Origin of the sequence: Streptomyces sp. NBC_00178 (assembly GCF_036206005.1) — a bacterium.
Taxonomy (GTDB): domain Bacteria; phylum Actinomycetota; class Actinomycetes; order Streptomycetales; family Streptomycetaceae; genus Streptomyces.
In genome coordinates, this window is sequence record NZ_CP108143.1 from 1 (window position 1) to 57,671 (window position 57,671).

The 57,671-nt window shown below is 67.1% G+C and carries 42 protein-coding genes, 1 tRNA gene and 9 pseudogenes; 25 read left to right on the forward strand and 27 right to left on the reverse strand.

The features are described from left to right. Positions 1 to 553: 553 nt before the first annotated feature. Positions 554 to 1,738 carry a hypothetical protein gene (locus OHT61_RS00005; RefSeq protein WP_329033846.1) on the reverse strand — a complete coding sequence of 395 codons (1,185 nt, stop codon included), beginning with the start codon at positions 1,736 to 1,738 and terminating at the stop codon, positions 554 to 556. A gap of 174 nt (positions 1,739 to 1,912) precedes the next feature. Between OHT61_RS00005 and OHT61_RS00010 the strand changes: the two genes are divergently transcribed. Both OHT61_RS00010 and OHT61_RS00015 read left to right on the forward strand, forming a co-directional pair. After that, positions 1,913 to 2,656, forward strand: coding sequence for an HNH endonuclease family protein (locus tag OHT61_RS00010; RefSeq protein ID WP_329043023.1), 744 nt, complete (start codon positions 1,913 to 1,915; stop codon positions 2,654 to 2,656). Between the two features lie 187 nt (positions 2,657 to 2,843). Further along, positions 2,844 to 4,295, forward strand: a complete 1,452-nt coding sequence (locus OHT61_RS00015) for a hypothetical protein (protein ID WP_329033848.1) — start codon at positions 2,844 to 2,846, stop codon at positions 4,293 to 4,295. Here OHT61_RS00015 and OHT61_RS00020 read toward each other — a convergent pair whose 3' ends face one another. Beyond that, positions 4,296 to 5,021 (reverse strand): transposase family protein, encoded by a 726-nt coding sequence (locus OHT61_RS00020; protein WP_329043024.1) that lies wholly within the window; start codon positions 5,019 to 5,021, stop codon positions 4,296 to 4,298. On the opposite strand from OHT61_RS00020, the gene OHT61_RS00025 reads away from it, so the two are divergent. Beyond that, complete coding sequence (locus OHT61_RS00025; protein ID WP_329033850.1) at positions 4,905 to 5,789, forward strand: Shedu immune nuclease family protein; 885 nt, start codon at positions 4,905 to 4,907, stop codon at positions 5,787 to 5,789. The two genes, OHT61_RS00020 and OHT61_RS00025, sit on opposite strands and share 117 nt — an antisense overlap. A 6-nt stretch (positions 5,790 to 5,795) precedes the next feature. On the opposite strand, the gene OHT61_RS00030 is transcribed toward OHT61_RS00025, so the two are convergent. From OHT61_RS00030 to OHT61_RS00040, 3 genes are all read right to left on the reverse strand, one after another. Continuing rightward, positions 5,796 to 6,881, reverse strand: coding sequence for a helix-turn-helix domain-containing protein (locus OHT61_RS00030; protein WP_329033853.1), 1,086 nt, complete (start codon positions 6,879 to 6,881; stop codon positions 5,796 to 5,798). A 21-nt stretch (positions 6,882 to 6,902) separates the two neighbouring features. Then, the gene (locus tag OHT61_RS00035; protein ID WP_329033855.1) at positions 6,903 to 7,565 is read right to left on the reverse strand and encodes a hypothetical protein; all 663 of its coding nucleotides are present in this window, start codon (positions 7,563 to 7,565) and stop codon (positions 6,903 to 6,905) included. A 146-nt stretch (positions 7,566 to 7,711) separates the two neighbouring features. Beyond that, positions 7,712 to 7,924, reverse strand: a complete 213-nt coding sequence (locus OHT61_RS00040) for a hypothetical protein (protein WP_329033856.1) — start codon at positions 7,922 to 7,924, stop codon at positions 7,712 to 7,714. A 658-nt stretch (positions 7,925 to 8,582) separates the two neighbouring features. Between OHT61_RS00040 and OHT61_RS00045 the strand changes: the two genes are divergently transcribed. After that, a complete protein-coding gene (locus tag OHT61_RS00045; protein WP_329033858.1) occupies positions 8,583 to 8,738 on the forward strand; it encodes a hypothetical protein in 156 nt (51 codons plus the stop codon). 37 nt (positions 8,739 to 8,775) lie between these two features. On the opposite strand, the gene OHT61_RS00050 is transcribed toward OHT61_RS00045, so the two are convergent. Continuing rightward, a complete protein-coding gene (locus tag OHT61_RS00050; RefSeq protein ID WP_329033859.1) occupies positions 8,776 to 9,198 on the reverse strand; it encodes a hypothetical protein in 423 nt (140 codons plus the stop codon). An 88-nt stretch (positions 9,199 to 9,286) separates the two neighbouring features. After that, positions 9,287 to 10,477 (reverse strand): annotated as a pseudogene (locus tag OHT61_RS00055) (IS110 family transposase). 232 nt (positions 10,478 to 10,709) lie between these two features. Between OHT61_RS00055 and OHT61_RS00060 the strand changes: the two are divergent. From OHT61_RS00060 to OHT61_RS00070, 3 genes and pseudogenes are all read left to right on the forward strand, one after another. After that, positions 10,710 to 11,311: pseudogene (locus OHT61_RS00060) on the forward strand (helicase-related protein); the annotation flags it as partial. A 46-nt stretch (positions 11,312 to 11,357) separates the two neighbouring features. Continuing rightward, positions 11,358 to 11,762: a hypothetical protein gene (locus OHT61_RS00065; protein ID WP_329033861.1), complete on the forward strand. Its 405-nt coding sequence runs from the start codon at positions 11,358 to 11,360 to the stop codon at positions 11,760 to 11,762. 47 nt (positions 11,763 to 11,809) lie between these two features. Then, positions 11,810 to 12,120 (forward strand): annotated as a pseudogene (locus OHT61_RS00070) (SCO5918 family protein). Between the two features lie 1,074 nt (positions 12,121 to 13,194). Here OHT61_RS00070 and OHT61_RS00075 read toward each other — a convergent pair. The 4 genes from OHT61_RS00075 to OHT61_RS00090 all read right to left on the reverse strand — a co-directional run bounded on the left by OHT61_RS00075 (position 13,195) and on the right by OHT61_RS00090 (position 17,039). Next, positions 13,195 to 13,524 carry a MerR family transcriptional regulator gene (locus OHT61_RS00075; RefSeq protein ID WP_329033863.1) on the reverse strand — a complete coding sequence of 110 codons (330 nt, stop codon included), beginning with the start codon at positions 13,522 to 13,524 and terminating at the stop codon, positions 13,195 to 13,197. 1,087 nt (positions 13,525 to 14,611) lie between these two features. Continuing rightward, positions 14,612 to 14,953, reverse strand: coding sequence for an STAS domain-containing protein (locus OHT61_RS00080; RefSeq protein ID WP_329033865.1), 342 nt, complete (start codon positions 14,951 to 14,953; stop codon positions 14,612 to 14,614). Then, positions 14,950 to 16,236, reverse strand: coding sequence for a SpoIIE family protein phosphatase (locus OHT61_RS00085; protein WP_329043026.1), 1,287 nt, complete (start codon positions 16,234 to 16,236; stop codon positions 14,950 to 14,952). Before OHT61_RS00085 ends, OHT61_RS00080 begins: the two co-directional genes overlap by 4 nt. Further along, on the reverse strand, positions 16,236 to 17,039 hold the full coding sequence (locus OHT61_RS00090) for an alpha/beta fold hydrolase (RefSeq protein ID WP_329033867.1): 804 nt from the start codon (positions 17,037 to 17,039) through the stop codon (positions 16,236 to 16,238). Before OHT61_RS00090 ends, OHT61_RS00085 begins: the two co-directional genes overlap by 1 nt. Positions 17,040 to 17,430: 391 nt before the next feature. Between OHT61_RS00090 and OHT61_RS00095 the strand changes: the two genes are divergently transcribed. Continuing rightward, the gene (locus OHT61_RS00095) at positions 17,431 to 18,150 is read left to right on the forward strand and encodes a hypothetical protein (RefSeq protein ID WP_329033869.1); all 720 of its coding nucleotides are present in this window, start codon (positions 17,431 to 17,433) and stop codon (positions 18,148 to 18,150) included. A gap of 1,480 nt (positions 18,151 to 19,630) precedes the next feature. Here the strand turns inward: OHT61_RS00095 and OHT61_RS00100 are convergent. Both OHT61_RS00100 and OHT61_RS00105 read right to left on the reverse strand, forming a co-directional pair. Then, the gene (locus OHT61_RS00100) at positions 19,631 to 19,981 is read right to left on the reverse strand and encodes a hypothetical protein (protein WP_329033871.1); all 351 of its coding nucleotides are present in this window, start codon (positions 19,979 to 19,981) and stop codon (positions 19,631 to 19,633) included. Positions 19,982 to 20,975: 994 nt separating this feature from the next. Continuing rightward, positions 20,976 to 21,341 carry a DUF6193 family natural product biosynthesis protein gene (locus tag OHT61_RS00105; RefSeq protein WP_329033873.1) on the reverse strand — a complete coding sequence of 122 codons (366 nt, stop codon included), beginning with the start codon at positions 21,339 to 21,341 and terminating at the stop codon, positions 20,976 to 20,978. 689 nt (positions 21,342 to 22,030) lie between these two features. Between OHT61_RS00105 and OHT61_RS00110 the strand changes: the two genes are divergently transcribed. Beyond that, positions 22,031 to 22,104, forward strand: a tRNA-Ala gene (locus OHT61_RS00110). 951 nt (positions 22,105 to 23,055) lie between these two features. On the opposite strand, the gene OHT61_RS00115 is transcribed toward OHT61_RS00110, so the two are convergent. Then, on the reverse strand, positions 23,056 to 23,718 hold the full coding sequence (locus tag OHT61_RS00115) for a TetR/AcrR family transcriptional regulator (RefSeq protein WP_329033875.1): 663 nt from the start codon (positions 23,716 to 23,718) through the stop codon (positions 23,056 to 23,058). Positions 23,719 to 23,997: 279 nt separating this feature from the next. Between OHT61_RS00115 and OHT61_RS00120 the strand changes: the two genes are divergently transcribed. The 6 genes and pseudogenes from OHT61_RS00120 to OHT61_RS00145 all read left to right on the forward strand — a co-directional run bounded on the left by OHT61_RS00120 (position 23,998) and on the right by OHT61_RS00145 (position 29,714). After that, on the forward strand, positions 23,998 to 24,639 hold the full coding sequence (locus tag OHT61_RS00120; protein WP_329033876.1) for an ester cyclase: 642 nt from the start codon (positions 23,998 to 24,000) through the stop codon (positions 24,637 to 24,639). A gap of 122 nt (positions 24,640 to 24,761) precedes the next feature. Then, the gene (locus OHT61_RS00125; protein ID WP_329033877.1) at positions 24,762 to 25,526 is read left to right on the forward strand and encodes an SDR family NAD(P)-dependent oxidoreductase; all 765 of its coding nucleotides are present in this window, start codon (positions 24,762 to 24,764) and stop codon (positions 25,524 to 25,526) included. Positions 25,527 to 26,269: 743 nt separating this feature from the next. After that, positions 26,270 to 27,093 (forward strand): annotated as a pseudogene (locus OHT61_RS00130) (IS5 family transposase). 10 nt (positions 27,094 to 27,103) lie between these two features. Continuing rightward, on the forward strand, positions 27,104 to 27,832 hold the full coding sequence (locus tag OHT61_RS00135) for a hypothetical protein (RefSeq protein WP_443049332.1): 729 nt from the start codon (positions 27,104 to 27,106) through the stop codon (positions 27,830 to 27,832). A gap of 96 nt (positions 27,833 to 27,928) precedes the next feature. Further along, the gene (locus OHT61_RS00140) at positions 27,929 to 28,681 is read left to right on the forward strand and encodes a transposase family protein (RefSeq protein WP_329033879.1); all 753 of its coding nucleotides are present in this window, start codon (positions 27,929 to 27,931) and stop codon (positions 28,679 to 28,681) included. Positions 28,682 to 28,946: 265 nt separating this feature from the next. Then, entirely contained in the window at positions 28,947 to 29,714 is a 768-nt protein-coding gene (locus OHT61_RS00145) for a transposase (RefSeq protein ID WP_329033881.1), read from the forward strand. A gap of 370 nt (positions 29,715 to 30,084) precedes the next feature. Here OHT61_RS00145 and OHT61_RS00150 read toward each other — a convergent pair whose 3' ends face one another. From OHT61_RS00150 to OHT61_RS00185, 8 genes and pseudogenes are all read right to left on the reverse strand, one after another. Continuing rightward, positions 30,085 to 30,489: a hypothetical protein gene (locus OHT61_RS00150; RefSeq protein WP_329033883.1), complete on the reverse strand. Its 405-nt coding sequence runs from the start codon at positions 30,487 to 30,489 to the stop codon at positions 30,085 to 30,087. Next, complete coding sequence (locus OHT61_RS00155; protein WP_329033885.1) at positions 30,486 to 32,486, reverse strand: hypothetical protein; 2,001 nt, start codon at positions 32,484 to 32,486, stop codon at positions 30,486 to 30,488. Before OHT61_RS00155 ends, OHT61_RS00150 begins: the two co-directional genes overlap by 4 nt. A gap of 688 nt (positions 32,487 to 33,174) precedes the next feature. Beyond that, positions 33,175 to 33,732: a telomere-protecting terminal protein Tpg gene (tpg, locus tag OHT61_RS00160; RefSeq protein ID WP_329033887.1), complete on the reverse strand. Its 558-nt coding sequence runs from the start codon at positions 33,730 to 33,732 to the stop codon at positions 33,175 to 33,177. A gap of 4 nt (positions 33,733 to 33,736) precedes the next feature. Beyond that, the gene (tap, locus tag OHT61_RS00165) at positions 33,737 to 35,878 is read right to left on the reverse strand and encodes a telomere-associated protein Tap (protein ID WP_329033889.1); all 2,142 of its coding nucleotides are present in this window, start codon (positions 35,876 to 35,878) and stop codon (positions 33,737 to 33,739) included. A gap of 575 nt (positions 35,879 to 36,453) precedes the next feature. Next, the gene (locus OHT61_RS00170) at positions 36,454 to 36,864 is read right to left on the reverse strand and encodes a hypothetical protein (RefSeq protein ID WP_329033890.1); all 411 of its coding nucleotides are present in this window, start codon (positions 36,862 to 36,864) and stop codon (positions 36,454 to 36,456) included. A gap of 980 nt (positions 36,865 to 37,844) precedes the next feature. After that, positions 37,845 to 38,291: pseudogene (locus tag OHT61_RS00175) on the reverse strand (DUF2637 domain-containing protein); the annotation flags it as partial. Positions 38,292 to 38,537: 246 nt separating this feature from the next. After that, positions 38,538 to 39,788 carry an ATP-grasp domain-containing protein gene (locus OHT61_RS00180; protein ID WP_329033892.1) on the reverse strand — a complete coding sequence of 417 codons (1,251 nt, stop codon included), beginning with the start codon at positions 39,786 to 39,788 and terminating at the stop codon, positions 38,538 to 38,540. A gap of 16 nt (positions 39,789 to 39,804) precedes the next feature. Beyond that, positions 39,805 to 40,974, reverse strand: a complete 1,170-nt coding sequence (locus OHT61_RS00185; protein WP_329033894.1) for a hypothetical protein — start codon at positions 40,972 to 40,974, stop codon at positions 39,805 to 39,807. Between the two features lie 693 nt (positions 40,975 to 41,667). On the opposite strand from OHT61_RS00185, the gene OHT61_RS00190 reads away from it, so the two are divergent. The 3 genes from OHT61_RS00190 to OHT61_RS00200 all read left to right on the forward strand — a co-directional run bounded on the left by OHT61_RS00190 (position 41,668) and on the right by OHT61_RS00200 (position 45,015). After that, positions 41,668 to 42,363, forward strand: a complete 696-nt coding sequence (locus tag OHT61_RS00190) for an SMI1/KNR4 family protein (protein ID WP_329033896.1) — start codon at positions 41,668 to 41,670, stop codon at positions 42,361 to 42,363. Positions 42,364 to 42,595: 232 nt separating this feature from the next. Beyond that, a complete protein-coding gene (locus tag OHT61_RS00195; RefSeq protein WP_329033898.1) occupies positions 42,596 to 43,792 on the forward strand; it encodes a HEAT repeat domain-containing protein in 1,197 nt (398 codons plus the stop codon). A 233-nt stretch (positions 43,793 to 44,025) separates the two neighbouring features. Beyond that, positions 44,026 to 45,015 (forward strand): CehA/McbA family metallohydrolase, encoded by a 990-nt coding sequence (locus tag OHT61_RS00200; RefSeq protein ID WP_329033900.1) that lies wholly within the window; start codon positions 44,026 to 44,028, stop codon positions 45,013 to 45,015. Between the two features lie 9 nt (positions 45,016 to 45,024). On the opposite strand, the pseudogene OHT61_RS00205 reads toward OHT61_RS00200, so the two are convergent. Beyond that, positions 45,025 to 45,561 (reverse strand): annotated as a pseudogene (locus OHT61_RS00205) (IS5 family transposase); the annotation flags it as partial. A gap of 375 nt (positions 45,562 to 45,936) precedes the next feature. Between OHT61_RS00205 and OHT61_RS00210 the strand changes: the two are divergent. The 3 genes and pseudogenes from OHT61_RS00210 (at position 45,937) to OHT61_RS00220 (ending at position 48,786) form a co-directional block, all read left to right on the forward strand. Next, complete coding sequence (locus OHT61_RS00210; RefSeq protein ID WP_329043028.1) at positions 45,937 to 46,770, forward strand: NmrA family NAD(P)-binding protein; 834 nt, start codon at positions 45,937 to 45,939, stop codon at positions 46,768 to 46,770. Between the two features lie 627 nt (positions 46,771 to 47,397). Then, positions 47,398 to 47,648 (forward strand): annotated as a pseudogene (locus OHT61_RS32445) (IS5/IS1182 family transposase); the annotation flags it as partial. Positions 47,649 to 48,033: 385 nt separating this feature from the next. Beyond that, positions 48,034 to 48,786 carry a transposase family protein gene (locus OHT61_RS00220; protein ID WP_329033879.1) on the forward strand — a complete coding sequence of 251 codons (753 nt, stop codon included), beginning with the start codon at positions 48,034 to 48,036 and terminating at the stop codon, positions 48,784 to 48,786. Positions 48,787 to 49,437: 651 nt separating this feature from the next. On the opposite strand, the gene OHT61_RS00225 is transcribed toward OHT61_RS00220, so the two are convergent. The 3 genes and pseudogenes from OHT61_RS00225 to OHT61_RS00235 form a co-directional block, all read right to left on the reverse strand. After that, complete coding sequence (locus OHT61_RS00225) at positions 49,438 to 49,668, reverse strand: DUF6332 family protein (RefSeq protein WP_329033902.1); 231 nt, start codon at positions 49,666 to 49,668, stop codon at positions 49,438 to 49,440. A gap of 891 nt (positions 49,669 to 50,559) precedes the next feature. Further along, positions 50,560 to 50,726: pseudogene (locus OHT61_RS00230) on the reverse strand (IS5/IS1182 family transposase); the annotation flags it as partial. Between the two features lie 76 nt (positions 50,727 to 50,802). Then, a complete protein-coding gene (locus OHT61_RS00235; RefSeq protein WP_329033904.1) occupies positions 50,803 to 51,360 on the reverse strand; it encodes a YrhB domain-containing protein in 558 nt (185 codons plus the stop codon). 619 nt (positions 51,361 to 51,979) lie between these two features. On the opposite strand from OHT61_RS00235, the gene OHT61_RS00240 reads away from it, so the two are divergent. From OHT61_RS00240 to OHT61_RS00255, 4 genes are all read left to right on the forward strand, one after another. Beyond that, positions 51,980 to 52,465, forward strand: coding sequence for a VOC family protein (locus OHT61_RS00240; protein WP_329033906.1), 486 nt, complete (start codon positions 51,980 to 51,982; stop codon positions 52,463 to 52,465). A 118-nt stretch (positions 52,466 to 52,583) separates the two neighbouring features. Next, entirely contained in the window at positions 52,584 to 53,114 is a 531-nt protein-coding gene (locus OHT61_RS00245; RefSeq protein WP_329033908.1) for a hypothetical protein, read from the forward strand. A gap of 379 nt (positions 53,115 to 53,493) precedes the next feature. Further along, entirely contained in the window at positions 53,494 to 54,246 is a 753-nt protein-coding gene (locus OHT61_RS00250; protein ID WP_329033879.1) for a transposase family protein, read from the forward strand. A gap of 884 nt (positions 54,247 to 55,130) precedes the next feature. Continuing rightward, positions 55,131 to 56,360 (forward strand): PP2C family protein-serine/threonine phosphatase, encoded by a 1,230-nt coding sequence (locus OHT61_RS00255; RefSeq protein ID WP_329033910.1) that lies wholly within the window; start codon positions 55,131 to 55,133, stop codon positions 56,358 to 56,360. A gap of 811 nt (positions 56,361 to 57,171) precedes the next feature. On the opposite strand, the pseudogene OHT61_RS00260 reads toward OHT61_RS00255, so the two are convergent. Next, positions 57,172 to 57,390: pseudogene (locus OHT61_RS00260) on the reverse strand (hypothetical protein); the annotation flags it as partial. Positions 57,391 to 57,671: the final 281 nt, after the last annotated feature.

Consider the following 57,671-nt stretch of genomic DNA (forward strand, 5'->3'; position numbering starts at 1 on the left):
ATGCAGCGGCAAGCCGCTGCATAGAGCACAAATTGCGCAAGCGCAATTCGGATTCCGGCGCAAGCGCCGGAATGAATTCCGTAAACGGAATTCTGAACGGAACGCAATTCGCGCAAGCGCGAATTGTGGGAGTCCCCGCAAGCGGGTCCTCCTAGGCTGGCTACGGGGTGAGGGTGCATCACGTGCGGGCCTGTGTAGGGCTTGGGAATCCTAGCCAGTACCCCGACAACGAATGTGACGGGCCGTCGGTCCGATTGGGTGCCGGCCCTACCGCAGTGACGGGCTCCGCTGCGCTCCACCCGAACCCATCCTCATCATCGAAAACCGACTACTCGCGTTCGCCAATACCCCGTCAGCCTACCCTATGAGCCATGCGTACGGGCGGGAATCAGACCATGTGTCAGCCTCAAGGGAGAACCTCTGATACCAACATGCATCACAACGCCTAGCTGTGTAGAGCTTGGGGTCGTCGGACACCACCTCTCTGATTGCGCGCCGCAGTCTGTGAAAAGGTGAAAAGGGCAATATCCAGGAACCTAAGGGCTGTCCCACTTCACCGAGGAATGATCAAATCGGTGAACTGTCCCACGGTTGGAACTCGGCCCCGGTTGAAGACGACAGCTACGAACACGACCACCACCGGCAGCAGAGGGATGAGGGCAGCCTCGGGCAATCCGAGTACGGCCGCACCAGCCATCACCAGTACGACGGTAAGCCCCACCACGACCCCTCGGATCCGCTCCCTCGGTGCGGCTGGAACCACATCGGCGAATTGATCTGCGTCGAGGAGGTCGTCGATACGCCCCTCGGCGTAGCGTTCGGCAATTGTCAGCAGCATCACGGTGAGGTCTTCAAGGGCGCGGCCTGGGTCGGAGTCCTGCCGGGCTTCGGCCTTCCGTAGCGCGCCCACTACCAGTGCGGCATGTGCCTTGAACTGGTGCTCGTTGTGCCGTCTGGCTCTGGCGCGACGGGTGCGGTGAGCCCTCCAGATGGCGCGCTCGACCGGTTGAACGGAGACTCGCGGGATCTGGCAGTCCGGCTGGGTTTCCTCCCACCGGCGGAGAACGACCGCGCACTGGGCTGCGACCGTCAGCAGGGCAACGACCGGCCAGCAGCGTCGATCCTCCGCGCGGGCACTCTCCCTGTCCGCGTACTTAGTGAGGCCCTCGAGGTCGTAGGCGGAAAGTGTCGCGCCCCTGCCAGAGCCGATGAGGTTCGTACTCTTGATGAGCCGCACTTCAGCGGTCAGGATCAAGGCCCAGAACAGGAGCTTCGTGACCCTGCCGATCGCGGAAGAGTCCCAAGGGAGGACCGCCGTCGGTAGAGCCGCGAAGCCGCTGAGCAGTTCCTGTACCAAGCCGGACTGTGGTCCCGGATCGGCGCTCCACCGCAGATGCTCCCAGTCGGCCATGTCCTCGACGTGCAGCACGATGAACAGCAGTACGGCAAACCGGAGTGTCTTGATCGACCCTGCTACAGGCAGAGCGCGCCACCAGCGCACGACGTACGAAGGCGCCAATCCGTTACCGCCAACACGATCGTGGATTCGAGGCGGCAGCAGCAGCATCTGAGTCAACAGTGGAGCAGCGCGGCGCACCCCCGAGTCGGCGCGCCAGCGCTCGAAGCGCTCCCAAGAAGCAGACCCCCAGCGCTGAATCGGTCCAGGAATGAGGAGCAGAAGCATCCCGACCAGGACCAACCACGGGGAAAGCACGCCGACAAGAGCGATCGTAAACACGGGGACAGTCTCACGCACCCACCGACAGCCGGGCTTCGAATTCGACGAATCCAGCACAGTCCCGACGTTCACTCGGTGTGCCGTTTCTTCAGGTGAACCCGTGCCCGCGATCGGGTGAGGGGCCGTCATGACCGCTGTGTGCGGCGAGGGGCGGCTGCTACACCACGTCCTGTGATGATCTCCCTGATGCGGCGTGGTCTGCCCGCGCTCGCCCTCGCCGCCCTGCCCCTGCTCGCGACGTCGTGCCCCGCTGGCGCCGTGATGGTGCCCACGCCGGTGGAGGAGCTGCCCTTCACCTCCTACGCCCCGGCCCAGCCTCCCGCCGGCGCACCCAGTGTCCGGATGGCGCTGCCGCTGTTCGATGCGATCGACCGGCTCCCGGTCGCCGCAGAACACCGCGAGGGCTACCAGCGAACCCTGTACAAGCACTGGAACCGCGGCCTGAACGCCACCGACGGCTGCGACACCCGCCGAGAAGTCATCCTCGCCGAGGCTGTCGAAGCACCCGCTGTCGCGGCCGGCTGCAAGCTCACCGGAGGATCGTGGCGCAGCGCCTACGACAACCTGGTGGTGACAGACGCAGGCCGACTCGACGTCGACCACTTCGTGCCGCTGGCTGAGGTGTTCGACTCCGAGCAGACACCGTGGAGCGCGGAGCGGCGCGAGGCCTATGCGAACGACCAGGACAGCCCCGACACGCTGATCGCTGTCTCGGCCGCCTCCAACCGGTCCAAGTCAGACAAGGACCCCGCACAGTGGATGCCCACCGACGGGACCTACCACTGCACCTACGCCGCGACCTGGGTCGCGACGAAGCTCCGCTGGGACCTGGCCGTCGACGAGAACGAGCGCCAGGCGCTCCTCGGGACCGCGGAGGACTGCGGCGACACCACTGTCACCTACACACCCGCCCCGTAACCCCGGCCCGGGACGTTGGTGCAGGGCGTAGACGGCCTGGCAATGCCCCCGGGTCTGGCGCCTGCTGAAGGGGTTCCCCCACTACTCCTGCTGCGCCTCCCACCAGATGCGACGTGCGGCGAGATGTCGAGGGGCCAGATGTTCAATTGTCCGAACAAGGGAGCCGATAGACGTTCATCCTTGGGGCATGACGCAGTTCGTCGCCTTGTCGGCGCCACACAGCACGCAGAGGATCACGTCACTCACGCGACGGGAAGCCTTCGAGTATCTCAACGGCGATGGCAGACCTTGGTGGGGTCGGCTCAACGAAGTCGTTTTTCTGCAGTCACTGTATGACCTGGATGCTCTCGGCTCGACAAATTCACGGTTCAGAACCGCACGCGAAGAAATCACCCAACACAGAATAAGAAACGAAAACGACTGGCCTGACGACTGGGTTTTCAGCTATCCGAATTTTCGGATTTCGGATGGCACTGATGATGACTTTCTCGCGTTTTTGGCGCGCTTCGTGCACCCGGAGACGCAACCAGACGGTGATCACTCATCTCGGCATGTAGAACAGTTGAATCGCATCCTGGGGCCGGATGGCTGGGCCCTGCGTCCCTTCGAGTACCTCTCGGGTCGCCCCATTTACACACCAGCTGCTGTTCAAGCCACCGAACCGTTGGTTGCACTGCCGCTGGGGGACGATGACGCCGGCAAGCTCGACCTCGTTCTCGGGCAGACCTACGGTCTGCTCGACAGGGAAGGTGAAGATGCCGCCCGCGACCTGGTGCGCATGTCTGTTTTGACACTGCGCCATGACGGCGGTTTCTTCCACCCCATGGCCGGTAACTCGTGGACGGACGCCACCTACGAAGCCGTCCTCACAGTGCCTTCTGTGCTGCTTCCGTCGTTTACTGCGACGATCACCGACACGATTTGGGCACGGCTGCAAACCGTCCTCGCCCGCCTTCAGCGCGCAGACATCCAGTCGCTCGTGGTCGACGGCGATCCCGGTCCGTTGCCGTCGGTATCAGAAGATTGGAGGGATCAGGCAGCCGAGCATGACGCTCCCATGTCGAGGCGCCTGCGTATCCTTCTTCCCACAACGGAGTTCAACGTCACTGAACAGGACTTCTCGGACCTAGAAATCCGTGGTGAGGACTTTCCCTACTTCTACGACACCCGCAAGGCTCGGCTGATCACCGATTTCCTCCTCGACGACCGGCCGCGCGTCGCCACGTTGTGTCAGGTCACCCTCATCAACAAGGACAGCGTCCTTTCACCCAGAATAAAACTGTGGAAGAAGGACAAGACCAAGGCTGCGAAGACTGCGCTTTTTGAAACCATTCCCGGCACCGAGACTTCTCACGTAGTGAAAGCCCTCGTCGACATCAAGGATGCCCACGAAAATTTCTGGAAGGTCATCAACTTCCTACAGGGCTGCTCCGGAATGGAATTCCCCGAAAGCAGTCGGCGGCTGGTCGTCGACGACGAAGCCGAGTTGGTCAGGCTCCTGGCCGGCCAGGAGCGCACGACGCTCCTGGAAGCCGTCAAGAGCGTCATCGGGGGTGGCCTCACCGAGGAAGACATCCGGCTGATCAGCAATCGCAAGGCGCAACTCCAGCGATTTCACAGTGAGCCTTTTCCATCTTGATCAGGTGGCGAGTTCGAGGGCGATGACGGCGCGGACGACGGTGGTGATCCGGGTGGTGCTGCAACGGAGCTTCCGCAGGAGCCGCCAGCATTTGAGGGTGGCCATGGCTCGTTCGCCGAGGCTTCGGATCTTGGCGTGATCGCGGTTGTGACGCCGGCGCCAACCGCGCAGACCTTTGCCACGGAACGGGACGCGGACAGCAGGACCTGCGCCCTGATACGCCTTGTCCGCCCAGCACTTGATGCCATCGGCGGCGAGAGCGGCGGGAATGCCGTGGGTCCGGGCCGCGGTCAGATCGTGTACTGCCCCGGGCAGCGCGTCCGAAGCCCAGATCAGACGGCCGGCTGGATCCGCGAGTACCTGCACGTTCATCCCGTGGTGCTTCTTCTTCCCCGAGTAATACGGCTGGTCGGCAGCGATGCGGTCGATCGGCAGCACGGTGCCGTCGAGGATCACGTACGCCTTCCTCCGCACGGTCCGCATCGCCTGCTCCAGCGTTGGTGCCTGAGCGGCCAGGAGGTCGACGGCCTCGCGTATGTATCGGTAGACCGTCGCTATCCCGACGCGGAAACCTGCTGCAAGGCGGGCGTAGGTGTCGCCGCAGCGAAGGTGCGCCAAGACGAGCAGGGCTTGCCGGCCGCAGGTCAGGCGACGCCATCGGGAGCCGATTCGACGGCGGTGACCTGCGAGGAGACCGGAGAGGTGCTGCAGGGTGCGGCTGGACAGATCGATGCCGGACGGGTAGACAAGCACGCGAAGGCTCCTGGCGGACTGGTGATCTTGGTCGTGAACCCGTCTACCAGGGGCTTTCTTCATGTCCGCTGCCGGGGCCGCCCGTCTAACCTCCCGTCAGGTTGGAAACAGCTCAGTCTGCTGACCGACCAGGAGTACTTCGAGCAGGAGCGCAAAAGTGCGGCAGGCCCGGAGGCCGTGTGGCAGAAGCTCTTCGAAGAGAATCCTTGGATCTTCGGCTACGGTCTCAACCTCGTCGCCTGCGAACCGTTGAACGGCGGGAAGCTGGAGCGGTTCACAACCGGGGCCAACATCTTCACCGGCGCCGGGAAGCGCAGTGACGCTGTCATGCGCTCCAAGGGATTCATCAGCAGCCTGCTGCTCTGCGAGATCAAGACTCATCTCACGCCTCTGCTGGCAGCCACACCGTACCGGCTTCCGGACGTCTACCAAGTATCCAAGGAAGTTGTCGGCGCCGTGGCGCAGGTGCAGAAGACCGCGCACAAGGCCCTTCGTCAGGTCGCAGGTGAGCTGCACACGCTCTACGAAGACAGTGGCGCCCCGACCGATATCGAGGTCGCCACCGTCCGCCCCAAACAGGTGCTGGTGATCGGAAATCTTCGTCAGCTCACGGAACGCAATGCGGGTAACCCTGAGAAGATCGCCTCTTTCGAGCAGTACAGGCGATCCGTCCAGGACGTCGAGGTCATCACGTTCGACGAACTCTACGAACGGGCCTGCTTCATCGTCGGTGACCGCTGAGGCAGGTCACCGTACGAGTGAGAGGGCAGGGCGTGCGGGCGCGCTCTTCTGCTCGCCGCCTCGGAAGCTGATGGGGGCGAGGCCGAAGACGTAGTGGTTGAGCTCTTCGGGGTAGATGTGCACTGCTTTCGCCAGTTCGCTGACGGGGACTTTGTCCGCTCGTAGCGCTTCGAAGACCTTGGAGATCAGCTTGCTGTTCTCCCGGACCATGGTGGAGCCGGGTTCGCCTTTGCGGTAGCCGAGTTGCGCAAGCTGCTTGGCGGTCTGCTGGAAACGCCATTCGGAGAGGAGCTGCAGGGTCCGCAGGCGGTAGGAGAAGGCCATCGCGGATACTCCCCAGCGCCTCTTTGCGCTCAGTATGCGCTCGACTGAGGCGTTGTTGACTTGCTGGGCGAGCATGCCTGCCTTCGGCATGAGGAAGGCGGAGGCGAAGGCGTCGGCGGCTGTCTCGGCGGCAGGGCCGCGGGGAGTTTGGTAGCCGCTGTGGAGGACGAGGTGGCCCAGTTCGTGGGCGGCGTCGAAGCGGCCTCGTTCCCCGGTCTTACGGGTGTTGAGCAGGATGTAGGGGGTGCCGTGCCGGGTGGTGGAGAAGGCGTCCGCGTCCAGGCAGTCGGGGGCGAGGGAGAAGACGCGTACCCCGTGCGCTTCGAGGAGGTGGACCATGTTGGGGGCCGGCGCTTCGCCAAGGCCCCAGTCGGCGCGGACCTGCTCGGCCGCAGTCTCAGGCGTCAGGTCACCGTAGGTGGGGACATCTGGTTCGGGGAGGGTGAAGTGCTCTTCGAGCCAGTGGTTCAGGGTGGCGGCGATGGAGCCGCAGCTGAGAGCGCTGTCGCGTTCAGCTGCGCTCATCTTCGAGGGGGCGCGGAAGCTGACGGCGCCGGGGACCATGTCTGGAGCTGGTGGCGCGTAGAAGAAGGACATGGGGAAGCGGAGGGCCGCGGCGAGTGAGGAAAGTGTTTCCTCGGACGGGGTCTTGCGTGCATTCTCGAACGCCGTGATGCTCTGGGCAGAGAAGCCCGATTCGCGGGACAGTGCCGCGAGCGTCATGCGCCGTCGTTTGCGTGCGAGTACCAGTCTTTCGGGGGTGAACACTTTCCCCAGCTCCCGTCGTGCTTAGTCGGTCTTCCTGACCTCGAAGTCCAGGTCGTCGCCGTCGTCGGGCGCGTCCAGGAGGGCGATGTCGAGGCCCGGGTCGGTGCGGATGAAGAGTGGAATGCGCTCACTCCACTCGTTCACGTATTTTCCCTCCATTTTCTTGGGGAGGGAAAGTTCTGCGGACAGCTTGCCTTCTGCGTTTCGTTCATAGAGCAGGAACCACAGGGGCATGGAGTCGAGTTCGCCGCCGAACTCGACTTCATCGCGGGAGCTGAAGACTCCCTGGCCGCTGCGTTCGTACTTCGTGTTGTTCTCGACCAGCTGCGCCATGACCCGGCCCTTGGGGTTCTTGGAGCGGACCGAGCAGTCGAGGTCGGCGACGCCTCCTGAGCCGCTGACGGCGGTGATGGCGTGGCTCCCCGAGGGGTGGACGACGCGCAGGATGCTGTCTCGTGCGGTGTACTTCCAGATCGGATCCCGATTTGCCGGGTCAGTCAGGTGTTCTGCGAGGAACCGGTTGGTCCTGCTCCAGAACGTGATGCCTGCCATCGCCGGCGCGTCGAACTCGGTGCACATCTTGGCCTCAGCAACGGCCCGGTCCAGCACACCTTCGAATAGCTTCTTGTCCACGCCGAGCTGCTTGAGCCGGGTGGCAACCTCGTGCGCTTCGCTGCCAGTCACTACATCCCCTCCCAGGGTCGGTTTCAAGGACCGTACCTGGTATGAGGGCTGTTTTTTGAAACCTTGGCGATCATTGCACGCCTGTTCGAATTTGTCATGTCGGGCGTCGCTCTAGATGGACGGGCCCACCCGCACAGCTCTACGCATCACTGAGCTGCGAGGGCGACGACGGCGACCAGGACCGCGACAGCCGCGACGAAGACGCCGGCGAACGAGCCCGCGACGCCCAGGGGCTTCTCCAGGCGGGGGTGGCGGTGGGTGACATACGCCAGGCCGACCAGGACAAGCCCCGACACGAGGACCAGGAGCAGTGCGACGAACAGGACAAGGGCGAAGACGATCAGGGTGGTCGTGGGCACGACGGTTCTCGTTTCGGTGAGGCGCTCGGGCTGAGCGCGGGGTCACAGCCCGCGCTCCGGGACCGCTCAATCGGTCCGACCGGCCACGGTCGGGGCGTAGAGCGGGCTCACAGACGTTGGGTTGCGGGGTGGTGGGCTGCACGATGAAGGAGGCGCCACCAAGCGGCGCAAGCCCTGTCGGTATCGCATCTCAGGCGGCACAGCGCGGCGGTCCGCGCTCCTCGCTCACTAGGTAGCCCGCCGGTGTCACTCATCGGTAAGGGAGTCAGAGACCTCGCGGTGGTCGGCCGGCCCGGCAGGCCAGCTGCGGCTTTGCGCCGCCGACGACGGTCCGGGACCCCTCTCACCTCTTCACGGCTATCGCGTGAAAGAGGTGTCGGTGTGCAAGATCGGCTTGCCCATAGGGTCTGACCTGGGGAAACGATGCGATCTTGAAAAGTGGGGTTCACACCTCCGGTCCTACCTCCGGTGCAACCCTGAATCCCCCTATGGAGACAACGATGGGAGCAACCGTGGGTGCAACCCCCCGCGGGCCCATGAGACGCCTCAGAGCCGGGCCGGTCCTGGGCTTGCCCGCCTTGCTTGCGGTGCTCTCTCTCGCGGGTGCGAGGTTGCGGAATCGGGCCCTGGCTGCGGCCTGGGTCGTCATCCTTGGCTCATGGAGGACTTCGAGTTCGACTGCTGGAGTTGCTGGGAGACCAACGTGCTCCAGGGCCGCCCCAAGGGCTTCTGGACGACGACGCACTACGAGCTACCCAGCCAGTGGGACTGCTGGTCATGCGGTGCCGACAACACCACACCCGACGATTCCTAATCTTCTTGTCAAGCCGTTCTGGCTGGGGCGCTGGCCGTCAGTCGGCCGCCGGCTCGACGGTCGCTGCAACTGAGCGACGGCGGAGCCCTGCGGCCACATGTTCCATTTCGACCAACGTGCCCACCAGGCCGGTGGTCCTCAGCTCGTCGGCCATTGCCCGCGCCTGTGCCAGCGACAGCCCGTGTGTCTCCCGCAGAGCGTGCAAGACAGGGACAAGACTCGACTCGGACCCTGCAAGACGAAGTCGAGCGGGTCCGTGCTCTGTCAGCAGCGCCTGCCGGATCTCCTCGGGGGTCGTTCCGCCGCTGTCCTGCTCGCACCACGCAGTGGGACAGGTCAGGCATCTCCCTTCGGTGCCCCACCACACCTGCCCGCGGTCGATGAACTGGCCGATGTCGCGTATCAGCACACCGCCGCAGTCATCGCAACGCGTCGTGACCTTCATGCCCTGAGTGATCACCGGACTCCCCGCCTTCGACCCTCGGTCTGGGGATCTTCCCGCGTCTGTGTCTGCCCGTCGACCGTAATTCCTCGCGGATTTGTCGTGCTCAAGCGGCGGTCGGGACCGGCGGTACGGGCTCGTAGGACCGATTGTCACGGAGAAGAGCCCAGAGGACGTTGACGCGTCGGCGGGCGAGTGCGAGCACGGCCTGGGTGTGCCGCTTGCCCTCGGCGCGTTTGCGGTCGTAGAAGCGGCGTGATTCCTCGCAGCAGCGAATGCTGATCAACGCGGAGGTGTAGAAGACGCGTTGGAGGCTGCGGCTGTATCTCTTGGGCCGGTGGAGGTTTCCGCTGATCTTGCCCGAGTCGCGGGGAGCCGGGGCGACGCCGGCGAACCCGGCGAGCAGGTCCGGGGTGCCGAAGGCGGTCATGTCTCCGCCGGTAGCTGCGAGGAACTCGGCACCCAGCAGGGGGCCGATGCCGGGCATGCTCGCGATCACCTCGGCGTGTTTGTGCTCGCGAAACAGGGCCTGGATGAGCTTGTCGATCTCGGCGACTTGCTCGTTGAGGCGCATCACCTCCCTCGCCAGGGTGTGCACGAGCTGGGCGGTCGGCTTCTCCCCGCTCACGCTGGTGTGCTGGCGCTCGGCAGCTTCCACGGCGGCCTGCGCCAGTTGGGCGGCGCCGCGGACCTTGCGGTTGCGTAGCCAGGTCTCCAGTCGGCGGGCACCGGTGCGGCGGATGGCCGCCGGCGTCTGGAAGCCGGTGAGCAGGACGAGGGGCCCAGCGTTGGTCACGTCCAGAGTTCGTTCGAGGGCCGGGAAGATTCCGGTGAGGCGGCCCCGCAGCCTGTTAATCGCACGGGTGCGGTCGTCGGTGAGGTCGCGTCGGTGAACGGTGAGGATCTTCAGTTCGGTGACCAGTTCGTCGCCGGGCCGCAGGTGTTACAGGTCCCGCCGAATGCGGGCCTGATCTGCAATGATCGCCGCGTCCTTGGCGTCAGTCTTGCCTTCGCCCCGGTAGCCTTCGGATGCCCGGTTGACTGCCATGCCGGGGATGTAGAGCGTGTACTGACCGTGGTTGATCAGCAAGTCGATCAGCAGGGCAGCACCGCCGTCGGCCAGGTCGATGCCCCAGGTGACCTCGTCGCCCAGGGCGAGGACGTCGGCCAGGAGTCTCAGCAGCTCCGGCTCGTCGTTGGCCACTCGTCGCGACAACAGCCGCTTGCCTGTGCCGTCGACCACCACGCAGTGGTGATGGGTCTTGCCAGCATCGACACCGGCCCAGATCGCTGTCACGCGCACTCTCCAGAGATCGCTTGCTTGCCCGCATGTACCACAGACAACCTCGCTGGCGAGTCCCTACTCAGCGATCGGATCGCAATTCCTAATCAGCAGCCGAGTCGTCGCGGGGGTGTCGGACGGCGAATCGTCTGAAGCCACGGACGGCAGACTACTGAAAGCCACACCCGACACCCCTGGGTGAGCCAACCCTACGAATGGCTCGCTCATCCCGATCAACAAAGTAGGGACTACTGAGATCGCGGCCCGCGACGGCAGGGTGATCATGTTTCTGGACACCAAGCGCGCCGTGGACAAACTCACCGACCACCTGCTCGCCAGCGGTGTGCGGGCCGCCGCACTGCACGGCGGGAAGGCGCAGTCGCAGCGCACCCGGACCCTGACCCAGTTCAAGACCGGGCACGTCAACGTGCTGGTCGCCACGAACGTCGCCGCCCGCGGCATCCACGTGGACGACCTGGACCTGGTCGTCAATATCGACCCGCCGACCGACCACAAGGACTACCTCCACCGCGGCGGCCGCACCGCGCGGGCCGGCGAGTCCGGCAGCGTCGTCACCCTGGTCACCCCCAACCAGCGTCGCGACATGACCCGCCCATGAGGGCTGCGGGGATCGTGCCCCAGACCACCCAGATCCGTGTCGGCGAAGAGGCGCTCAGCCAGATCACCGGCGCCCAGGCCCCCTCCGGCATCCCCGTCACGATCACCGCGCCGGTCGCCGAGGGACGCAGGCGCGGCGCCTCCTCACGCGGCCGACGCAGCTCCGTCTCGGCTGCCCGGCGCGGGACCGCGCGGCAGATTTCCTCCGACGCGGCGGCGGCGGCGGCCTAGAAGCCTCATGATCAGGAAACTGGCCCACCACTGCAGGAGGCACCTATTGACGCTGGTTCAGATGCAGCCCCGCTCGACGAACATCACCCCCGTACGCCAGACCGCGGCAGACCCCATGGACACAGGCGCACTTCACGTCGGCGACGACATGACCGTCGAAGTCGCCCTGTCCGTCATGGCCGGCGCACGCACCGGGCACCTGTTCATCTGCGACAACGACGGCCTGCGCACCCAACTGGTCACCCGGACCCAGCTCACCGCGGTCCGTGACAGCCTCGCGTACACCGACCGGGTCCAACTGCGCGACATCCTCGGCGGCGGTGGGCCGGTCACCTCCCCCGTGGCCACAACCGCCGAAGCCGAGCACGCGGCCCGTCATCCCCGCCTCGCCGCAGCGCCGGTCGCCGCGGGCCCGGACAGCACTCGGGGCGTCCTCGTCCTTGCCCACTGAACCGCCTCACCGTGGCAGAACCACCCCCCTTCTCCCTGGGAGGCATCATGCGCTGTGTCATCGCCCGCTTCCCGTTGGATCTCACCAAAAGCGGTGTCCTGGAATCCATGAAAGGCATCAAGCCCGAACAGGTCACCGGCGAGTCCGTGATCATCGGCCGCCGCACCTGCCCCGTCAAGCAGGTCGGGCAGGCCATCACCCGCCAGGACCGTCGCGATTTCAGCGCCGGTGAAGTTCTCCGGGCCATGACCCAGCTCGGCTTCACCTGCCCCAACCTCCGCCAGAGCGCCGCGCCCACCCGTGTCACCACCCATTCCAGCAGGCTTCCGCGATGCTCGGCGCCCCTGTCACTATCTGACCGGCGAGCGGCTGCGCGCCGCCACCAACACCAGTGAGGGTCCGGCCGGCACATGCCGGCCGGACCCTCACCGCATTACCGCGGTCCGTCAGCGCGCCGCGTAGCAACTCACTGGTCGCAGCAGCTGAGATCACCCACGGTCCAAGCGCTGGCGTGCGGGCCGCCACGCGGCACGTCCCGCCTGTCTTCGGGATCCCCACGGCGCCGTGCAGAATCCGCCCACATGCAAAGGCAGATGCGTGGGCGCCTGCCCCTCACACGTCGTAGCGGTGAGGACGGCGGAGCACTCGTTGAGACGGGCCGACTCCGCCCCGACCGCGGACACCCCCGGTCACCGGCAGCCCCGGGAGCCCCGGGAGCCGGCCGACCCGTGACGACAGCACCACCGGCGACCACGGCCAGTACAAGGGGGTGGTGAAGCCCGTCTGACTTGGGACTGTGCGAGTGCGTGCCCGTCGTTTTAAGCCATGCCGACCATGGTGCCAAGCATCCGGACGCTCATACTGCGATTGACAGGGCCGATGCCCGAGCGATGACGTGGGCTTGCAGTCAGAGCCGGCCAGCACGTTGCCGGGGTGGGGGTCGGCATGGAAAGTCCGCTCATTTTCCCCGCCCGCTCAAGCCTTCAGTGTGCGAGGTGAGCCAGGGCCGCGGTCAGCCCCGGCTGGACCACGAGGACCTTCGCGGTGCCCGTGACGGCGAAGCGTCGCTCGGCTTGATCGCTCAACGGACCGACGCGTATCAGTGTTCTTCCGCAGGCGGACAGTGAGCGGGTGCCCCAAAAGAGGCGCGTCGCAGAAGGCCAGGCCGGCCACGTCGGCTGTCACCGGGTCCCCGGAAGCGACGGCTTCACCGAAAGCAGCTTCCAGCCGCTCGCTCGTATCCGGGCCGGCACTCCCCCCCAGGGCCACTTACGAATGCCCGGGGGAGGGATAACGGGTACTGATCACCATCAGTTCTTCAGGTGCTGGCCGGGCGGAATACACCCCTCCAGGATTCCACCCCCGCCCCCCTGCCCGAGGTCTGGGGGCAGGGCAGGTCTGGGGGGAAGGCAGCCGTGTGGGGTGCGGCCGTTCAGTCCGTAGGTGCCGATTGGGCGGTGCGGCGGTATTCGGCGTTGATGCGCTGTGCTTCCTCGAGCTGGTCCTCGAGGATGACGATGCGGCAGGCCGCCTCGATCGGCGTCCCGTTGTCCACGAGTTCCCGGGCCCGGGCCGCGATGCGTAGCTGGTAGCGGGAGTAGCGGCGGTGGCCGCCCGGGGAGCGGAGTGGGGTGATGAGTCTGGCTTCGCCGATGGCGCGGAGGAAGCCCTGGGTGGTGTGGAGCATGTCGGCGGCGCGGCCCATGGTGTAGGCGGGGTAGTCGTCGTCGTCGAGACGGCCGAAGGAGTCGTCTGCTGTCATTTGCACCTCTTCTTGATTGAACGCGTGGAGGGGCCCCGGTGCCATATTGCACCGGGGCCCCGAAGGAACTGCTACACCATCTGCCGGCCCTTGTCGTGCGCCGGCCTTCTGTTTCCGCATGCCCGGCCGTGATGGTGCCGGGTGTGCGGGGATCGCGGTTGCTTGACCGGAGACCACCTCACTATCGATGTCCTGCGGTACCCGGGCTCAGACTTCTGCCCGGGCGATCCTGATGGCGCTCAACTCCTCCGTTCTTCCCTCTGGGGATCAACTGCGAACTGCGGGTACTGCTGGGTACTGCGAACTGCTCTATGGCCTTGTCGAAGCGCCACACTTCCGGCAGCCAGCCCCGTCGCCTGTTGTGCGTCTGCTGTGGCTTGGAACCCCGCTGCCGAACTTCCCGGTACGCGCGCCGCAGCCTGACGCCTTTACCGAGGAACCACTGGTACTGCCGACTGCACTGCGTACTGCTCGTGGCGGCCCCTGATTACCGCGGGCCACCCGGTCCGGCCGCCAGTCCCGTCGCCGTCGTGCAACCACCCTGGCTCCGAAACTCCACCACCGCACCGTCCTGCGAACCGCAACTGCGGGTACTGCTGCCGGGCAGTTCGTCCCTGCCCGGCCCTGCTGTCCTCCTGGCTACGACAGAAACCATAACCACACCACAGCCCAATGTCTACTCCAGTCGGCACAGATTTTCAGAGTGTGCGTCAGGGAGGTATTCGACTGCGGAGCACGCAGAGACGAACGTAAGCCTCTCCGGCATCAGAGCCGCTGGGAGTCCTGCCGGGTCAGCACCGCAGGCAGAAGGGGAGCGAGGTTCTCGAGCACGGCGCAGTCCGGCACTCGCCGGCGCGCGGAGCTCCGCGCCCGGTGGTCACGGCAACCGCCGATCACGTAGGCCCGCTGACGCGGGACGGGTGTGCACAGCGGGGCGGGTGTGCACAACGGCCCACGCCGATACCCCCGCGGCCTCGAAGGTGATGGTCAGGACAAGGGTGGCGTCATGCTCCGAGTCGGGCCGGGGCCGCGTTGTCCGTCGCGGGCGCGGGAAGCGCGGGCGGTGCCGGGGCGGTCGAGGGTGTGGTCAGCTGCCGGCGGTGGCTGTGGCGACGTTCGCGTGGATGGCGAAGACCTGGTCCAGGCCGACGATGCGCAGTATGCGGGCGGTGTGGGCGGGGACCGTGGCAAGGGCGATGCGGGCGCCGTGTTCAACGGCCTGGCTCCGGGCCGAGATCAGGGCACTGATACCGCTGGAGTCGCAGAAGGCCAGATCGGCCAGGTCCAGGACCAGCAGTTGTCCCGCGGTGAGAGTCAGGCTGTCCACGGTCCTGCGCAGTTCGGGCGCCGTCTCGTAGTCGAGGTCACCGGTGATCTCCAGTACGGGACCGGTGACGGCGTCTCGGACAGTGATCGTCAACGGTCTCATGTCAGGTCTTCCTTCGCGCTGGTGGGAAGGGTGGCGGGGATGCCGAGAGCGAGGAGGGCGGTGTCGTCGTCGAGCCCGTCGCCGAAGGAGGTGAGGAGGCCGCTCAGGGCGGTGATCAGGGCCTGCGGGCCCGCCGGAGGCTGGGCGGCGGTGAAGGCCCGCAGGGCGTCCTCGCCGTACCGTTCGCGATCGGGTCCGGTACGGGCCTCGGTCAGGCCGTCGGTGTACAGGAGCAGGGTGTCGCCGGGCAGGAGCCGGGTGCGGGCGGCGACGAACGGTGCCTGGGGCAGGACACCGACGAGCAGCCCGCCGGGGGTGGGGAGGTAGTCGGCGCTTCCGTCCGCGTGCTGGATCAGCGCGGACGGATGGCCTCCGGAAGCCAGGTGTACGCCGGCGTGGTGGTCGCCGATTTCGAGGATGCCGAATACGGCCGTGCAGTAGCGTCCCTCGCCGCCGGCGTACCGGTCGTGCAGCACTGTGTTCAGTGTGCTCAGCGTCCTGACGGGGTCGGCGTTGTGCAGGGCGGCGGCCCGCAGGGTGTAGCGGGCCAGCGAGGTGACTGCTGCGGCCTGGGGGCCCTTGCCGCACACGTCACCGAGGAAGAACGCCCACCTCCCGCCGTCCAGGGGGAACAGGTCGTAGAAGTCCCCGCCCAGCAGATCCGGGGAGGCGGTGTGGTAGTAGGAGTCTGCCTCCATGCCTGGAACGGCGGGAAGCTCGGCGGGCAGCAGGCTCTGCTGAAGGACGGCGAGCGCTTCCTGGAGGCGGAGGCGGTCGGCCTCGGACTGCCGACGGGCTTCCTCAGCCGCCTTGCGGCCGCGCAGCAGCTCCGCTTCGTACGCGCGGCGGTCGCGGGCGTCGAAGACGGTGGTGCGGATGAGCGTGGGCTCGCCGTTCTCGCTGGTTTTCACCTTCGAGGTGACCAGCACCGGTATCCACTGCTCGCCGGCGGTCTTGATGTCCATGGCGATGCCGCTGACCTCGCCCTTCATCTGCAGCAGCGGCGCGAAGTGAGTCTCGTGATACAGCTTGCCGCCTACGGTCAGCATGTCGGCGAACCGCATCCGGCCCACCACCTGTGACCGCTTGAGGCCCAGCCAGTCCAGCAGCGTGGTGTTGATTTTTGCGATGGTGCCGTCCATCAGCGTCGACAGGTACCCGCATGGGGCCTGCTCGTACAGTTCCTCGGCGCTGTCCTCCAGCAGTGATGTGAACGCCGCGTCCGTGGAATCCACATCGTGCTCCTCGCCCGGCTCGGGCACCGATGGGCCGGTGCGGCACATCACCGGGCTGCTCCCATGAAGTCGGTGATCGCTTCCGCGGTGGCCTGCGGCGCGCTCAGCTGCGGGCAGTGTCCCGTAGCCTCCAGGGTCACCAGGCGGCTGTCGGGGATGACGTCGCGGACGTAGGCGCCAACCTCCCTGGGAGCGATCACGTCCTGCCTGCATTCCAGGATCAGCGTCGGCACCGTGACCGTCTTCAGGTCCTGGCGGCTGTCGGAGAGGAACGTCGTGCGGGCGAAGACGCGGGCCATGTCGGGGTCGGTCGCGCAGAACGAGTTCGTCAGTTCCTGGCCGAGTTCCGGCCGGTCCGCGTTGCCCATGATCACCGGGGCCATCGCAGCCGACCAACCCAGATAGTTCGACTCGAGCGACTCCAGCAGCTCGTCGATGTCCTCGGCGCTGAACCCGCCCCGGTACCCCTCGTCGTCGATGTAGCAGGGCGAGGGCGCGACCATCACCAGCCGGGAGATCCGCTCCGGCGCCTTTGCCGCCGTGAGCACCCCCACCATCGCACTGACCGAGTGCCCCACGAACGTCACATCCCGCAGGTCCAGCTCATCGGCCACCTCCAGCACGTCTTGGGCGTAGCCCTCCAGCGAGCTGTAACGACGCTCGTCCCAGGCCGACGGGTCCGCCCGGCCCGAACCCACGTAGTCGAAGAGCACCACCCGGTAGCGCTCAGCCAGCGCAGGGACCACCAGGCGCCACAGGTTCTGATCGCACCCGAACCCGTGAGCCAGCAGGAGCACCGGTCCGTCCGCACGGCCTGTGACGGTTACGTTGTTCCTGCGACGGATATCCATACCCGCCAGTTTCCCATTCCCTGCCCCGCCTGAGGCAGCGAGCCCGGCGCTCCGGCTTCCTTACGGAAGGCCACGAGTTCAGCCTTGGCGTTCACCGATGCCCGAGGCCGATCGCCGCCGTCCCTGCCGTGCACCGCAGACTTCTCACCCGATGCCCGAAACCGCGGCATGCTCGCGCAAGGACTCCCCCCATGTCCACACCGGTTTCCGCGGCGATCCAGTAACCGGCCTCGTGGTTCACCAGGCCAGCCGCGGCCGCCCCAAGGCCGCCCACCGCCCGCCGGATCGTCCCGGCCACCTCGTGCGGCCCGGACCGCGTCTCCACCCTCGGTTCGACTCAAAGCCCCTTTGTCCGCTATGGGGGGTTAGCCTGGCTTTGAGAGGAGTTCCTATGAGTAATCTCACGAGTGCTGTCATCGAGGCCCACGGCGGCTTGGAGCGTTACAACCAGTTCAGCACCGTCACTGTGCATTTCCGTTCCGGCGGCGCCCTGTGGGGGCTGAAAGGGCACGAAGGCGTGTTCGATCACGCCGGAGTACGGCTTGACCTGCACCAGGAGCACGCCAGCCACTATCCGTTCAAGGAACCGGACCTGCACACGTCCGTCACTCCCGAGCGGGTGGCTGTCGAGGACAACGCGGGTGAGGTGAAGGCCGAGCGGCTCGACCCCCGTGCGGCATTCGCAGGGCACTCCCTCGAGACCCCGTGGGACGACCTGCACGTCGCGTACTTCGCGGGCTACGCGATGTGGACCTACCTCACGTCCCCGTTCACCTTCGCCGCCCCGGATTTCCAGACCGAGGAACTGGCCTCCGTCACGGAGGACGGGCAGACCCTACGGCGCCTGAAGGTCTCCTTCCCCGACCGCATCGCCACGCACTGCCAAGACCAGATCTTCTACTTCGATCAGGACGGGCTGCTGCGCAGGCACGACTACACCGCCGAGGTCATCAATGCCGGCGCGGTCGCGCACTACTGCTCGGAACACAAGGACTTCGACGGCATCGTGGTGCCGACCCGCAGGCGCGTCCACCCCCTGGCCGAGGACGGCACCGTCAACGCCGGCCTGGAGCTGGTCACCATCGACGTCGAGAGCGCCCTGTTCATCTGAGGTGTGGCGATCCGGACAGCCGGGCGCCGCGGACAGCCGGGCGCCGCGGACGGCCGGGCCAGAGGCGACGCATGAGGACGGCGCTCGTCGAGGCGCGTCGGACCGAGCGCCGGAGCCGGCCGGTGCACATCACTTCGGCCCGGGTCCCTCGGCGATGACCTGCATGATCTCGGCGAGGGACTGCACCTGCTGCGGAGTGAGCCTGCCCAGGACCGCCTCGCGCACAGCACGCGCGTGACCGGGGCGGCTTCGTCGACTGCCGCCCGGCCCTCATCGGTCAGTACCGCGTACCACGAACACCTTTCGCTTGCCGGAGGGCAGATCCCCACGGCGCACCAGGCCGCTCCTCTTCCAGGCGTCCGACCGCCCGCGTGAGACGAGGGGGAGTCATCCGCACATCCCCGGACAGCCCCGCCATCCGCATGCGCTGCCGCGGAGGCTGGGCACGCGTGACGGGCACGTCGCAGCACAGGTGCGGTATCCCGGCGCTGCTGCGGGTACGGCGGCCGGGGTGTCGAGGCGAGCAGCGTGGCGGCCTGGGTGCAAGGACCGCCGGTTATGCCGCTCCCTGGCCGTCGGCCGACGAGTCTCCTCGCAGACGCCGGGGTGCCCGGCGCTGCCGGGCTCCTCAGATGATCCGGCCTGCCGCCCGCCAGGGGACGTGCTGTGGTGTATGTCCACCCCTGCTGGTGCGGCATGAATTCGAGGTCGTGATCAGCGTACTCACGGCCGGTGGAGGCGCCGGCAAAGGACTGTCCCGCTGCCGCACCCTCTGCTGTGCGACATCGCGAAGGGGCGAGAGGCTTACCCGGGCGCGCGAGGATCCGCAGACACCGCCCGAAGGCGATGACCCATCCAGCTGTTGCCGCGTCACATACTGGCAGCGGTCACCACGAGGCCCAGGGTGGCCGCACCTGCCGAGTCGGCCACGTGACCGCTGCGCCACGGGCAAGCAGAAAACCCGGCCGCCTGTCGAGCCAAAACCTCCGCGCCCGCCCTCGCAGCGGGTCCAGGCCTGCGTCGCGGCGCTGCGGACAGGCGGCCCCGTGTGCCCGAGCGCCGCGCCGGCAGAGTCGCGCGCCACGGCACGGCCGCCCTGGATCCGGCGCGCCTCACGCCCGTGAATGCCCCCGGGCCGGGGCGACGGGCCGGGCAGCCAGGGCCAGGCCGAGCCTTTGCTCCCGGAGTTCCGCCCACCGGGATTGGTGCGCCCGCCCCCGTCGCCGGCCATGGCGGCGAACGGGCGGGGAGCGGGCGTCCGATCCCCCACGTCCGGTTGCCGTGGGCAGCCTCACGGCCGGCTCGCTACACCCGCTCCCCTCCGGTCCGGCAGCCCCGCTATGGCGCCGCCTGCCGGGGTGGGCGCCCAAGGCGCTCACCCCGGCCGCCCCGCACCCCTACGCGCAGCACCGCCTCGGACCCGTGGTGCGGCGCCGCGCCTTGACGGCCTCAGCTGGAGGACGGGTTCTTGCCAGGCGGGCTAGGACCAGGAGGGGATGACGTAGTAACTCTTCACCGGGACCGGCAGGTTGGCCTGGTGCAGGCCGGTGACGTTCCCGTAGGGCTGGGTGCAGTCTTCGCCGAAGAAGGCCACGACGGAGGCGTACTTGAAGTTGGCCACGGAAAGGGCCGGCTCCGACAGGTTCGTGCACTGGGTGTCGGTGGCGGGGATGGGATACACCGTGCCGGTGTAGTCCGCCCCCGAGTAGAAGTTGGCCTGACCCCAGGGAATTGTGGCGGCTGTGGCGGGCTGGGCGACCGCGGCGCCGACGAGCAGGGCGGCTCCCGAAAGGGCGACGGCGGAACCGGCGAGACGCTTACGCATGGTCATGTGTGTACTCCTTCGCGCACGAACGTGGCAGCAGGCCGCCGCCGGTGAACCACTCCACCACGACAAACCAATCTGCTTGATTGAGCAAGTATCTATCGGGTATTCAAGATCCGCTACTCAGCGAACAGTTGACATGCGTCACACCAGGAAGGTGCAGCGGAAGAAAGCTCGCCAAGCACCAATGCCCTCCCGCCGGCGAAACGAACTCGTACACGGTCACGGTCACGGTCACGGCGGGACGCCGGGCTCCGGTCCGGCGATCATGGCCGTGGTGGGGAACGCGACGCGCACAGCGATCACCGGCGACCGGAGGATCACGGGATTCTCGGCCCCTGTGCATGCGGAACTCAACCCCGGGGAGGGCCCGTTACGGCATGAACGGCACCAGGCCAGGCTGCGTCCAGGCCGCGGAAGCGTGCCGTGCGTGCTGGTGCCAAGCACCGGATGGTGTCCCGTCGACCGGCTCCCGGCCACACTCGTGCACCCCCGCCACAGGGTCACTCATGACGTTTCGGCCATCCGGTTCGGCGTCAAGGACCGCTCGACGGTCACCCGGCCTGCCGGCGAGGCGCGCCCGCCCATGCTCACCGGGCAAGGGTGCACCGTCAGCCCGTCAGCCCGTCAGCCCGTCAGCCCGTCAGCCCGTCAGCCCCGAGGAGCGGCTGCGCTCCCTGGCCGAGGCTGCGGAGCGCCTCGGCCAGGCCGGGAAGAGCGGCATCACCGACAAAACCGGGATCCGGATCCGCCGCCCGGCCGCCGGCAGCAATGACCGGGGGGATGTTCTTCTCCGGCCAGGAACAAGCAGAACACCGTAACGGGCCATGGTCCCCACCGGCAGGGACGGGCGACTGCTGTTCTGCAGCCCGACCGGACCCGGCAGTTGCGCGGACATCACCCACGCCCGCGAGTGAGGGCTGGTGGGCTTTGTTCGTGAGAACCGGCTCTGGCTCAACTTCTGTGAAAGCTATCGCTCGGGGAAATCGCGGCCCGATCGTCAGCCTTCCTGTGTCAAAGCAGCGAGGTCGTGACGGTTGGCGACAACCGCTCGACCGCAGCCTGGAGGCAGACGGTTCGCCACCATCTCCACGGCTGCCTCGGCGGTGTCGGCTTCACCGACCAATTCCACCCTGGACGGTCCTGCCACGACGTACCCTCCACCCCGTCGCGGGGCTATGCAGGGCACCTCCCACGTGCGGGGGTGCTCAGTGCACCGGCTGAAGTGCAGCTCCCACATGCCAACCCGGGGAAAGAGCTGCCGCAGCCTGGGTTCGGCGTAGGCGGCGCGCACCAGATCACCGTCCACGCGATCCGAAGCGAGCAGACTCATCCACTCGGCCTCGGTGATGACGTCCTCCGCCATGCCTGTTGAATCCATAGGAGCAGGGTGTCAGAACCATGCATCGAGCCATGGGGAGCGAGGCAAGCACCTTGCTCGCGGCAGGTGCAGCACCCCGACTCCACACAACCTGAGGCAGAATCCGAGAAATGAAGTCAGTCTGATGCCCAAGCGTCCGGGATGATCGAGGGAGGAGTCTCGGATCTGCGAGGGAAGGAACAGCGCGAAGGCGATCAGCGGGCTGAGCCCGGAGAGGACGGCCCGCCTTGAAGTGCTCGTCGACGAGTGCCGGCCACTGTTGACAGGGGACTGCCGGATGGCGCCCGTGCAGCGGCTGCTGAGTGAGCGCCGGGTCGCAGTGCTTGATGCGGTGGTGATCACGCGTGAACTGCTCGGGGCGTGCCCCCGTCGCTCGCGGAGGCGAAGACCGTCGTTCTGACGAGCCCGGGCAGAGGGCGTGAGCTGAGGGTGCACGAGCAGTTCACGGACGGCTTGGAGCGGAACGGTGCCCTCGGGCAGGGACAAGTACCCCAGCGCTGTCGAGACTCGGGAACATCACCCGACCGTGGATCTGGGTGCCTCCCAAGCCCGTGAACAACTGACGGCACCACTGGGGCTCTGGCTCGACTTCTGTGACGGGGCCACTCTGAGTGATGCTTCCCCAAAATCCGAGGCGGCGGAGCGACGGCAGCTCGTATGATCGCGGCAGGGATGGGGCTCGTAGCGCAGCGGTTGTGGCGCCTTCACGGCATGTAGGAGGACGCCGGTTCGAATCCGGCCAGCCCCCTCCCAGCTTCATCTTGAGGACCAGGCGCTTCTCCTTCTTCTCGACCTCGGACGCGGCTCGGTTGTCTCCCCAAGTGACCACATCACAGAAGTTGAGCCAGAAGCGGTTCTCATGAACAAAGCCAGCTGGTCAGGCACCTGACCGGCGGCCCAGCGGTCGAGATCCTCACCGATGCCGGCAACCAGCAACTCGGAGCTCAGACCCGCGGACGCGTCGCGACACCACCGCACCGCAACTTCGAGAAGGATGCCCCGGAGTGGTACGAGGAGACGCACGGGCGTCAGCGCAAGGCACACTCCTCACGCCGCATCCGAACCGGACACGGCATCGCCCACCTGAAGAACCGGCGGGCCCCGGCACGCCGTCCCGGCCGCCGCGAGCACATGGACGACACCGTCCACGCCATCGCCGGCCTCCTGTCCCAGCAGCGAACAGACCGGATCCTGGCCCGGCAGACCTGAGGACCGAGACCCCGCCCTGGCCCTCGACGTCCCACCACCAACCGTGCACGAGCCGTCAGGCAAGCGATCCCTGCGACATCCACGGGAGCCGAAGCAGCACACACCGACCGCGCACGGGTGCGGCCCGGCAGAGCAACCCCTGCCGGGCCGTAACCGTTCCTCCCGATGCCGCCACGCCGCCGAGGTCCGCACCCGCACGAACGACACGCACCGCACCGCACCGCACCCAGCCATGGGCACTCCCCACCAACGGGCCCGTACGGTGTTCGCGAACTCCGCAGCGGCATCACCGCGGGCCGCCCATCACCGCGGGCCTCCCATCACCGCGCGGCAGCGAAAGGCCTGGGCAGCGATCACGCCGGTCTCCTGACGGCCCCCGTGCGTTCACACGGTGGGTACAGGCGCTGCCACGTAGCGCGCAGAGCTGGCGGACGGCGCGAATCGGGCTGGTGTCCGGGCTGGTCCCGGCTCTGCCACGGGGGAAGGCAGATCACTGTCCGCACGGACGGAGCAGGCCGTGCAGGACGAGGCTGGAGAGTGTGTCGGCCAGGCTTTCCCTGTCCTGTTCCGCCGCTGGCGCGGCCGCTGGGTTCAGGCGGTCGGCGACGGGATCCTGGGCGAGTGCCAGCGCGGGTCCTGTGATGGCGGTGTACAGGACATGCGGGGGGACCCGCGGGATACGGCCGGCTGCCACGAGGTTGTTGACGGCCGGCTCGATACTGTCCCAGAACGGCTGGATGAAGCGCTGATGCAGGTAGTCCAGGCGCTCGGAGTCGCGGGTCGACTCATCCGCCAGCAGCCGGTTCTTCGCCGAGGCGTTCGCCGATCGCCGGTAGAGCTGAACGATCACACCGGTCAGGTGCTCGTCGTCATCGCCCGGCTTGGCCAGCTGACGGTTGAAGTCGTCCTGGTCATCCCGCATCGCGAAGTCCACGACAGCGCGCCAGAAGGTGTCCTTCGACCCGTAGCGGTCATTGATGAAGTTGTGGCTCACCTCAAGGCGCCGCGCCAGCTCCCGCACCGTGGTCGCGGCATAGCCGAGCTCCGCGAAGGCCTCGAGCCCGCGCCGGAGAATCTCGCCCTCATCCAGTTGCGCAGGGGCGTACCTGCTCCGTGCCGGCGACTTCGCGGCCCTTCGGTTTCGATCGGTCATTCTTCACCATTCGTTCGCAGCGGCCACTGACGTCGCACCCGCGGATCTCGGGGACGGGTACTTCTTCGGACCCGCCGGGCCCGGCAGCCGGCAAGACCACCCGTCCACGGACCGCAGGCGTCCGGGAAAAGCATAGGCGCCCCACTTGACGATTGTCAGATCGACGCTTGACGTCTGTCAGAAGTCTCGCTTGACGTCTGTCAGATCCAGACGCATGCTTGCCTCGTCAAGCACATTCCGGTGGCTGGCAGTCACCGGCTCATTTCTCAGGGGTGCTCCATGAACAGCAAGAATGACCGGGCGTCCGTCACCTCTCCCGCGTCCGCAACGGGACGGCGGCGCAGGGCCACCGGCATCGTGGCCGGCCTCACCATCGCAGCCGCACTCGCCGCGACCGTCCCGGCCATGGCGCAGGACCACGACGCGCACAAGACCCCCACAAGCCACTCCGCGCAGCACCACTACCTGTCGCCGCTGCAGGTCACGTCGGCCTACTACGCCAGCTACAACGGAGACCTGGCCGCCGGCTTCGACCGCTACATTTCCAAGGACCTGGTCCTGCACGGGTTCAACGGACCCGAGCAGCGCGCCGACTGGATCAAGGGCGACCTGAACATCAAGGCGGGCCTCAAGGGCTTCAAGATGACGGTCCTGGACCAGATCGTCGAGGGCGACAAAGTCGTCACGCGCTGGAGCTTCGAAGGCGACCACACGGGGACAATCTTCGGCATCCCCGCATCCAACCGCCACGTCGTGCTCAGCGGCATCTCCATCGACCGCGTGATCCACGGCCAGTCCGTCGAGCACTGGTCGGAAGGCAACTTCGGCAGGTTCCTGGACGCCCTCCAGGGCAAGACCGATCCCGGCTCCGCCACCCCCAGCACCAGCACCAGCACCAGCACCAGCACCAGCACCAGGTAACCCTTCCCAAGCCGCCCCGCCCCGAAGGCGAGGCCGGCCACCGCAGTCACACACCCCGCTGCCGCGCGTGCACCACGCAAGGCGGCAGCGGGGCACCCACACCTCAGAAACAGGAGAACATCATGGGAATCCTCGACGGCAAGGTAGTACTCATCACCGGCACCGGAGGAGGCATGGGCCGCGTAGCCGCCCTGATCTTCGCCCGGGAAGGCGCGAAAATCGTCGGCGTCGACATCCACGCCGACGAGAACACCGAAACAGCCGAACTCGTACACGAAGCCGGCGGTGAGATGACCAGCATCGCCCCCGTCGACCTCACCGACGCCGACCAGGTACACCAGATGGCCGACAAAGCCGCAGCCGCCTACGGCGGACTCGACGCCGTCTACAACAACGCAGCCATGATGCGCTTCGGCGCCATGCCCGACTTCTCCATCGAGGACTGGCGCGCAACCGAAGCAGGCGAACTCGACATCCCCTTCTTCGTATCCAAGTACACCTGGCCACACCTCGTCCAGCGCGGCGGCGGCGTCATCATCAACGTCGCATCAGAAGCAGGACTCATCGCAGGCTCCACACCCCCCATGATCGCCCACACCGCAGCCAACGCCGGCGTCATCGGAATGACACGCCAACTCGCACTCGAAGGCGCACCCCACAAAATCCGAGCCGTCGCCATCAGCCCAGGCCCCGTCCTCACCCCCGCAAGCGACCGAGACCTCGGCAACAACCAGGCCATGAGAGACGCCGTCACCAGCAAAGTCCTCCTCAAGCGCTTCGCACAACCCGAAGAAATCGTCGAACTCGCCGCCTTCCTCGCCTCCGACCGCGCCTCCTTCATCACCGGCGCCAACTACCCCGTCGACGGCGGAGCAAGCGCCTGGTAACACCCACACCCACCACACAAACAAACACACACCACACACACGCACACACCCCCCACCAACCCGGAGGACAATGACCCCGCCCACAACACACCACCAAACACAACTGGAGGGGTGAGACCACACACCGGCCCCACCCCTCCAGCCCCACCACACCAAACCAACACCACACACGTTCAACGACCCCAAACAGGACCGCACACCCTGACCGCGGGGACTCACGACCTCCCTCACGACCTCCCCTGAATGATCACGTTCCCCACCGGCACAAGTCCGCCACTCACACTCACGCCGGCCCCGTGACCTGCGCGATCAGGACGCAACAAGCTCACCGGCCGCGGACTTCTCCCTGGGCCACTTCAACCCCGTCATGGAGGTCGTCGGCCGCCTGGAATGAGGCACCCGCCGACAGCACCAGGCAGGCCAGCAGCGCGATGACCGCGACACACCGGGCCAGAAGCCCGCGCAAACCGCCTGCGTGGCGCTCCGCGAGGAAGGCGGCGACACGCCGGGGCACCGGACCTGCGGTGGCGGCAAGTGCCAGACCAGGACGGGCCCTCGCGACGGCCGAGGATGCCCGGGGACGCGAGAGCGGCACGGCCGATGGCCTGAACCGCCAACCGACGGTCCGCGACGGCGTCGGCCGCGGACTCGTCGGCACTGCGCTCCAGCGCCTAACTGATCGTTTCAGAATGAGATCGGCGTGGCGACTGGTTCTGGCGATCTTGGCAGGCAGGGTCTGGCGGGTGTCTGCCGATCTTGTCCCGGATGAGCTCTGGGACCGCATAGCTCCATTGCTGCCGCCGCGACAGGAACGTCGGCACCGGTATACCCCGGCCGCCTTCCGGTGTCTGACCGGGTGGCGTTGGCAGGCATCATCTACGTGCTGCGCAGGGGTGTTGCCTGGCGTGACGTTCCAGTGCAGGTGGTGGGCTGTTCCGGCATCACCTGTTGGCGCCTACTGCGGGACTGGACCGAGGCCGGGGTCTGACCGGCCCTGCACCAGGCCCTGCTGACTGAGCTGCGCGCTGCAGACGCGCTGAACATGGACGACTGCGCAGTCGACGGCTCCCACATCCGGGCTCTCAAAGGGGGAGATCACGTCGGGCCTTCACCGGTCGATCGTGGGCGGCCCGGATCCAAGCATCACGTGATCGTGGACCGCCAGGGGATACCGCTCGCGGTCTCGCTGACCGGCGGAAACCATCACGACGTCACACAGTTGATTCCCCTGCTCGACGCGATCCCTCGCATAGGCGGGCTGACGGGCCGCCCGCGGAACCGGCCCAAGCGGATGTTCGCCGATCGCGGCTACGACTTCGACAAGTACCGTCGCCTGCTGTGGAAGCGCGGCATCAAGCCACTCATCGCCAGGCGGGGTGTCGCGCATGGTTCCGGCCTGGGGAAGACCCGGTGGGTTGTCGAGCGCACCTTCGCCTGGCTCCACCAGTTCAAGCGCCTACGAATCCGCTACGAACGCCGTGCCGACCTCCACCACGGTCTCCTGCAACTGGCCTGCTGCATCATCTGTCTCCGCCGACTGCAGGCACCGTCCCAGAAGGATCAGTAGGGTCGTCGGTGTGCGTGATCTACGAGTGGTCCTGATCGGCGGGACATCGAACGTCGGGAAGTCGACCGTCGCCCAAGAGGTGGCGGCAAAAATCGGGTTCGAGTACCTGAGCACTGACGCGATGGCCCAGCACCCAGGCCGGCCCTGGAGAACCCCGGAGTGGGAGGTGCCGGCGCACGTCGCTGAGCACTACGGATCACTTACGGTGGACGAGCTGATCACGTCTGTGTTCGACCACTACGATCGGCTCTGGCCCCGCATCGAAGAGCTGATCACGGCCCGTGCGGCCAGCGACCGCGGCAGTCCGGGCCTGGTCCTGGAGGGGTCGGCACTCTGGCCCGTCCGCGTCGCCAGGCTACAGGTCCCGCACGCGGCAGCCGTATGGCTCACCACTGGCGACTCGCTAGTACGCGCCCGCGTTCACGCTGCGGGCTCCTATGAATCAGCCGCAGACGAGGAACGGGTCCTGATGGACAAGTTCCTGGCCCGCACGGAGCGCTACCAGGCACTGATGATCGAGGCCATCGACAGGCTGGGCCTGGCTCGCATCGACGCGGGTGGCGGACAGTCCGCCGAAGAACTGGCTGACACTGTGCTCGCGACAGTCGACGCGCAGACCGCGCTGGGACGGTCATCCACCGGCCGGTGGCCGTTCATGACTGCTCACCTACGGTGCATCCCGGCGCCAAGCACCCCACCAGCTCATATTGAAACGATCAGTGAGCTGTTTCCAACCTGACGGGAGGTTAGACGGGCGGCCCCGGCAGCGGACATGAAGAAAGCCCCTGGTAGACGGGTTCACGACCAAGATCACCAGTCCGCCAGGAGCCTTCGCGTGCTTGTCTACCCGTCCGGCATCGATCTGTCCAGCCGCACCCTGCAGCACCTCTCCGGTCTCCTCGCAGGTCACCGCCGTCGAATCGGCTCCCGATGGCGTCGCCTGACCTGCGGCCGGCAAGCCCTGCTCGTCTTGGCGCACCTTCGCTGCGGCGACACCTACGCCCGCCTTGCAGCAGGTTTCCGCGTCGGGATAGCGACGGTCTACCGATACATACGCGAGGCCGTCGACCTCCTGGCCGCTCAGGCACCAACGCTGGAGCAGGCGATGCGGACCGTGCGGAGGAAGGCGTACGTGATCCTCGACGGCACCGTGCTGCCGATCGACCGCATCGCTGCCGACCAGCCGTATTACTCGGGGAAGAAGAAGCACCACGGGATGAACGTGCAGGTACTCGCGGATCCAGCCGGCCGTCTGATCTGGGCTTCGGACGCGCTGCCCGGGGCAGTACACGATCTGACCGCGGCCCGGACCCACGGCATTCCCGCCGCTCTCGCCGCCGATGGCATCAAGTGCTGGGCGGACAAGGCGTATCAGGGCGCAGGTCCTGCTGTCCGCGTCCCGTTCCGTGGCAAAGGTCTGCGCGGTTGGCGCCGGCGTCACAACCGCGATCACGCCAAGATCCGAAGCCTCGGCGAACGAGCCATGGCCACCCTCAAATGCTGGCGGCTCCTGCGGAAGCTCCGTTGCAGCACCACCCGGATCACCACCGTCGTCCGCGCCGTCATCGCCCTCGAACTCGCCACCTGATCAAGATGGAAAAGGCTCCAGCAGTCCAACAACATCTGCCTGTCGTTCCGCGACGCCAGGTACTGCACGGAGTTGTAGGGCACGATCAGCAGCCGGCCACTCTCGCGGACTCGCTCTGCGTCGACGGCAAGGGGTGGCTCGTCCGCCCGCTGGCTGCGGGCGAGGAACGCCACGGCGAGTTGCAGGGCTTCGTCCTGCTGCATCATGCGTCTCCAGTTCGTTGGCCCGATGAGACGCACCCTATTGGTCCTGGGATGATCTTTGCGTGGCTGGTGTGATCACGGCGTCGGAGCCGTCTTGGATAGCCCCGTTCACCGGGTTGAGCCCGAGACAGTTCGGGAAGCTGCTGACGGTGCTGCGGCGTGAGGGTGCGGATGCGGTCCGCAAGGGTCGGCCGTGGAGCCTTCCGCTGGAGGACCGGGCCCTGCTGGTCGCGGCGTACTGGCGCACAAACCTCACCATGCGGCAACTCGCTCCGCTGTTCGGTGTCTCGAAGTCCGCTGCCGACCGCATCATCGACCACCTCGGACCGATGCTCGCACTCCAGCCGCGCAAGCGGTTCGCCAAGGACACTGTCCTCATCGTGGACGGCACCCTCGTGCCCACCCGCGACCACGCCATTGCCGCGCAGTCGAAGAACTACCGTTACTCCACCAACCACCAGGTCGTCATCGACGCCGACACCCGCCTGGTCGTCGTGGTTGGCCGGCCGCTGCCTGGGAACCGCAACGACTGCAAGGCGTGGGAGGAATCCGGCGCCAGAGCCGCCGTCGGCAAGACCCGGACGATCGCCGACGGCGGCTACCCGGGCACCGGACTCGTCATGCCCCACCGCCGGCGCAAAGGCGAAGACCTGCCCGACTGGAAGGAAGCACACAACAAGTCCCACAAGCAGGTCCGGGCCCGCGTCGAGCACGTCTTCGCCCGCATGAAGACCTGGAAGATCCTCCGCGACTGCCGCCTCCGAGGGGACGGAGTCCACCACGCCATGCTCGGCATCGCCCGCCTGCACAACCTCGCCCTCGCCGGATAGACGGCCGGACCCGACCACGATCGCCCAACCCCCGGCGACTCAGAGATCATTTACGGGACAAGCCTTAGATCAAGAAAGCTGGGAGACCTCAATGTCATTGGAGAAGTCTTCCACCCGGCACTGACAACAGAGTGCCGCTGTGTCCTGCTCGCCCTCCAGCCTCCGGGAGGGCGTGGTCCGTGCGGAGGGCCACGAGCTGCGGGACGAGGATACAAGATCATCCCATCCTGTCCGTCATCCGGGGACGTACTCACCACGTGTGTAGCTCCACTCCTCCGTCACACGACCGTGCGGCCGCGCGAGGGTACGTGCGAATCAGCGTCCAAACGTCGCGTCCCGGGGGCGGTTGTCCCACCCCCGGGACGGATCGTCAGTGGCGACGCCAGCGGCGATTGACGAGGGGAACGCCGAGGCGAGCGGCCACCGTACGTTCCAACTCACTAACCACGACAGCCGGGGTATCGGCGCGGAGCGGCAGCACCCAGTAGGCCGACCACTCCTCCCGCTTGGACCTGGACTCCGTCATGTGCTGACGGATACGAACCGAAGCGGCGCCCCCGCAGAGCGCCCGCTCGGGTCGGGTCCGTCCGCAGTAGCAGGCCACGCCCTCTCCGTTCACCGGGATGTAGATGGCACGACGCTCGTTCCCGCTGTCCTCCCCGATCCAGATCGGAGAGTCCCGGTACTCCTCCAGCCAGGGGCCTACCAGGCTGGCCAGCACGGCGTAGCGCTCGGGCGTCATCGTGGCGACGCCCTGCCACACCAGGGCGCTCACCAGCTGTCCGACAGGGGCTCCGACTCGGCGATCTTGCCGAGGCGAGCGGTGATGCCCGCGAGGATCCCGAACGTCGACTCCACCTCGAGCCAGGCGATCTTGTCGTCAGTGCCGTTCTCGTCGCGCATCTCGATGAGGTCCATCAGCCGGTCCTTCGCGGTGAACACCGCCTCCTGGAACCGGGTGAGGCTCGCGGCCTCCTTGGCGGCGGGGTTGTTGCGCTCCGCCTCGGAGGTGAAGCCGTGCCGGACCGCCTGGCGCAGGTAGGCGTTGAAGGTGGAGGTCGCCCAGTCCGACGGCTGCTCGACCAGGGACTTGGACTCGCTGTCCCACCAGCGCAGCGGCCGGCGGGCCCGAGACCGCTTCACGGCGTCGGCCAAGAGCTCGCGGCCCGGCCCGGTCTCCAGGAGGCCCTTGATGATCTGCCCGACGCTGGTACGGGCGATGGTGGTGCCGACCGTCTCCTCGGCCGAGCCGGCGGCGGCCCGCAGGTGACCGGTGACCACCAAGGCGACCATGCCGAGCACGCCGAGCACGAGGGCGGCCTGGGTGTCGTTGGCGTGGGCGCGGTCCCGGAGGCCGTCGATGGCGTGGTCCGTGGCGGCGTTCTCCACCGTCCACTCGGTGTCGACCAGGTCCTGCCACAGGCAGCCGGTGTCCAGCGCCTTGCGGATCGAGTCCAGGTGCTTCGGCGTCTCGACGCTCGCCGAGTACGAACGCAGTCCCAGTTCCACCACCGGCCCGTTGCGGTGGCTGAGGTAGAGACCAGTCTTACCGAGCTGGGAGCGCACGAGGCGGTTGAAGGCGTGCCCCTTGCGGGTGAGCTCCTGGACGATCTGGGCGAAGCGAAGGTCGGGCAGGTCGTCCAGGCCAAGCAGGCGCATCCCCTCGGGCACCTGCTCGCGGCCGATCAGAACGTCCCGCCGCGCCGTCGCCAGGTCCTTGTCGGGCTGCCCGCCATCCAGCAGGCCCTCGTCGTAGAGGGCCGTCGCCATCTCCTCGGCGACGACGGCGTGCTGGGAGCCGGGGGAGAACTTCTTGGCGGACACGTTCATGCGCACCAGCACGCTGCGGACAGCGGCGGGGAAGCGCTCCATCCCGCGCTGCGGGTCGTCGTCCTCGTAGCCGACGATCACCTGGACCGGCACGGTGAGCGCGTTGAGCGCGATCGCCGCTTCGTTCCGCTCCCGCTGGTCCGCCTCGGTACCCTTCGGCGGCTGCGCCAGTCGCTTGTGGGCCACCTTGGCGATCTTGCGGACGAGCTCACGGCGGGCAACGAGCGGCAGTCGCATGAGGTACGAGGGCAGCAGCCGGATCCGGGTGTGGTCGCGGGCGTCGCCGGTCAGCCATCCGCGCTCGACCGGCAGGAGCACCAGGCAGGAGATCAGCCGACAGTTGCCGTCCACGGCCGTGTAGTCCTCGCCGACCGAGTCGGGGGAGCCGGTGAAGGTCGCCGGCACCAGCGTCAGCGAGCGCTCAACGATGCGCTCCCCTACGTCCTGCGGGTTGTCCTTCTGCACGGCGATCGCGGCCCGGTCCACGGCCTCCATCACGGCCTCGAACGCGTCGCCGTGGACCAGCGTCGCGTACCGGTCGTGCGGGGCCGGCATCGACAGCGCGAGTCGGCCGCGGGGCGCCTTGGGGTCGGCGGCGTAGCTCGCGTCCGCGAGCAACCGGTCGTTCTCCACCGCAGGGGACATCATCGGCGCGTACGCGCGGAAGTTCAGCGTCGTCAGCCAGCCGAACGGCGTCCGGTGCCGCTCACCCCGGCTGAGCTCGAGCTCCTGGGGGTCGGTGGCCAGGTGGGCGAGACGCTCGATGTGGCTGGGGCTAAGGAGAACTCCGCCGAGCTTGCCGAGCTGGGTCTGGGCCTTGGTCGTCTGGCTGACCGGCGGGACACGGTGCTCGAACTCACCGTTGTCGTTTCGGAATCCGCTGACCGGGATGACCTGGATCTCACGGGTCTCGCCACGGTCCGGCTTGGAACTGCTGCTCATGGGGCGCCTTCTTGGATGGCCGGCGTGTAGTACGCCGGCGTTGGCCGCGCGTCACGCGGCGCCATCCGGGCTGCCACGCACCCACTCCGCCTCTGAAGAACCTCAGTCCGTTCAGGGTTTCGTAGCGTTGTCACGTCGGTCAGCGGCAGTTCGAGTGCTCTACGTGTGTGGCGGCGAGGCCGTCGCAGGCGGAGAGGAGCCCAAGTCGTGCGGTTGCAGACCTCGGTCCGCGCGCGCAGGCGTTTGACCGCCGCAATCAACGGCGTCGGCCGCACCCTACCGGTTCGCTGACCATCGCTCAAAGTGGTTTTACTGGACTTCTTCTGACGCACCGACAGATACCGTGCGACTCCAGGCTCAATAGCTGCGCAAACTCGAGAGACCGGCCCGGCTACCACGTCCGGAGCGCCCAGGCTGCCTTCCTCGAACCCGCGAGCTGTCCCCGGCCACCCGGTCCCGAGTCGGGGCGAACGGGGCCTGAGTGGCAGGATCAGGGCAGGGGGCTCCGCCCGCACACCATTGCCTGCGGGCGCGATACCCAAGGCCGCACTCCGAGGAGTGCAGCTCTCTAGCATCACGACCCTCTGACCAGGGGAAATGGCGGCGCTCAACTGGCCAGATCGAACGCTCACTGGCCAACTGAAGCGCTCAGTCACATGATTGCATCACGGAGCCCCGCCTGATCGATTTAGTAATCCAGGTCGAGGTAATCGATGTCGTTGATGGCGACGTCTGAGATTCCGAGGGCGCGGTTTCCGCCGTCCTGGAAATAGATGTCTTTGAATCCTTCGGCGATGATTGTGCGCATCTGCTGGTCGCTGGCGCCGGTGTTGCGGGCGTCGAAGAGGCGTTGTGCGTAGGCGGGTGGGAGGTGGACGGTGAGGCGTCGGAAGCGTCCGTCGTCGGTCGTGCCGACCGCAGCGGAGTAGCCGAACCGTGCCCTCGTCTCCACGGTGATGCCGCTCGTGGCGGCGGCCTGCTTCTGCCGGCGCTTGCGGACCAAGGGCTGCCACCGCTGCCGTACGGCGTCGTCGATTTTCGCGGCAACGTCGGCCCGGGGATGCTTGCGGGCGCCGCGCCGGTAGCGGTTCACCGAGTCGGCGGTGACCCCGAGCTCCAGCGCGACGGCTTTGGCGCTGCCGAGCTGTTTGAGCAGGAACCCGATCTGGCCCTTGAGGGTTTTGGGCGGGTTCTTGGTGAACGCTTCTCGGTCGGCCCGCTCGATCGCGTCGTCGATCTCCCCCACGGGTCTACTCCCCTTCGTCCAGGACGGCGTCGCCGCCCTTGATGTGGCGGGCCGGGTTCAGGCCCTTCTCCATCAGGTCGACCGCCCACAGCATCGACTGCACGCCCTCCAGCTTCGCCAGACCGGGTGTCGGGCCGAGGCGGAACCCGCCCGGCTGCGGCTTCCCGGAGGTGGCGTAGGGCAGGAAGTCCAGCGGGCTCTCGCCCGGCGAGGGGTAGACGACACAGTCCGACAGGACGGCGAGCGGGTACAGGCCGGTCAGCTTGACCATGTTGTTCAGCTTGCGGTGCATGTTGACCCGGGCCTTGGAGATGACCGCGGCCCGGATGTCCGGACGCCATGTCGGCCGTGCCAGGGCCGGCCACGTCTCACCCTGCTTGTAGGACTTGCCCTGAGGGCGCTCACGGAGCTTGCCGACCCCGCCCTTGACGGTCGCCTTGATCGCGGACAGGACGGCGGCCAGCGCCGGATCGGCCTGCTTGTGTTGCTCCATCGCGGCGAGGAACTCGGCGTCCGACAGGTCCTTGGTGACACCGAGGTCGGCGAGGGTGTCGACGTACGCGGTGCGCAGCCGGTCGTGCCAGGGGTCCAGGTACGCGCCGGTCTCCCTGCGCAGGTAAGCCTCCAGAGGAGCCACGTTGTGGCCGAGCTCCTGGGCGTAGGCGACGGTGTGCGTCTGGTACCAGGCGGGTTCTGTGGGGGGTGTGCCGTCGGGGGTGAACGGGGACGGCAGGCGGGGGTCCAGGTCGATGTGGGAGAGGTCGACGAGCCAGGATCCGGGGATCTTCGGGTTGAAGGTCGGGTGATGGAAGTGGTCGGGGGCGGACAGGCCGACGACCAGGCGGGCGGCGGCTGCGAGGAACGCGGTGTTCAGGTCCAGGCCGACCGCGAAGGGCAGCGTGCACTCCTCATCCGAGAGCGTGTCCACCGACCGCACCCACTGGTAGGCCTCCTCGTTCAGGAAACCCCCGCTCCAGCCGGAGTTCACGACCACGGGATGCTCCGCCGTGGCCTCCGGCGGCGCAGGATCCACCGGCTGCGTGCCCAGAGAGCCTGGGTTGTGGCCCGACACCCAGTTCCCGGTCTGCGGGTCCTGCACGGCACGGGTCGGCGGGCGCAGCGCGGTCATCAGCTCGAGGCCGGAGACGGCGGTGGAGCCGCGCGGGGTGGTGACCCGGGTGGCGTAGGTGCCAAGGATGCGTGCGATGTCGGCCGGCTCCATGTCCGTCACGCCGGGCCAGGAGCGGTCATCGAGGGCGTCCCAGGACAGGATCGCGAGCTGCACGCACTGCCGGTCGCGGCCCTGCGCTTTGCGGTAGATCCGGGCCCATGGGCCGAAGCCGCGCTGGGTGAGCTGCCACTTCGCCTTGACCACCTGCTTGACCACCGGGTGGTCCTCGGGCAGGCGCAGTGAGCGGCGCTGCTCATGTCCCTCCAGTCGCTCCGGCAGCCCCAGCCTCACTGCGGCCGACGCGGTGAGCACGACCAGCGGGTCGGAGTCCTTGCCGTACCGGTTGAGCTTGCCGGCGCCGAGACCGGACTCCTTGAGTGTCCACTCCACCAGCTGCGGCACGGTGGTGGCCGGGCAGTACAGCACGATCCCGTCGACACCGAAGGCGGAGCCGTCGCCGTCCAGCACCGCGAGCGGGCCGTGCGGGAACCGCGGGTCGGTTGCGGGCTTTGCAGCCTTCTTCACGGCCGGACGGCGCGCTGCCGTCGCCGGACGCGCGACCGGAACGGCGGGTGCCGCCGGCGTGGACGGAGCGTCCACGGGTGCGGCGGTCTCCGTCCGCGTCCGCGGTTCGGGGGCAGCCGGGCCAGTGAACGTGCCGGTGAACGTCTCCGAGACCGGCGACTGCGGCACACCCGCCGGGGCCGGGGCGGCGGGAGCCCCGTGGGCGGGGTACTTCGCCGCCCACCCGTTCAGCAGCCGCTGATACGCCTCCAGGCGCGGCGACTTCGGCTCGGAGCGGCCGTTCTCGTAGTTTTTCACCGTCTGCGTCGTCGACTTCAACGCCTGCGCGAGGCGGGCCTGGGTGATACCGGCGGCCTCACGCAGCCGGGCCCGCTCCGCCGGCGGCGGGAGCTGCGGCTCCTCCTCCAGCAGGGCGTCGATGTTCGCGAACAGCTCTTCCTCGGATGCCATCACTACCTCCACCCCAAACACTAGCAGCACTTAGCCAACTTTTTAACCTGCCCATTAACCCATTCATGGGAGAGTCCGTGGGTTGATGATGAGCTGGGCAGCGAAACGGCCCGCGGTTCGGCCCGCTGAGCACTGCCGCTCCCCCGTGTGCCAGGGTGTCGGGGCCCGGGTGCGGGAGGCTGGTGTCTGGCACCAGCGACCGAGCTCCACCCCCGGTCATCTGCGCGCAGCGGGTGCCTTTCGTGCCGCCGCCCGCCGGGTCGTGTCGTGTCGACCGGGTGTGCGCCGTAATGAGGGTTCGACAAGAAGAGTTTCCAGTGGCGCAGGGTGCCGCGGCTTCGACGTGGTGAGTAGTCGCACCCGCGCCTGACCTGCCGTGGTGAGTGGCAGGCCGGAAAACTCACCACGATCCTAAAGGGGTGTTCCGTGATCCCCGGCGGGCGCGCGACAACAGCTACGGCGCCTCGCCGCGTTGCCGGAGCGCCCGAATACACTCAGTATGCGGACGTCCCTCCGCCTTGCGATGCACCGCATCCGACGCCGCGCGCTGATCCACCAGGGATCACGGGACAGCCCTAGCCAGTCGGCCAGGTCCGCCGCCAGCTCGTCGCGCCAGTGGTCACGTAGTCCTCGCGCGGCGATTCGACCCGGTGGCCTGCCTCCGTCCGCTCCGTGCCGTCCTCCACGACGCTCACGCGCACCTCGGGTCCCTGCTTCGTCAGGCGCACCACCCGGGTTCCGCTGGACAGCCGTCCCAGCACCTCGAGACGGCCGAACTGGGCGTCACCGCCCTCCTGCGTGGCGTACAACCACCCATCGCCGCAGGACCCGGCCCGAACCATCGGGCGGTGCGCGGCCCAGGGCGCGCCGGCGGACAGCTGCGCCTGTTCCCGGCTGCGCGGCCTGGCGGTCGCGGGCACGGAGCCCAGCCGGTCCAGCAACTCCCCGGGGTCGATGCCCGCCACGAACACGACGTCCGGCTGCACGGGCGGTGCGGGTTCGGGTCCGAAGAATCCGCCGCTCCCGAGGGTGAAGACGCCGTATACCCCGTCGGGCTGCGGGGCGGAACTCGATGGCAGCGGCGTCGACGGATGTGCAAGCCTTCCCCTCCCAGATGTCGACGGAGAAGACCTTGATGACCAGCGACGGCGCCCTCGATCAGTTCAGACACATCGCGCGGGAGCGGGCATTCGGCAGACATGTCGGGTCGGACCGGCTCATTCAGACAGGTCTGGACGCGCTGATTGCTGGGGTCGAGAGCCCGTCCCTGGCCACGCTGGCTGGACTCCTCCGGAGCGAAGAGCCCGAAGCGCCAGAGCTCTTCGACCAAGTGCTGGAGGAGCTGGGACTGCTCTTCCACCCGCCTGCGGACCCCGGGCCACAGAGTGGGCGCTGGCCTACTGGATCGCCGGTCAGATCGCCGACGGGTCCCTGGATCCCGCCGCCGGCACTCACCTCATCTGGGCAGACATCGCCTATGATCTCGGCTACCCCGAAGAGCTACAACCCCTTGTGCACTGCGCGCACAACCTAGACGGTTGGGAGGAGAGCTGGGGAGTCTCCGTCGAAGAACTCAACGGAGAAGCGGTTGAGGCAGCGAAGCAGTTCCTCAGCAAGAAGTCTGCAGCCAAGGCAGGAGACTAACCCGGGGGTTCGTTCTCGCCATCGGGGTTGGTCAACCGCGGGCTGATCCGCTCACTCAGTGTGGCCGCACCACAGAACCTGAGCCAGAACCCGTACTCATGGGCAAAGCCAGTACGGAGCCTGATCTACGAGACACTCCGTGCAGAAAAGCTGGCAACCGTCGGGATTCGGTGGAGGTGATGGCCTTCGGCGCCCCCTTGCTGTGGCCCTGGCACTCGACCGCGCGCTTGGAAGCCTGCGTCCATGCCATAGGCTCGGCCCTTGAGCTGACGACCAGGTCCGCTACACCGGTAGGTGGACCAGGGGCCGGCGTGCTACTCCGCACGGGCGACAGGAGCCAGCGGGTCAGCCGGACGCCCTCCATGTGCTTGTCGGCGGTGATGTCCGCGATCCGGCCCACGGCGTGCCGTGCGGCCTCGACGGCGACGACGAACAGGATCGGGATCACCGCGTGCATGCCGGTGCCCAGCGGATCGGGCCACGCGGCCGCGCCGTTGAAGGCGATCGTCGCCGCGGTGAGCAGCCAGGCTGTCTGGCGCAGCAGCGGGAACGGTATGCGCATCCACGTCAGCAGGAGGTCGAGCGCGAGCAGGACGCAGATGCCCGCGTCGATGCCGATCGGGAAGACCAGGGAGAACTGGCCGAAGCCCTTCTCCTCCGCGAGTTCGCGTACGGCGGCGTACGAGCCGGCGAAACCGATCGCGGCGATGAGTACGGCGCCGGCGACGACGACCCCGATGAGTACGCGATGCGCGCGAGTCAGCTGCACGGGACTTCCCGAGTTCGCTGCCCCCACTGTCGCTGGCCCCTCCTGCGCATCATGGGTCACGTCGGACAACACTCTCACGCCGCTGGGGGCCGGTGGAGTGCCCGCTGTGGAGGCCCTAGGACGGACTCCGGCGCGACGCGGCCTGGCCTCGCCCGCCCCGGGACGGGGCTGCGGTCCCCCGAGCCGTTCGCCGGCGTCAGGGCAGCGGGGCGGGCGAGAGCACGTGTGGTCGCGGCGCCGGGGAGCTCAGGGCTCGGGCTCCTCCTCCACCTCGTACATCCCCGCGCCGTCCAGGAAGCGAAGTGTGTTCAGGTCACGCCGTAGGACGGCCTCCACGGGGTGGCTCAAGGTGAGAGTCGCCGGATACTCGAAATCATAGGTGGTGGGCACTATTCGATCACCGGGTTCGACCAAGAGGCTCATGTCCCGAAAGCTCTCCAGACGCTCGACCTCATCCAGAGCGCGATAACGCACCAGTCGTCCTGATACCGGCGAGGCCAGTGCCGCCCAGGCGAAGGCGGTCTGGCGCCGGTAGGGGCTCCCGGCGCGCGCCATGAAGCGTTCCGGCCTGAGGTAGGCGTCGGCGGACCACTCGAACTGGCCCTCGCCGATGGCTTCCTCCACGAAATAGGGCAGCCCGGATGGCCGGGCTGCCGCCTCGACCAGCCGCGGTCCGTCCGGCGTCAGCTTGATCTCCAGATGCGCCGCTCCGTAGCGAATGCCGAGTGCGTCGAGCACCTGGTGGACGTAGGGCGCCAGCTCGCCCACCGACGGGTCGTCCGAGCGGAGCAGCACCTGGGCCACGACCAGGTCCGGCACCCCGTTGGCGGTGATGCGGTCGGTGCTCCAGACGTCGGTGATGTGGTGGACGCCCTCACAACTGACCGTGTTGACGATGTATTCGGCACCCACCAGGTACTCCTGCGCAACCACATGGGTGTTGCGCTCGTTGTGGAACGTGAGACTGCGAAGGAGCGACGAGAGCGCGGCCGCGGACTCGTCCGGAGTACTGCAGAACGTGACCCCGTACCCGCCGGCGCTGCGGAGCGGCTTGACCACCGCCATGCCTCCGAGTGCCTCGTGCCAGGCCCGCAGTTCCGCCTCGTCGGCGGTTCTTATCTGACGCATGACAGGGACGCCCTGCGCCCTCAGACGCTCGATCTGAACGTACTTGTTGCGACGAGCGCTGCTGAGTGCGGTCCCGTTGGACGCCAGGCCGAGCCTCTCGGAGAGCGCGTCCGCGAGTTCCACCCCTGTCTCGCGTGCAGCCATCACGACCTGCGTTCCGAGAGCGGCCAAGGTGTCGGTGAGACGGTCGAGGTCGCCGTCGTTCACCAGATACCGGGTGAACTTCGACGGGTCCACCGGTGTCACGGTCGGAGGAAGCCGGGGGGTGCTCTGGATCTGGATGACCCCGGCGCCCAAGGCGGCGCATGCGTCCCCGTAACCGTATGTCGTCCTGAAGGCGTCCACGACCGCCACCTGTGGTTGACTCATCTCGGCTCCCCGGGCGTCAGTTCGCGTCAGCATGGATGGACTCGATCTCCTTGCGTGCGGCCAGCAGCCGGTAGACCGCGTTGGTGAGTACGTTGCGCACGCTGAATCCGGATGTCCCCGGATTGCCGCCGGTCAGGATGTTGCGCTCCCCGGACTGTGCGGCGATGGTCCTGCGGGTCATACCGCCGGCCCCCTCAAAGGCCTCCGGGATGAGTTTCCTGGTCACTCCGAGGTGGACCATACGGAAGTCGGTAAACCTGTCGAGGACGCCGAGCAGCGCGGTGACGGCGTCTTGATCCAGTTTGAGGCGGCCGTCGAGCACCGCATCGGTGATGTTCTCGCCCATGGCGGAGCGCCCGCGCCAGTCGGCGATGAGAGGCCGGGACCACACAGGGAAGTAGTGCATCGACTGGTCGAGATACACCTCGTACTCCTCGGTCGGCGGGACGAGAACCAACTCGAGGAGTTGCACGCCGGGCATGAAGGCACCGCTGGCCCCGCGTGGTCCGTCCTGGTGGCCCATGTGGTATTTCCGGAAGGAGTTGAACGCCTCTTTGGTCAGTTTGCCGTAGCGGGCCATGTCGACCCGGAAAGTGTCGAGCTTCCGGCCCGCCTCCTCCAGACCGGGCGCGAGGCTGTCCGGAGACGGATCCGACACCATCGAGCTCAGCAGGTCGAAGGCTGTCCGCACCGCCGGCTCCGCGAGGTGGTGACCGAGGTAGAAGTCACGCTCGAGAAGCCCGAGTTCACCTTCGCTGAACACCCGCATGTGTCCGTGAAGTTGCCATTGCTCGCTGTTGACATCGATCAGGAGTTCGTAACTCATGTGCGGATCCAGCGAGGGATGACGCGCACACTGTGCGGATATGGCGTCCAGCAGCGGCTGCGGGTATGCCTCAGGGCCGGCGGGCAGATAGCCGTTCAGCATGAAGAGCAGATCGAGTTGAACGACGCGTGCCTCGCCGATGTCACCGATCGGGAGAGCGTCGGCAGCCTCTTCGAGTATCCGGCACTGTTTGCCGGCGAGGTCGGCGTAGGTCATCTCCTGCCGTGCCACGGCAGTCAGGTCTGCCGGCAGCTCGGACAGGACGTACTCGCGGATTCTGAGGGCTTGGTGAGGGAGAGCGTCCGGCCCCGTTGTCGCCGGGATGTCCTTGATGCCGGAGAAGAGATCGTCCTGCTTCATGCAGTGCCTCGATCGAGTATGCCGGGCGGCGTGCCGCAACGTATTTTTTTGACTAGGCAAGTACACGTGTGAGACTGATGGCCCGTCAAGTTCGATAGGTGTCATACTCGTCACTCACTGCCCCGGTGGGCTTCCTTGACCGTGGCCTGGCACCTAAGGCGAACCTTGAGTACCGCCTCCATGTGCCGGGGACCGTTCACGGGGCTCACGCCCGGATCTTGCGTACGCACAGCTACCCTTCGGAGCTTGGCACGAGGCACGCTCGCAGGGGGGCGATTGTGGTTGTGACCTGGAGGTTTCGCGGTCGAGAGGTAGTAGTTGGTCTCGCATTCGACGGGGACGTGCCCTACCCACCGTGTAGCCGACGCTGGCAATACCGGTCCACCCACTCCGCGGTGGCGAGCTCGACCTGGGAGAGGCTCCGCCAGAGCCATGTGCCGCACAGTGTGACGTCGCGAGGTGAAAGACGAGCACGGCCGTGGCAGTACCGGTGATCAGGACGGTGCTCCAGCGAAGCTCTTGCGGCAACCGCCAGAACTCCGAACAAGGGGCCGATGCAGGGTTCCGGCTACGATGCGACGCGCACCGCCCCCGGCAGCTCCAATGCCGGGGGCGGTGCGTTGTGCTGGCGCAGTTCTCAAGCGGCACAGCCGACCGAGAAGACCTGTCACTGGTCCCCCGTACTGTCTACGCATGGTTGATCAGCAGTGGAACGGTGTGCGTCAGCGCGTAGCCGCATTGGGTACCCAACCGACGAGTAGCAAGGTGTTCGGCTCACTCGGGCACAGGTGGGCGCTGGAAGACCCGCTGACCGATGATGGGCTTGCCGAACTCGAAGCGCAGATGGGTGTGCGGTTTCCGGATGACTACCGGAATTTCCTCACCTCTGTGGGCGCAGGGGGCGCGGGTCCCGCTTACGGCCTCTTCCCCGTCCGCCGCGTGCAAGGCCGCTGGCGCTGGGAAGGAGATGGCGCCGAACTCGCCGACCTGACCATGCTCGCCCGGCCGTTTCCCGACCACGGCCCCGATGCCGAAGACCTCGAAGCACTTCTCGCGGTGCGCCCGGAGGAAGAGGACTTCGAGGAGATCGAGGACTTCGACGAAGCCATCGAGGCGTGGGACGAACGCTGGGAACCCCTGATGTTCGCTCCCGAGCGGACCGCCGGCGCCATTGTGATCTCTCACCTCGGCTGCGCCCAAAGGGAGTGGTTGATCATCAGCGGCACCCACCGCGGCACCATCTGGTCCGACTGCCGGGCAGATGACACCGACCTCGTCCCGCTCCTCGACCAGGCCGGGAAGCCGGTCACCTTCGCCCGCTGGTACATCGACTGGCTGCAACAGGCGGAGCTCACTGCACACCAGCCATCTACGAACGCCCGACACTGAGCACCCGGGACGCACGACACAGCGTCATCGTCACGATGAGTGTTAGTTGTCCACACGGGCCAACTACAACACTCGGTCACAGCTGCTGTTGTGACTGAGCACTATAGGTGGGTCTTGAGCGCGCTAGTTGGCCCCAGTGGGCGGTGGATGGTCCCGCTGCGGTGGAGCGCTGGTTCTGTCCCGTGGGCTTCCGAGAGGGGGCGTTGTCGGTGGGAACTGGCAAGGTGCATGCATGACGGACAACGAGAGTGCCCGCATGACGCGGATCCTGAGCGGGTTGCCAGCAGTGGCTCAAGAACTCCTGTTGGAGACGGACTGGGCCTCTCACCGGCACGCCTACGGCTCCGGCGAGGACATATCCGTCTCCCTGTGCTCCCTCGTGGACGAGGATGCCGAGGTGCGGTCCGGGGCGTTGGCCGCGTTGGACATGGGCGTGCTGCATCAGGGCTCTCTGTACACGGTCACCGCGCCCGCGGCGCTGTTCGTCGCCGCGATCCTCGACCATCCCCTGTGCCTCGCCGAGCATGAGGGACACTTCCCGTGGGACGACGGGCCGCCGCGCAGCTTGCGGGCCGCCCTGCTCGACTGGCTGGGCCGGGTGGCCGAGTCGGCTGCCTATGGGGAGGATCCGGCGCGGGACCGAGCCAACTGGGAGTGGCAGCCCTGGCACGAGGACACGCGAGGCGAGCGCGACCCCGACGAGCTCGCCGCACTGCAAGCGTGCCGGGTCATCCGTCCTGCCCTGTACGACGCCGTCGAGCCGTTCCTCTCCTCCTCCGACCCTCAGATCTGTGAGTCCGCGCTCGGCGTCGCAACGCCGCTCCTTTCGGCCCCGGCCCTCGCCGACCGGGTACCGTGCGCCGCCTCGCTGCTGCGGGCCCGGCTGGGCATCATGACGGGTCGGCGGGAGCGATCCGCCGTGGCGCGGGCGCTGAGTCTTTGGGGGATGGACACCTCCGACCTGCTCGCCGACTCTGACCCGGCCGTACGGGTCTGCGCCGCGCTCGGTCCCGTCCGAGTCGACCGGCCTCGCGCTCTCGCCGTGCTCCTCGACGCGCTGCGGGAGCCGCGCACCACAGACGGATGGTTCCCCGAACCGCTGCGTGGGGTCGACGGGTGGTTCCGGTTCACCGTGCTGCGTTCCGCGCTGGATCTGGCCGCGTCGTTCGAGGAGGTGGCACCGGTGACCATCGCCATGGTGGCCGCCGGCCACAGATCCATCGTCGACCACGAAAGCGGGCCGATCCTGTTCCGGGCCTTTCCCGGTGGTGGCTACGACCCGGCCCACTCGCTCACCACAGCGCAACGCGCGCTGCTGCGGGCGTTCGTGGACACCGACGAGGCGACGGGCAGCATCGGCGGCAATTGGTTGTGGTTCCGCGCGGCCGGGCTGCCGGAGAACCGGGACGGCATCGCCGCGTTGCTATGACGCCGCCCGCCACCGCATCCCGTACCTATAGCGTTCCCCGCTTGACGCTGAGAATCAAAGTCATCCGCCTGGGCTATCTGCGGTGCTCAGCCGCACCCGCTTGTTGTGACTTACTGATCGTTTCAGAATGAGATCTTGGTCTGCCGTCTCGACCGAGATCGTGCTCAGCGGGGGGGATGGAACGGGGCGCCTCCGTTGGCGCGTTGGCTCGACAGGACTCTGGGAGGAGAACCATGTCGCGTTTGAGCTTCCCGTCGGCGCGGGCTGTCGGACGTGGGGCAGCCTGGTACCGCGGGGACTGCCACGTCCACTCCGTCCACTCGGACGGGGAACTCACCCCCGAAGAGTTGGCCGTCCGGGCGCGGGCGGCCAGGCTCGACTTCATCGCGACGACGGAGCACAACTCAGCTGCGGCCCCGGGAGTGTGGGGGCATCTGGCCGCCGATGACTTCTTGGTCTTTCTCGGCGAAGAGGTGACCACGAAGACCGGGCACTGGCTCGCGCTTGGCCTCGATCCCGGCGCGGTCGTCGACTGGAACCACCAGGTCAGGGACGGACTGGTGGACAAGTGCCTGTACCAGGTCCACCGTGCAGGGGGCCTGTGCGTGGCCGCGCACCCGCATACGCCCTACCCCTCGGGCGACTTCATGTTCCCCTTCCTTGGCTTCGACGTAGTGGAGGTGTGGAACGGACTGTGGACTTCGGACCGGCCTTGGAATGCCGACAACGAGGCGGCCCTGGCCGAATGGGGGCGGAGCCTCGCGGCGGACCTTCGCACGGGCTCGTGGCGGCCGGCAATGGGCAACAGCGATACCCACTTGGAAGGGCAGATCGGGATCCCTCACACCGTGGTCTTCGCTGATGAACTGAGCACGGAGGCAGTGCTGGCCGGGATCTGCGCCGGCCGCAGCTGGATCGCCGAGTCGGCGGATGTGGACGTGTGGTTCACCGCCCATGCGGCCGGCCACGTGGCCGGGGTCGGCGAGCGGCTCGCGACTCATGGTGGGCATGTGGAAGTGCATGCGGCAGTACGAGGTGTGCCGACGGGAACCGTCAGCTTCCACACCGATCGAGGAAAGGTCCACCGAGTCCCCCTCCCCAATACCGGGGCGAGAGCCTTGGAGTGGGACACGACAGCAGAGCAATCAGCGTTCGTCCGCATCGAGGTCCGCCATCGCAGCGGGCACGTCGCCGCACTCACCAATCCGATCTTTCTCAACTGACCGTCCGTATCATCGTCCGGTCCGCAGGCGCCGGAGGCACATGAGGCTGCATGCCAGTTCGAGCAGGCCCTGATGAAGGTCGGCGCGTCGTTCGTAGCGAATCCGGAGTCGTTTGAACTGGTGCAGCCAGGCCAAGGCCCGTTCCACCACCCAACGGACTTCGCCGAGCCCTGAGCCGTGGGCGACGCCGCGTCGGGCGATCATCGGTTGATGCCGCGCTTCCACAACAGGCGCCGGTACTTGTCGAAGTCGTAGTCCGGTCGGCATGCAGGTATCGCGGCTTGCGGCGCGGCCGTCCTCGCAGCCCCCGGATCGGTGGGCCCGCGTCGAGCAGCGGCAGTAGATGGGTGACGTCGTGACTTGCCACCGGTGAGCGTGACGGCGAGCGGGGTTCCGTGCCCGTCGACTATCAGATGGTGCTTGGGGCCGGGCGCGGTCGACTGGCGAGGGGGACGTGATCCCCCCTTTGAAGGCCCGGACGTGCGAGCCATCAACAGCGCGGTGTTCAAGATCCAGCAGGTCGGCGCCGCGCAGCTCAGTCAGCAGGCGGACCCTCGGCTGAACTCATTCTGAAACGATCAGTTAATGGCACCCCAGCAAGCTGGTCGACGCCCGGTCGCGCAGCAAGGTGCGAGACCTTGATACGGCGACCGGCTTCTCCTGCCGCCCCCTCTGACACCAAGCCAGTGCCACCAGCACTCCCGCTCGCAGCGGAAGGGCTCGCACCCGAGCGGTAGGCTACCCACGTAATTTGTTGATCGTGCAACTATGGAGTCGGTGTGACTGACAAGAGGATCATTGCAGTCGTCGGAGCCACGGGCCGACAGGGCGGCAGTCTGGTCCGCGCGATAATGAACGATCCCGACGGCCCGTTCATAGCGCGCGCTGACGAGGGACGCGGGGTCGCCGCGGGCCAAGGATCTGGCCGCGCAGGGGGTCGAGGTCGTCGAGGCCGACCTGGAGGACGAAGGCAGCCTGATCCAGGCTTTCGAAGGGGCGTATGGCGCTTTCGTCAGCACGGATTTCTGGGCGCCGCTGACCCCCGCGCAGGAAGCGGCCAGGTCTCGCGCCGAGATGGAGATCGAGCAGGCGGGCAACGCGGCACGTGCCGCCAAGGCGGCTGGGCTCAGCCATGTCGTCTGGACGACGGCGGACGACAGCCGTCCCTACTTCGAGCGTGCGGGCCGTCCGGTCCCCTGGGTCATGGGTGGCTACACATCGCCGCACAGGGACGCGAAGTCGAGTGCTGACGGATTCTTCATCCAGCATGGAGTGCCCACCACTTTCGTGCAGTTGCCGTTCTTCCACGAGTCGCTCCTCCTCGGCATGGGCCCCGTCCGCGACAAGCACGGCGAACTGATCCTTACCATGCCGATCGCCGATCGCGAGATCACGGTGATCGGTTCCGGGGACATCGGCCGCACCGCGCTGCGCATCTTGCAGGCAGGCGGTGACTGGATCGGCGATACCGTGAGCATCGCCACCGAGCACGTGACCGGAGAGGGGCTCGCCACGATGCTGACGAAGGCCGTCGGCGAGAAGGTCACTTACCAGCCGTACACCTGGGACGAGTTCCGGGGTCTCGGCTTCCCGCACGCGGTGGTCATCGCCAACGGCCTGCAGTACCTGGCCGAGAGGTCCGCCGAGGATGAGGCCCGGGACATAGAGCGCACGCACAGCCTCAACCCACACCTTGAGTCCTACTCGTCCTGGATCGAGGCAAACAAGGAGACGTTGCGCAACCTCAACGCTTGAACGCGCGGAGCGAGATCGTCGATGACGAGCAGGCGCACCGTCACCGGGCTTCGCAACACGCATGTCGGCCCAGGCTGCGCCTTCGCAACCGCGCTCCCGGACGTCTACGTTACGTTCTGGCCCTCTGTGGTTCGCAGGTGATGGCGCCCGGCATCCGGTCTCGTGACGCGCCAGGGTCTGGTCGTTGCGCGGGAATCCCAGGTCACCGACCGACTTGGGCAACTTCGTCCTGGAGACGCAGGGTTGATCGAAGACGGCCTTCCCGCCCGACCTCGCCGGCGACTACGACGGTTGCCATTCGACCGGGAGCTGTCCGTGCCAGACTCCGGGTCAACGGCGCCTGCAACAGCTGGCCCTCGAATCACACCCAAAGATTCCTGACACCTCAACTACCCGAGAGAACACAGAAGTTATTGTGGTGCGGCCGCACGCACCCGGCACCGCCGAGTCGATGGGTAATCCCTCGGCGGTGCCACCTCTCCTGCCACGCGCTCCCGGCCCGGTTCAGCCCGGAGGAGCCTCCTGCCGTTCGTCACCGACGCTGAGTGGCGAGGTCGCCTTGCGGGCGGAAGACCGATCCCAGTTCGAGCCCGAAGCCCATGCAAGGCGGAAACCGACGTCCGGTGACGAATCGACTGGAGTGTGGCGAGCGTGGTCGACGGTGTAACGCGCCCATCAGCATGCTCCGGGGCTCGCCGCGTGCCCGAGTGTTGGGGCACCGACGTCATTCGGCCGAGCATCGCCTTGGTGGGGCGCTCGGCCGGTCGCGGGGTGGTGTCACGACGAGGATTCATCCGGCGAGTGATGGAAGCTGCCGCCCATTGGCCGTCCTGATCGTTACCGGGCGATGGGGTGACGCGCCACAGTTGATCAACGTATGGATCGTGTTCGTCTCCAGAGCCGCGGCGACTCGCTACGACAAGAGGGCCTGCGTCTTCCGCGGCACGGACAGTCCTGCGGCGATTCGGTTGCGGCTCGGCCACTGATGTCAGCCATGGCAGCGGATGCCCCGGTAGTTGCCCCAGTCGACGGCGGCGACGATGAGCGTGATCCGTCCAGCCGAGCGGTCGACGCGCACGAACTCGTGAAAATGGTCGTGCACGCGTCCCCGATCGTGAATGGCCTCATCACCGAGTTTGCTGAGGTAGTGAGCTGTTTCCAACCTGACGGGAGGTTAGACGGGCGGCCCCGGCAGCGGACATGAAGAAAGCCCCTGGTAGACGGGTTCACGACCAAGATCACCAGTCCGCCAGGAGCCTTCGCGTGCTTGTCTACCCGTCCGGCATCGATCTGTCCAGCCGCACCCTGCAGCACCTCTCCGGTCTCCTCGCAGGTCACCGCCGTCGAATCGGCTCCCGATGGCGTCGCCTGACCTGCGGCCGGCAAGCCCTGCTCGTCTTGGCGCACCTTCGCTGCGGCGACACCTACGCCCGCCTTGCAGCAGGTTTCCGCGTCGGGATAGCGACGGTCTACCGATACATACGCGAGGCCGTCGACCTCCTGGCCGCTCAGGCACCAACGCTGGAGCAGGCGATGCGGACCGTGCGGAGGAAGGCGTACGTGATCCTCGACGGCACCGTGCTGCCGATCGACCGCATCGCTGCCGACCAGCCGTATTACTCGGGGAAGAAGAAGCACCACGGGATGAACGTGCAGGTACTCGCGGATCCAGCCGGCCGTCTGATCTGGGCTTCGGACGCGCTGCCCGGGGCAGTACACGATCTGACCGCGGCCCGGACCCACGGCATTCCCGCCGCTCTCGCCGCCGATGGCATCAAGTGCTGGGCGGACAAGGCGTATCAGGGCGCAGGTCCTGCTGTCCGCGTCCCGTTCCGTGGCAAAGGTCTGCGCGGTTGGCGCCGGCGTCACAACCGCGATCACGCCAAGATCCGAAGCCTCGGCGAACGAGCCATGGCCACCCTCAAATGCTGGCGGCTCCTGCGGAAGCTCCGTTGCAGCACCACCCGGATCACCACCGTCGTCCGCGCCGTCATCGCCCTCGAACTCGCCACCTGATCAAGATGGAAAAGGCTCAGTAGTTGCCACCGGCTGCGGCCACGCGGGCGAACACCTCCCGCTACAAATCTGCCTGCAGCTCGGTGGGCACGTCCCAGAGCGGATCCGCCCACTCCCGCAGGGCCTGCACGACCTTCTCCCGGCTCACGGACTCGTTCAGGTCGGGAGTGATCGACCGCAGCCAATACGGACCGTGCCGGACCCGTCCAGCAGCACTCCACCACCTGCACAGTCGTCCCGGAACTGCTCCTGCCAGTCAGTGCGGCAAGCAGCCCGCCATCGTCTGCCGACTCCGCAGAGAAGACCACCTGCTTGATGTCAACCCACCGAAACCCGTACTCCTGCGGATCCCGGAAGTAGCGTCGAAAGCTGATGGAGGCGCTGTCCTCGTGAGCTAGCCCGTTGTCCAAGGTGCCAGCCCAGGAGGCACGGAGCCCCTGCCGACTCACCGGACAGGCCCTAGCCAGCACCATCCACCCCCGCAGCAAGGCTGCCAGGCAGAAGAGGAGAAGTCTGAGCACCTGCCCACCCGAAAACCAGCAGCTGAGCCGCGCACGTAGCATCGCGGTTGTAGTCGCACTACCGCAGATGGTGTCGCAGCTGTGTGCGCACGTTCCCGAGCCGCGAGGCGCGTAAGGAGCGCTGGGGTCGTCAGCGCCCCTTGACATAGCCGTATGTCAGCCTGGCGAGGAACGTCGCCGCTGCTGCCCACTTGCCGCAGATGATCAAGACACGGCGATCGTCGCCGCGCACCATGTCGAGCAACAGTGCTGGGCTGGCTACGAGAGCGAGGACAGTGGCCGCAAGGATCGCGGCGGAAATTGCGACATACAGCGCCTCGACCGTGGCCTCGTCTTTCTGCTCCTGCGTTCTAGCCCCCATGACAGCTTCTTCCCCACCGTTACTCGACCGTAATCTGACCTCCTCGGCCCACTTCTGGAGTGCCGACTTCCGAATCACCAACCCCCTCCCGTGCCGATCCGAGGCCCCGCCACGGGCCGGAGAGGATGGTCAGCGCAGCGGCGCCCGCGGTTCCCCGAGACCGCCCCAACGACAGCCACTCCCACAGCAAGGCAGCCAGGGCAGATGGGGGGAGTCTGAGCACTCACCTGGCAAGCACCGGGGCCTGCCCTGGGGATACGCAGGGCCCGGTCGAGATCACGCGTGCCTGACAGAGGAGGGCCGTGGTCATGTCTGCTAAGTGATCGCCAGTGGGCTCAGAAGGCCGGATGCCTTCTTGATGGCGGCCGGTCACCGTCATTGCGGCCATGACGACGAGGGGTGCCGGCAGTGTTGGAGACCTACCTGTCCTGGTACCGCCAATGCCTGATGAACGAGTCCGAGTTCCGCTCGGTCACTCACCACTTGGCGCAGTCCGGGCTGACCGTCGAGCACCCGATGTTGGGCTGCGGGATGCTCTTGGACTTCACGGGGGAACAGGTGAGGCTGCCTGTGCGGCACATTCTGGAGCTTGTTGCCCTGTCGGTCGGTCCGCTCTGCATGCAGTTCTGGCTGTCGGCTGACACGGACGTGGTTTGCAGTGTCAGGTACGTAGCGCCGGACACCCAGGTCCTCACCTTCGCGCTCGGCGGATCGACCGAGAACGAGCGTGAGCATGCCACCGACGCGGTTCAGCGGCTGATCCAGCGAGAGTTGGAAAGGGCTGTCGCGCTGCTCGTCGATCTCGGCGGCGAAACAGCGGACGAGGACGATGACGCGCTGGTCCTGTATGGCCGGCGCCCGCCGGGTGGAGTGCGGCCCGGGATCGGGAGGCAGTTCGTCGAATCGCGTCACGATTGCGCGGGAGTTCTTGAGGGGGGCTGAAGCAGCGCTCGACGACGTTGCGGCCTTTGTAGAGCTCGCGGTCGCAAGGCTGGCGGCCTACCGCCGGTCCGGCCGCACCGTACACGGTTGGCCTTCTGGTCAGCCCGCTCCGGAATACCGCATTGACGGCATGGACCTCGCGCACGCCCGCGGTGAAATCCACCTGCCGCATCTCTTGGTCCGTCGCCGACTTCACGACGAGACCGGGCCGGCCAACGTGCTGATAGGAAGAAGCCACCTCTTCTCGTCCCCATTCCTGAAGTTGCTCAGCTCCTCCAAGGAATCAGCCCCGTCCCGGATCGCGATCACGTGGGCCTTCGCGTCCTGGATTCCCAGCTGCGGTATCTGGCGGCGTAGGTAACGCACAGCGGCCACGACGCCATCCGAGTGCACGAGTGTTCTGAGCGCATCAATCAACAGGTCAGGGCTCTCGGTACCTTCAGGCGGGCTGATGCCCTTGACCTGCCGCCCATAGGCCTCTGGCCAGTGCGGATCGAGGTACGTAGTCGCGGGGATGTGATGGATGCTGCCGTCGTACCGGTCCACCAGGTAAGGCCCGTGCCCGACGAGCATCTTGTGGGCGTCACCACGGATGTACTCCACCGACTGCCACGAGATGACCCAGCCCAGGTCATGCTCCAGCACACGGCAGATCGCGACCTCAGGCCGCGACGCCCACGGTGGCGATTCCTGCCGCTCCCTCAACAACAAGGCCGCGACCAGCCCAACAGCACGCTCCCTGGTGATCACATCGCCCATCATCCAGCACCGCGCAACCAGGTTTCGAGGCCGCGTTCCGGCCTACGAGGCGGTACAGAACGTCACGGCGAGTGGCCCCATCCGCGTGTCCTGGCGTGCCCGCGGTTCGGCCCCCTCCCGGGCGCGCCCGCCTTCCTCCGTCGCGTCCACCGCCTAACGCGCCCGCAGCGAGGATTCTCCACGGAGAGTGTCCAGCAGGCTCGAGCCCCGCCCCGGGCTGCGCCTTCGGCGAGCGCGCCGACGGTGTGAAGCGTCATTCCCCCCAGTCGTAGACCGGACGAGGTGCCCCGGAAGCCACAGCGGGCCGGCGTTCATCCGCAGCCGGCGACGCCGACGAGCAACCACCACATCCGGCCCGCCCCGGCACTCAACAAGGATGCATGCGCGAAACTTGGGAATCACCCCGTGAGAAGGGCTTTTCACACCCACCCAGAGGGCGAGAAACTCGTGGCCCGCGCGCGTAGCATTGAATCTGCTTTCCGCGAGACGACACTAGGGCTTTCAGTCGCGTACGGGTAGCGCGTGAACGTGCACTGAATCAGGTGTGGACAACTACCTGGGGACGTCCCGCACGCGCTTGATCCTAAAGCGAGCGACATAGGAGAATATTATGAGCACTCTACAGCAGCAGGAAAGGAAAACGGGTCTGCATCAGAAGCCAGACTTGAAAATGGCGCTTGAGGCTGTCGTAATGCCGGTGGCTGACGTCGATCGTTCCCTTCGCTTCTACCAGGGTCTGGGATGGAGGCTCGACGCAGATTTCGAAGCGGGTCCGGAGTTCCGGATCGTGCAGTTGACACCTCCGGGTTCGGATTGCTCGATCCAGTTCGGTCGAGGAGTCACCGATGCGGCCGCAGGGTCCGTCAAGGGAACATATCTCGTCGTCGACGACATCGAGCAGACGCGCGCTGGACTGATGGACCTGGGTGTCGCAGTCAGCAAGATCTTTCACCGCGTCTACGACACCGGCGTCGAGGAGCAGGTAGCCGGCCCGGATCCGAGCGGTGCCAGCTACCACTCGTACGCGAAGTTCAGCGACCCGGACGGTAACGGGTGGTTGATACAAGAGGTGCGTGAGCGACAGCCCGGACGATGACGGTTGTCGAACCAGGAGGAACCCGGTGACCGGCTCCCGGGGACGAATCTGGACCACGTTGCGCTCGGGAGCCTCCTGGGAACCGGCCGTGCGCTGCTCCAAGCACAGCCTCGCGCTGGTGACCAACGATTCCGGAGTGAATGCCCGCACGAGAGGAGCACTCATGAGTATGTCTATACGCCCGTTGCTTCACGGTGCTGTTGTGGGACTCGCCGGTACGACAGCACTCAACGTGGCCGGCTATGCAGAAATCGCGCTTCTAGGGCGCCCCATCAGTGACACGCCCGGGATCACTGTGCGCACCCTTGCGATGAAGCTCCACATTCGCATTCCCGGGGAGGGCCAGGTCCAGGAAAACCGGGTTGCAGGCCTCGGCCCCCTGATCGGATACACCGTGGGGCTTGGCATGGGGATGACGGTGGCTTTGGCGCAGGCTGGCGGTTGGTCCAGGACACCGGCATCTCGCTACGCCTTCGCTACTCTCTTGGCCCTCACTGTCACGAATGCACCGATTGCTCTTCTGGGAATTTCGGATCCGCGGACCTGGACAGTCTCGGACTGGGTTTCGGACATCGTCCCGCATGTGCTGTACGCACTTGTCACAGTCCGCGTCCTCGAAAAGCTGGAAGCGGCGGGCGCCACGCTCTGACGGTCTACCGCACCCTCGAGAGCCGTCCTGCGAAGAACATCGGAGCCGGCCGCCATGCGGATCGCATTCTGCACCGATCGGAGGGCACGAGAAGGCCGCCTGCCCCAAACGTGGCGGTCCGTTGGCGGAGTACCGCTTTTCGCACCCCCGTAAAGCCGTAAATCCTCCAGCACGGCCCGGGCGGCATGCTGGAGGACAGGGTCGGACTTGTGCTGCGGATGTCTCTGTGGTCCGTCTCCACCGGAACTCGCCCCAGTGCAGCACTGAGCTGTTTCCAACCTGACGGGAGGTTAGACGGGCGGCCCCGGCAGCGGACATGAAGAAAGCCCCTGGTAGACGGGTTCACGACCAAGATCACCAGTCCGCCAGGAGCCTTCGCGTGCTTGTCTACCCGTCCGGCATCGATCTGTCCAGCCGCACCCTGCAGCACCTCTCCGGTCTCCTCGCAGGTCACCGCCGTCGAATCGGCTCCCGATGGCGTCGCCTGACCTGCGGCCGGCAAGCCCTGCTCGTCTTGGCGCACCTTCGCTGCGGCGACACCTACGCCCGCCTTGCAGCAGGTTTCCGCGTCGGGATAGCGACGGTCTACCGATACATACGCGAGGCCGTCGACCTCCTGGCCGCTCAGGCACCAACGCTGGAGCAGGCGATGCGGACCGTGCGGAGGAAGGCGTACGTGATCCTCGACGGCACCGTGCTGCCGATCGACCGCATCGCTGCCGACCAGCCGTATTACTCGGGGAAGAAGAAGCACCACGGGATGAACGTGCAGGTACTCGCGGATCCAGCCGGCCGTCTGATCTGGGCTTCGGACGCGCTGCCCGGGGCAGTACACGATCTGACCGCGGCCCGGACCCACGGCATTCCCGCCGCTCTCGCCGCCGATGGCATCAAGTGCTGGGCGGACAAGGCGTATCAGGGCGCAGGTCCTGCTGTCCGCGTCCCGTTCCGTGGCAAAGGTCTGCGCGGTTGGCGCCGGCGTCACAACCGCGATCACGCCAAGATCCGAAGCCTCGGCGAACGAGCCATGGCCACCCTCAAATGCTGGCGGCTCCTGCGGAAGCTCCGTTGCAGCACCACCCGGATCACCACCGTCGTCCGCGCCGTCATCGCCCTCGAACTCGCCACCTGATCAAGATGGAAAAGGCTCACTGCAGCCAATCACGCCGCCGAGACCCGAACCCCCGCTCGGCTGCCAGCCAGCCACACAACACTGCGGCGCGCCACGCCCAGCCCTGGCGAGCGGACTCGTACTCGTCCGGCAGAGCGGCCGGCGCTTCGCGGTCTTTACAGGTGACCGAAGCCAGACAGCCCGATCGAAGTGCGTCCGCCAGCACGTCAAAGCCCCGGCCATGAACGGGTGGACCGCACCCCGCGCGGTAACGCCGTCACGTTCGAGCAGGTCAGCGATCCCGGGCACGCTCAGACGGGATGGTCAGGCTGACGGGCCTGGAGACGGTGTTGGCGACGTACGTCCACATGTCGACCTCGCGGACGCCGTCGATGTACACGGGGGTGCCGTCGCGGAGGACGCGGTGAAGGCGAAGGGCCCGCCGGAGCCGAAGTCGCGCGTCATGGACCAGTGGACGCCGAAGGCGTTGGGAGCATGCCCCTGTAACCCGGCGCGCCCGTGCCCCAGTTCTCGTCGATGTGAGAGTCGCAGACCGTGCCCTTGGGGGTCCAGGTGAAGGTGGTGCTCGCGTAGAACGTCCGCGTGGAGAGGGCGATACCGCAGGTCACTACGGCGGACGTGGGGGCTGCTGCCGCGGCGTTGCAGGCCACAGGGAGAACCGATGCTCCGGTCCTCCTGACCTCGCGGACGCCCGCCGCACTCGGGTCCATGAGCTCGTCTGGGTGACCGGCGGCAGGTGACATGCCGCCAATGGCGCAATGGGGCTCCTGGGCTGCCGGGCTGGGTCACGCTGTGGGCGTTCGGCCGCTGTCACGTCGGGATCCCGCGGGTGTCCCGTGCGGCAGGATCGCCGGACCGCTGTCGTACAAGAAGCGAAGGGCGTCGTGAAGCACTCCGGGATCGACTACGAGGCGGTTTTCCAGGCCTTGCCGGCCGCGGCGGCCCTGCTGACCACCGAGCTGGTGTACGCGGACGTCAACGAGGCGTATCTGCGCGCGTCGGGGCGCGCCCGTGGCCAGATCGTCGGCCGCTACATGTTCGATGTGTTCCCGGACAATCCCAACGATCCCGCCGCTACCGGCACACGCAACCTCCAGGCGTCACTGCTGCGGGTGGCGGCCACCGGGGAGCGCGACGCCATGGCGCTGCAGCGCTACGACGTCGAGGACCCCGACCGGCCCGGCCGGTGGGAGGAGCGGTACTGGAGCCCGGTCAACGCCCCGGTCGTCGACGCGGACGGGCGGGTGGTGCTGGTGCTGCACCGGGTGGAGGAGGTCACCGAACTGCTCCGAGCCCGCGGCGGTCGCTTCGGTGGCGACCGGACCAGGACCCTGGAGGCCGAGCTGTACACCCGCGCCCGGGAGCTCCAGGAGGTCAACGAACGGTTGCGCCGGGCCCACGCACGCGAACGCGAGGTCGCCCTGAGCCTGCAGTCCGCGATGCTCCCTGCGCCCGGACCGCTGGGCCGCCGCCGTGGCGCTGTGCGCTATCAGCCCGCAGTCGGGTCGCTGAACGTGTGCGGCGACTGGTACGACCTGGCCGAACTGCCCGGCGGCCGATTCGCGGTCGCGGTGGGCGACGTCGTCGGCCACGGCCTGACCGCGGCCGGCGTCATGGGCCAGCTTCGCAGTGCGCTCAGCGCAGCCGTCCGTGTGGCCGACGGCCCCGCGGCGGCCCTCGACGCACTCGGCCTCTACGCCCGCTCGGTGGAGGGTGCCGAGTCCACCACCGCTGTGCAGACGGTGATCGACTGCGACAGCCGCACCGTGACCTACAGCAGCGCCGGCCACCTCCCACCCGTCCTGCTGCACGCCGAGGGGGCAGTCGAGTTCCTCGACCGGGCCACCGACCCGCCGCTCGGCGCCCGCTTCGAGCACGTTCCGAGAATCCAGGCCGAAGCGGCCTTCTCCGAGGGCGCGATCCTCGTTCTCTACACCGACGGCCTCGTCGAACGCCGCCACGAGGACATCGACACCGGTCTGAACCGGCTGGCCGACTGCCTCGGCCGCCACGGACAGGAGGATGCGGACACCCTGGCGGACACCTTGCTGGCGGAACTGATCCCCCCGGGTGGCAACACGGACGACACCGCCCTGGTCGTCGTCCGCCTGTGACCGGGCCGCGAGGCATCGTCCCGGACCTGCCCGCATTCCTGTGGCGTGCCTTTGCCCGACGGGCATCGCGCAAGGGCATCGGGCATCGGGCGAGATGGCCGTTGCTCGACATACGGTGGAGTCGTTGCTCAGGTCCCACGTGATCGCACCTCCGGATCGGCCTGGAGCTGGAGGAGATCCGGTGCCGATCGCCGTCCCGCTGCCATCGGCCGGACCCCACTCCGCGGCCCGGACTCGGTAGGTACGTCCAAACGACAGCGCCAGCACTGCCCGCTACTCGTCCGTGAGATCTCCTCGCCCCACGCTCCGAGTCACCCGTCACTCACGATCCACTTTCGATACACGGCCTGCAACCAGCTGTGTCACCTCGCTGCTCTTCGCTCCGGCTCTCGCAAGAGAGCAGGGGCACAGTTCCAGGCGGGATGACAGCATGGCGACACCGTCGCAGAGCACAGAGCCGTAGTCAGTCCCGCCAGCTCAGTCCACACCTGTACCGCCCCCGAGGCCCGCAGGGGCGGACTCGCAGTGCTGCCCATTCTGCGGGGGGATGCCAGCGCTCGGAGCCACGATCCGAGGTCATCAGGACTTTCTGATCGTCACGCGGTTCCTCAAGGTGCGAGGGTTCTTCTGCCGAACCTGCGGCATCGCCATGCACCGCGAGATGAGCACCAAGACACTGTGGCAGGGATGGTGCGGCATAGCGTCCTTCGTCATCGCCCCGGTCACCCTGATGTCCGACGCGTCCTCTCGAAGCGGCAGAACGGCGTCAGCTGCAGTCGAGTCCGCCCGCCCGTGTGCTCAGCGAGTCGGCTCACGGAGCACCTGCCGGGCGCGCCGGAATCTTCCCTCGAGAAAGAGACGTCGGCTTGCGCGAAGGCGGTACCGCCCGCAGGAGCTCCCACGGAGGACGTGATCCTCCCGCCCAAGCGGCCAGGGTGTGCCGGTCGCCAAGATGCAGGCGCTGGGACCTGGCGAAGTCGACGGCAGGCTGGGCGAAGCGGCCGTTGGTGAACAAGACGATCACACCGCCCTTCACGGCAGAGCACCCCTACGAGGGGGCTGCGGCACGAGCAGGATCCACGTGGAGGAACTCGGGGGCAGCGGCGGTGATTGCGACCCCCCGGAGACGGTATCGGCGATGGCCGCGGGCGTCGCGCAGGGTGGCGGTGTTGCCGTAGTCCTCCCAGACGTGGCGCGGCCGTCCTGGAAGAGGTCGGTGCGGGTGTCGCGACCGATGCCCGTTGGACGCGGACGATGGCGTGGCCGGCGAGGCGGACGTTCGTCGAAGCGGTAGCCGTGTCCGTCCGCGTC

What these genes read in the sequence shown, in the direction of transcription:
- OHT61_RS00010 (WP_329043023.1), top strand. Translation starts at nt 1,913, where the DNA reads ATGATCTCCCTGATGCGGCGTGGTCTGCCCGCGCTCGCCCTCGCCGCC.
- OHT61_RS00015 (WP_329033848.1), top strand. Translation starts at nt 2,844, where the DNA reads ATGACGCAGTTCGTCGCCTTGTCGGCGCCACACAGCACGCAGAGGATC.
- OHT61_RS00045 (WP_329033858.1), top strand. Translation starts at nt 8,583, where the DNA reads ATGGAGGACTTCGAGTTCGACTGCTGGAGTTGCTGGGAGACCAACGTG.
- OHT61_RS00075 (WP_329033863.1), bottom strand. Translation starts at nt 13,524, where the DNA reads ATGACAGCAGACGACTCCTTCGGCCGTCTCGACGACGACGACTACCCC.
- OHT61_RS00080 (WP_329033865.1), bottom strand. Translation starts at nt 14,953, where the DNA reads ATGAGACCGTTGACGATCACTGTCCGAGACGCCGTCACCGGTCCCGTA.
- OHT61_RS00085 (WP_329043026.1), bottom strand. Translation starts at nt 16,236, where the DNA reads ATGTGCCGCACCGGCCCATCGGTGCCCGAGCCGGGCGAGGAGCACGAT.
- OHT61_RS00090 (WP_329033867.1), bottom strand. Translation starts at nt 17,039, where the DNA reads ATGGATATCCGTCGCAGGAACAACGTAACCGTCACAGGCCGTGCGGAC.
- OHT61_RS00095 (WP_329033869.1), top strand. Translation starts at nt 17,431, where the DNA reads ATGAGTAATCTCACGAGTGCTGTCATCGAGGCCCACGGCGGCTTGGAG.
- OHT61_RS00100 (WP_329033871.1), bottom strand. Translation starts at nt 19,981, where the DNA reads ATGACCATGCGTAAGCGTCTCGCCGGTTCCGCCGTCGCCCTTTCGGGA.
- OHT61_RS00105 (WP_329033873.1), bottom strand. Translation starts at nt 21,341, where the DNA reads ATGGCGGAGGACGTCATCACCGAGGCCGAGTGGATGAGTCTGCTCGCT.
- OHT61_RS00115 (WP_329033875.1), bottom strand. Translation starts at nt 23,718, where the DNA reads ATGACCGATCGAAACCGAAGGGCCGCGAAGTCGCCGGCACGGAGCAGG.
- OHT61_RS00120 (WP_329033876.1), top strand. Translation starts at nt 23,998, where the DNA reads ATGAACAGCAAGAATGACCGGGCGTCCGTCACCTCTCCCGCGTCCGCA.
- OHT61_RS00125 (WP_329033877.1), top strand. Translation starts at nt 24,762, where the DNA reads ATGGGAATCCTCGACGGCAAGGTAGTACTCATCACCGGCACCGGAGGA.
- OHT61_RS00155 (WP_329033885.1), bottom strand. Translation starts at nt 32,486, where the DNA reads ATGAGCAGCAGTTCCAAGCCGGACCGTGGCGAGACCCGTGAGATCCAG.
- tap (WP_329033889.1), bottom strand. Translation starts at nt 35,878, where the DNA reads ATGGCATCCGAGGAAGAGCTGTTCGCGAACATCGACGCCCTGCTGGAG.
- OHT61_RS00180 (WP_329033892.1), bottom strand. Translation starts at nt 39,788, where the DNA reads ATGAGTCAACCACAGGTGGCGGTCGTGGACGCCTTCAGGACGACATAC.
- OHT61_RS00185 (WP_329033894.1), bottom strand. Translation starts at nt 40,974, where the DNA reads ATGAAGCAGGACGATCTCTTCTCCGGCATCAAGGACATCCCGGCGACA.
- OHT61_RS00190 (WP_329033896.1), top strand. Translation starts at nt 41,668, where the DNA reads ATGGTTGATCAGCAGTGGAACGGTGTGCGTCAGCGCGTAGCCGCATTG.
- OHT61_RS00195 (WP_329033898.1), top strand. Translation starts at nt 42,596, where the DNA reads ATGACGGACAACGAGAGTGCCCGCATGACGCGGATCCTGAGCGGGTTG.
- OHT61_RS00200 (WP_329033900.1), top strand. Translation starts at nt 44,026, where the DNA reads ATGTCGCGTTTGAGCTTCCCGTCGGCGCGGGCTGTCGGACGTGGGGCA.
- OHT61_RS00225 (WP_329033902.1), bottom strand. Translation starts at nt 49,668, where the DNA reads ATGGGGGCTAGAACGCAGGAGCAGAAAGACGAGGCCACGGTCGAGGCG.
- OHT61_RS00240 (WP_329033906.1), top strand. Translation starts at nt 51,980, where the DNA reads ATGAGCACTCTACAGCAGCAGGAAAGGAAAACGGGTCTGCATCAGAAG.